The sequence below is a fragment of the Nocardia alni genome (genome assembly GCF_019038435.1).
Taxonomy (GTDB): domain Bacteria; phylum Actinomycetota; class Actinomycetes; order Mycobacteriales; family Mycobacteriaceae; genus Nocardia; species Nocardia alni.
This window is the reverse complement of record NZ_JAGPOX010000043.1, coordinates 1-57,671: the sequence shown is the minus strand read 5'-3', so window position 1 is coordinate 57,671 and position 57,671 is coordinate 1. Positions and strand designations below refer to the sequence as shown.

The 57,671-nt window shown below is 68.1% G+C and carries 50 protein-coding genes and 1 pseudogene (1 of these 51 running past the window's edge); 21 read left to right on the top strand and 30 right to left on the bottom strand.

The annotated features are described in order from the left end of the window. From mtrB to cofD, 9 genes and pseudogenes are all read right to left on the bottom strand, one after another. Positions 1-730, bottom strand: partial view of an MtrAB system histidine kinase MtrB gene (mtrB, locus tag JZ791_RS18405; protein WP_216896369.1) — the 5' end (the start) only. The gene continues 1,280 nt to the left of window position 1, outside the view; 730 of the gene's 2,010 nt are visible here — the first part of the coding sequence; it begins with the start codon at positions 728-730; its stop codon lies beyond the left edge, outside the window. 50 nt (positions 731-780) lie between these two features. Further along, positions 781-1,458, bottom strand: a complete 678-nt coding sequence (mtrA, locus tag JZ791_RS18400) for an MtrAB system response regulator MtrA (RefSeq protein WP_245401060.1) — start codon at positions 1,456-1,458, stop codon at positions 781-783. A 78-nt stretch (positions 1,459-1,536) separates the two neighbouring features. After that, on the bottom strand, positions 1,537-2,184 hold the full coding sequence (locus JZ791_RS18395; protein WP_216896368.1) for a dTMP kinase: 648 nt from the start codon (positions 2,182-2,184) through the stop codon (positions 1,537-1,539). 198 nt (positions 2,185-2,382) lie between these two features. Beyond that, positions 2,383-3,858 carry an adenosylhomocysteinase gene (gene ahcY, locus JZ791_RS18390; RefSeq protein ID WP_216896367.1) on the bottom strand — a complete coding sequence of 492 codons (1,476 nt, stop codon included), beginning with the start codon at positions 3,856-3,858 and terminating at the stop codon, positions 2,383-2,385. Positions 3,859-3,964: 106 nt separating this feature from the next. Further along, positions 3,965-5,080 (bottom strand): alkane 1-monooxygenase, encoded by a 1,116-nt coding sequence (locus JZ791_RS18385; protein ID WP_308162975.1) that lies wholly within the window; start codon positions 5,078-5,080, stop codon positions 3,965-3,967. 427 nt (positions 5,081-5,507) lie between these two features. Then, positions 5,508-6,172, bottom strand: a pseudogene (locus tag JZ791_RS18380) (response regulator transcription factor). Between the two features lie 409 nt (positions 6,173-6,581). After that, positions 6,582-7,100 carry an NUDIX hydrolase gene (locus tag JZ791_RS18375; RefSeq protein WP_216896365.1) on the bottom strand — a complete coding sequence of 173 codons (519 nt, stop codon included), beginning with the start codon at positions 7,098-7,100 and terminating at the stop codon, positions 6,582-6,584. Positions 7,101-7,135: 35 nt separating this feature from the next. Then, the gene (locus JZ791_RS18370; protein WP_438804534.1) at positions 7,136-8,488 is read right to left on the bottom strand and encodes a coenzyme F420-0:L-glutamate ligase; all 1,353 of its coding nucleotides are present in this window, start codon (positions 8,486-8,488) and stop codon (positions 7,136-7,138) included. A 5-nt stretch (positions 8,489-8,493) separates the two neighbouring features. After that, the gene (gene cofD / locus JZ791_RS18365) at positions 8,494-9,438 is read right to left on the bottom strand and encodes a 2-phospho-L-lactate transferase (protein ID WP_254205910.1); all 945 of its coding nucleotides are present in this window, start codon (positions 9,436-9,438) and stop codon (positions 8,494-8,496) included. A gap of 687 nt (positions 9,439-10,125) precedes the next feature. Between cofD and JZ791_RS18360 the strand changes: the two genes are divergently transcribed. Then, entirely contained in the window at positions 10,126-10,359 is a 234-nt protein-coding gene (locus tag JZ791_RS18360; protein WP_030515006.1) for a WhiB family transcriptional regulator, read from the top strand. 116 nt (positions 10,360-10,475) lie between these two features. On the opposite strand, the gene JZ791_RS18355 is transcribed toward JZ791_RS18360, so the two are convergent. Beyond that, positions 10,476-10,949, bottom strand: a complete 474-nt coding sequence (locus JZ791_RS18355) for a metallopeptidase family protein (RefSeq protein ID WP_216896363.1) — start codon at positions 10,947-10,949, stop codon at positions 10,476-10,478. Between the two features lie 199 nt (positions 10,950-11,148). Here JZ791_RS18355 and JZ791_RS18350 point away from each other — a divergent pair, with 199 nt between their 5' ends. From JZ791_RS18350 to JZ791_RS18330, 5 genes are all read left to right on the top strand, one after another. Further along, the gene (locus JZ791_RS18350) at positions 11,149-11,529 is read left to right on the top strand and encodes a DUF3499 domain-containing protein (protein WP_216896375.1); all 381 of its coding nucleotides are present in this window, start codon (positions 11,149-11,151) and stop codon (positions 11,527-11,529) included. 190 nt (positions 11,530-11,719) lie between these two features. Further along, positions 11,720-13,165 carry a phosphomannomutase/phosphoglucomutase gene (locus tag JZ791_RS18345; protein ID WP_216896362.1) on the top strand — a complete coding sequence of 482 codons (1,446 nt, stop codon included), beginning with the start codon at positions 11,720-11,722 and terminating at the stop codon, positions 13,163-13,165. Positions 13,166-13,256: 91 nt separating this feature from the next. Beyond that, complete coding sequence (locus JZ791_RS18340; protein ID WP_216896361.1) at positions 13,257-14,471, top strand: tobH protein; 1,215 nt, start codon at positions 13,257-13,259, stop codon at positions 14,469-14,471. Continuing rightward, positions 14,471-15,700: a mannose-6-phosphate isomerase, class I gene (manA, locus tag JZ791_RS18335; RefSeq protein ID WP_216896360.1), complete on the top strand. Its 1,230-nt coding sequence runs from the start codon at positions 14,471-14,473 to the stop codon at positions 15,698-15,700. Before JZ791_RS18340 ends, manA begins: the two co-directional genes overlap by 1 nt. A gap of 223 nt (positions 15,701-15,923) precedes the next feature. Continuing rightward, positions 15,924-16,844, top strand: a complete 921-nt coding sequence (locus JZ791_RS18330) for a cation diffusion facilitator family transporter (RefSeq protein ID WP_216896359.1) — start codon at positions 15,924-15,926, stop codon at positions 16,842-16,844. An 8-nt stretch (positions 16,845-16,852) separates the two neighbouring features. Here the strand turns inward: JZ791_RS18330 and JZ791_RS18325 are convergent, their stop codons facing one another. From JZ791_RS18325 to rfbD, 4 genes are all read right to left on the bottom strand, one after another. After that, positions 16,853-18,346: a phytoene desaturase family protein gene (locus JZ791_RS18325; RefSeq protein WP_216896358.1), complete on the bottom strand. Its 1,494-nt coding sequence runs from the start codon at positions 18,344-18,346 to the stop codon at positions 16,853-16,855. A gap of 268 nt (positions 18,347-18,614) precedes the next feature. Next, positions 18,615-19,709, bottom strand: coding sequence for a mannose-1-phosphate guanylyltransferase (manB, locus tag JZ791_RS18320; RefSeq protein WP_216896357.1), 1,095 nt, complete (start codon positions 19,707-19,709; stop codon positions 18,615-18,617). A gap of 55 nt (positions 19,710-19,764) precedes the next feature. Beyond that, positions 19,765-20,643 (bottom strand): glycosyltransferase family 2 protein, encoded by an 879-nt coding sequence (locus JZ791_RS18315; protein WP_216896356.1) that lies wholly within the window; start codon positions 20,641-20,643, stop codon positions 19,765-19,767. A gap of 10 nt (positions 20,644-20,653) precedes the next feature. After that, positions 20,654-21,496, bottom strand: a complete 843-nt coding sequence (gene rfbD / locus JZ791_RS18310; RefSeq protein ID WP_308162974.1) for a dTDP-4-dehydrorhamnose reductase — start codon at positions 21,494-21,496, stop codon at positions 20,654-20,656. A gap of 55 nt (positions 21,497-21,551) precedes the next feature. Here rfbD and JZ791_RS18305 point away from each other — a divergent pair, with 55 nt between their 5' ends. The 3 genes from JZ791_RS18305 to JZ791_RS18295 all read left to right on the top strand — a co-directional run bounded on the left by JZ791_RS18305 (position 21,552) and on the right by JZ791_RS18295 (position 25,228). Next, a complete protein-coding gene (locus tag JZ791_RS18305; RefSeq protein WP_216896354.1) occupies positions 21,552-23,093 on the top strand; it encodes an LCP family protein in 1,542 nt (513 codons plus the stop codon). After that, the gene (locus tag JZ791_RS18300; RefSeq protein ID WP_216896353.1) at positions 23,081-23,797 is read left to right on the top strand and encodes a TIGR03089 family protein; all 717 of its coding nucleotides are present in this window, start codon (positions 23,081-23,083) and stop codon (positions 23,795-23,797) included. Before JZ791_RS18305 ends, JZ791_RS18300 begins: the two co-directional genes overlap by 13 nt. 144 nt (positions 23,798-23,941) lie before the next feature. After that, positions 23,942-25,228, top strand: a complete 1,287-nt coding sequence (locus tag JZ791_RS18295; protein WP_308162973.1) for a cytochrome P450 — start codon at positions 23,942-23,944, stop codon at positions 25,226-25,228. Positions 25,229-25,258: 30 nt separating this feature from the next. On the opposite strand, the gene JZ791_RS18290 is transcribed toward JZ791_RS18295, so the two are convergent. The 5 genes from JZ791_RS18290 to JZ791_RS18270 form a co-directional block, all read right to left on the bottom strand. Beyond that, entirely contained in the window at positions 25,259-26,839 is a 1,581-nt protein-coding gene (locus JZ791_RS18290) for a carboxylesterase/lipase family protein (protein ID WP_216896352.1), read from the bottom strand. 96 nt (positions 26,840-26,935) lie between these two features. Further along, positions 26,936-27,208, bottom strand: a complete 273-nt coding sequence (locus JZ791_RS18285) for an Rdx family protein (protein WP_216896351.1) — start codon at positions 27,206-27,208, stop codon at positions 26,936-26,938. A gap of 144 nt (positions 27,209-27,352) precedes the next feature. Next, positions 27,353-27,757, bottom strand: coding sequence for a YchJ family protein (locus tag JZ791_RS18280; protein WP_216896350.1), 405 nt, complete (start codon positions 27,755-27,757; stop codon positions 27,353-27,355). Positions 27,758-28,111: 354 nt separating this feature from the next. Further along, on the bottom strand, positions 28,112-28,525 hold the full coding sequence (locus tag JZ791_RS18275; RefSeq protein ID WP_216896349.1) for a hypothetical protein: 414 nt from the start codon (positions 28,523-28,525) through the stop codon (positions 28,112-28,114). Beyond that, positions 28,510-30,948 carry an AAA family ATPase gene (locus JZ791_RS18270; RefSeq protein ID WP_254205901.1) on the bottom strand — a complete coding sequence of 813 codons (2,439 nt, stop codon included), beginning with the start codon at positions 30,946-30,948 and terminating at the stop codon, positions 28,510-28,512. The genes JZ791_RS18275 and JZ791_RS18270 overlap by 16 nt, the downstream gene beginning before the upstream one ends. A gap of 452 nt (positions 30,949-31,400) precedes the next feature. Here JZ791_RS18270 and JZ791_RS18265 point away from each other — a divergent pair, with 452 nt between their 5' ends. The 4 genes from JZ791_RS18265 (at position 31,401) to JZ791_RS18245 (ending at position 39,969) form a co-directional block, all read left to right on the top strand. Beyond that, positions 31,401-34,286: an SWIM zinc finger family protein gene (locus JZ791_RS18265; protein WP_216896348.1), complete on the top strand. Its 2,886-nt coding sequence runs from the start codon at positions 31,401-31,403 to the stop codon at positions 34,284-34,286. Beyond that, positions 34,283-35,404, top strand: coding sequence for an ATP-binding protein (locus tag JZ791_RS18260; protein ID WP_308162972.1), 1,122 nt, complete (start codon positions 34,283-34,285; stop codon positions 35,402-35,404). Before JZ791_RS18265 ends, JZ791_RS18260 begins: the two co-directional genes overlap by 4 nt. A gap of 256 nt (positions 35,405-35,660) precedes the next feature. Next, positions 35,661-38,633 (top strand): DUF5682 family protein, encoded by a 2,973-nt coding sequence (locus JZ791_RS45120; protein ID WP_254205900.1) that lies wholly within the window; start codon positions 35,661-35,663, stop codon positions 38,631-38,633. A gap of 163 nt (positions 38,634-38,796) precedes the next feature. Further along, the gene (locus tag JZ791_RS18245) at positions 38,797-39,969 is read left to right on the top strand and encodes a VWA domain-containing protein (protein WP_216896347.1); all 1,173 of its coding nucleotides are present in this window, start codon (positions 38,797-38,799) and stop codon (positions 39,967-39,969) included. Here the strand turns inward: JZ791_RS18245 and JZ791_RS46050 are convergent. The 4 genes from JZ791_RS46050 to JZ791_RS18230 form a co-directional block, all read right to left on the bottom strand. Beyond that, complete coding sequence (locus JZ791_RS46050) at positions 39,966-40,091, bottom strand: hypothetical protein (RefSeq protein WP_256461909.1); 126 nt, start codon at positions 40,089-40,091, stop codon at positions 39,966-39,968. The genes JZ791_RS18245 and JZ791_RS46050 overlap by 4 nt on opposite strands. 178 nt (positions 40,092-40,269) lie before the next feature. Then, a complete protein-coding gene (locus tag JZ791_RS18240) occupies positions 40,270-42,789 on the bottom strand; it encodes an ABC transporter permease (RefSeq protein ID WP_216896346.1) in 2,520 nt (839 codons plus the stop codon). After that, the gene (locus tag JZ791_RS18235) at positions 42,789-43,601 is read right to left on the bottom strand and encodes an ABC transporter ATP-binding protein (RefSeq protein WP_254205899.1); all 813 of its coding nucleotides are present in this window, start codon (positions 43,599-43,601) and stop codon (positions 42,789-42,791) included. The genes JZ791_RS18240 and JZ791_RS18235 overlap by 1 nt, the downstream gene beginning before the upstream one ends. Before the next feature lie 93 nt (positions 43,602-43,694). After that, positions 43,695-44,972, bottom strand: coding sequence for a serine/threonine-protein kinase (locus JZ791_RS18230; protein ID WP_216896345.1), 1,278 nt, complete (start codon positions 44,970-44,972; stop codon positions 43,695-43,697). Positions 44,973-45,195: 223 nt separating this feature from the next. Between JZ791_RS18230 and JZ791_RS18225 the strand changes: the two genes are divergently transcribed. The 4 genes from JZ791_RS18225 (at position 45,196) to JZ791_RS18210 (ending at position 50,071) form a co-directional block, all read left to right on the top strand. Beyond that, entirely contained in the window at positions 45,196-45,966 is a 771-nt protein-coding gene (locus JZ791_RS18225; RefSeq protein WP_216896344.1) for a deoxyribonuclease IV, read from the top strand. A 102-nt stretch (positions 45,967-46,068) separates the two neighbouring features. Further along, positions 46,069-47,001 carry a TauD/TfdA dioxygenase family protein gene (locus tag JZ791_RS18220; RefSeq protein WP_216896343.1) on the top strand — a complete coding sequence of 311 codons (933 nt, stop codon included), beginning with the start codon at positions 46,069-46,071 and terminating at the stop codon, positions 46,999-47,001. Between the two features lie 867 nt (positions 47,002-47,868). Then, positions 47,869-49,083, top strand: coding sequence for a CaiB/BaiF CoA transferase family protein (locus JZ791_RS18215; protein ID WP_216896342.1), 1,215 nt, complete (start codon positions 47,869-47,871; stop codon positions 49,081-49,083). A 67-nt stretch (positions 49,084-49,150) separates the two neighbouring features. Beyond that, a complete protein-coding gene (locus JZ791_RS18210; RefSeq protein ID WP_216896341.1) occupies positions 49,151-50,071 on the top strand; it encodes a hydroxymethylglutaryl-CoA lyase in 921 nt (306 codons plus the stop codon). Between the two features lie 13 nt (positions 50,072-50,084). Here JZ791_RS18210 and JZ791_RS18205 read toward each other — a convergent pair whose 3' ends face one another. Then, positions 50,085-50,492: a pyridoxamine 5'-phosphate oxidase family protein gene (locus JZ791_RS18205; RefSeq protein WP_216896340.1), complete on the bottom strand. Its 408-nt coding sequence runs from the start codon at positions 50,490-50,492 to the stop codon at positions 50,085-50,087. A gap of 206 nt (positions 50,493-50,698) precedes the next feature. Between JZ791_RS18205 and JZ791_RS18200 the strand changes: the two genes are divergently transcribed. Then, positions 50,699-51,046 (top strand): hypothetical protein, encoded by a 348-nt coding sequence (locus tag JZ791_RS18200; RefSeq protein WP_216896339.1) that lies wholly within the window; start codon positions 50,699-50,701, stop codon positions 51,044-51,046. Between the two features lie 24 nt (positions 51,047-51,070). Here JZ791_RS18200 and JZ791_RS18195 read toward each other — a convergent pair whose 3' ends face one another. Then, positions 51,071-51,424, bottom strand: coding sequence for a cupin domain-containing protein (locus JZ791_RS18195; RefSeq protein ID WP_216896338.1), 354 nt, complete (start codon positions 51,422-51,424; stop codon positions 51,071-51,073). Between the two features lie 9 nt (positions 51,425-51,433). Next, on the bottom strand, positions 51,434-52,183 hold the full coding sequence (locus JZ791_RS18190) for a TetR/AcrR family transcriptional regulator (protein ID WP_308162971.1): 750 nt from the start codon (positions 52,181-52,183) through the stop codon (positions 51,434-51,436). A gap of 27 nt (positions 52,184-52,210) precedes the next feature. On the opposite strand from JZ791_RS18190, the gene JZ791_RS46045 reads away from it, so the two are divergent. After that, a complete protein-coding gene (locus JZ791_RS46045; protein ID WP_256461908.1) occupies positions 52,211-52,345 on the top strand; it encodes an aromatic-ring hydroxylase C-terminal domain-containing protein in 135 nt (44 codons plus the stop codon). Positions 52,346-52,459: 114 nt separating this feature from the next. On the opposite strand, the gene JZ791_RS18185 is transcribed toward JZ791_RS46045, so the two are convergent. Together JZ791_RS18185 and JZ791_RS18180 are read right to left on the bottom strand one after the other, a co-directional pair. After that, positions 52,460-53,275, bottom strand: coding sequence for a GNAT family N-acetyltransferase (locus tag JZ791_RS18185; RefSeq protein WP_216896337.1), 816 nt, complete (start codon positions 53,273-53,275; stop codon positions 52,460-52,462). Between the two features lie 124 nt (positions 53,276-53,399). Continuing rightward, on the bottom strand, positions 53,400-53,648 hold the full coding sequence (locus JZ791_RS18180) for a hypothetical protein (protein ID WP_216896378.1): 249 nt from the start codon (positions 53,646-53,648) through the stop codon (positions 53,400-53,402). A gap of 377 nt (positions 53,649-54,025) precedes the next feature. Between JZ791_RS18180 and JZ791_RS18175 the strand changes: the two genes are divergently transcribed. Beyond that, positions 54,026-54,514 (top strand): hypothetical protein, encoded by a 489-nt coding sequence (locus JZ791_RS18175; protein ID WP_216896336.1) that lies wholly within the window; start codon positions 54,026-54,028, stop codon positions 54,512-54,514. A gap of 16 nt (positions 54,515-54,530) precedes the next feature. On the opposite strand, the gene JZ791_RS18170 is transcribed toward JZ791_RS18175, so the two are convergent. Together JZ791_RS18170 and JZ791_RS18165 are read right to left on the bottom strand one after the other, a co-directional pair. Further along, positions 54,531-55,652, bottom strand: a complete 1,122-nt coding sequence (locus JZ791_RS18170; protein WP_216896335.1) for an acyl-CoA dehydrogenase family protein — start codon at positions 55,650-55,652, stop codon at positions 54,531-54,533. 9 nt (positions 55,653-55,661) lie between these two features. Then, positions 55,662-56,834 (bottom strand): acyl-CoA dehydrogenase family protein, encoded by a 1,173-nt coding sequence (locus JZ791_RS18165; protein WP_216896334.1) that lies wholly within the window; start codon positions 56,832-56,834, stop codon positions 55,662-55,664. A gap of 214 nt (positions 56,835-57,048) precedes the next feature. Between JZ791_RS18165 and JZ791_RS18160 the strand changes: the two genes are divergently transcribed. Beyond that, the coding region (locus tag JZ791_RS18160; protein WP_216896333.1) for a hypothetical protein at positions 57,049-57,671 on the top strand (623 nt) is incomplete at its 3' end.

Genomic DNA, 57,671 nt, shown 5'->3' with positions numbered 1-57,671 from the left:
CGATGCGCGCGGCCGAGCGGATCGGCAGCACCACCTGCCTGGTCACCAGCAGGGCGATCGCGCCGAGCAGCACCAGCAGGACCGCACCACCGATGAACATGGTGCCGCGCATCAGCGACAGGCTGCGTTCCTCATTGGTGAGCTGGAAGATCAGATACACCTCGAGCGTCGGCACCTGGCTGCTCGGGCTACCGATGATCAGTGCCCGGCCGTGGTAGCCATCCGGATCCGACACGGTCGCGAACTGGTAGCTGATCTGCCCCTGCTGGACGAAGCGTCGTAGCTCGTTCGGCACCTCTTGAATCGGGCCGGCCGGGATCTCCTGCATGTTCTCACCGACCATGACCAGCGCGGAGTTGAAGCTGCCCGCCGCGCTGCCCGCCTCACCGCTGTTACCGATGGACAGCGCACTGCGCGCGGCGTCCAGCCGTGCGGTCTGGGTGCTCTGGTTCTGTACCCCGACAAGCTGGCTGTCCACGATCGCGCGGGCCCGCGTCATCTCGTCCACGGCCGCGGAGATCTTCCCATCGAGCAGCCGATCGGTGATCTGACTGGTCAGCACCACCCCGAGGATGGTGATCACGATGAGCGACAGGGTCAGCGTGGACACGACGACGCGCAGCTGCAGCGAGCGCCGCCACATATGGCCGAGGGCGTCCCCGATCGTCTTGAACCACGCCGCCAACACCGCCAGCGGCCGCTCTAGGCGACCCCTGGAGTCAACACTCATGCCCAAGCCTCGATGGCACTCGGCTCAGGCATGGGCGTCACCGCGATCGATCACGGTGGTCCGGCCTTGTATCCCACGCCTCGGACGGTCAGCACGATCTCGGGGTTCTCCGGATCCTTCTCGACCTTGGCGCGCAGGCGCTGGACATGCACGTTGACCAAGCGGGTATCGGCGGCATGCCGGTAGCCCCAGACCTGCTCGAGCAGGACCTCGCGGGTGAACACCTGGCGCGGCTTGCGGGCCAGCGCCACCAGCAGGTCGAATTCGAGCGGAGTCAGCGAGATCTGCTGGCCGCCGCGGGTGACCTTGTGTGCGGGCACATCGATCACGATATCGGCGATGGACAACAGCTCGGCGGGCTCCTCCTCGGTGCGGCGTAACCGCGCACGCACCCGGGCGACGAGTTCCTTCGGCTTGAACGGCTTGACGATGTAATCGTCGGCGCCGGATTCCAAACCCAGCACGACGTCGACCGTGTCCGTTTTCGCCGTCAGCATCACGATCGGCACACCGGAATCGGCTCGCAGCACACGACATACGTCGATGCCGTTCATGCCCGGCAGCATCAGGTCCAGCAGAACCAGATCCGGGCGCAACTCCCGGACCGCGGTCAGTGCCTGCGTGCCATCGCCAACGGTGTGGGGATCGAAACCCTCGCCGCGCAAGACGATCGTGAGCATCTCCGCGAGCGCCATATCGTCGTCGACGACCAGAATCTTCGGCTTCATAAGTACTATGTTGTCATCTCTTCGGCTCGGAACGGGCAACCACGCCAACACTGGTACGTTTCCGACGCACATCCAACCCTATCGGGCAATCAATTTCGACAGGCGCACGGCCAATGTTGCCGGATCGTCATGCGGTGCATGCAGCAACCATGGACCGTGCCAGCGTGCTTCGGCCATCACACGATAGACCTCCGCCGTGCGTTCCTGTAGCGCCCTGTCGCTTTCGTAGGCGTCCAGCGCACGGGTGTCGTCGAGTTCGCCACGCCGACGGGCGCGTTCGGCCGCCAATTCCGCCGGTACCGCGAGTAACACATGCGCGTCGGGCACCGGCAGATCGAATCGCCCGAATTCCAATTCCGCGACCCAAGCGGCCATTTCACCGTCTGTGGACTGGTCGGTCCGTGCGGCGTTATAGGCGACATTCGAGGCGACGTAGCGATCCAGCAGCACAATGTCGTTGTCCGCCAGGAGCTTCAGCAGCTCGTCGCGCGCGGCGGCCCGATCCAGCGCGAACAGCAGCGCCATCGCGTTCACCGACGCGGCCAGATCGCCGTGCCGACCCCGTAGCGCCTCGGCCGCCAGATCCGCGTGCACCGACCTGCCGTAGCGGGGGAAGGCCAGGGTGGCCACCCGCAGTCCCCGGTCGGTCAGGTGGCCCACGACCGCCTCGATGAGCGTGCGTTTACCCGCCCCGTCCAGGCCCTCGACCGCAACCAGCACTCCCATACGCAGCAGGCTACCGCGCACCACCGACACACCGGCGTGCTCCCCACCGTCGTCCCGGCACGCTCACCCCGCCGTCCCGGCACGCTTTCGGCCGGAATTTACGGCTCGCGGTTGATTGCGATGGATCCCGGCCGAAAGCATGCCTGGATGACGGTGGTGAAGCAGCCGGACGACGGCGCGGCCGGGACGGCTCGGACCCTAGTAGCGGTAGTGCTCGGGCTTGTACGGGCCCTCGACGTCCACGCCGATGTACTCGGCCTGATCCTTGGTGAGTTTGGTCAGGGTTCCGCCCAGCGCCTCGACGTGGATGCGGGCGACCTTCTCGTCCAGGTGCTTGGGCAGGCGGTAGACCTCGTTGTCATATTCCTGCGGCTTGGTCCACAGCTCGATCTGGGCGATGACCTGGTTGGAGAAGCTGTTGCTCATCACGAACGAGGGGTGGCCGGTGGCGTTGCCCAGGTTCAGCAGGCGGCCCTCGGACAGCACCAGGATCGACTTGCCCGACTCCTTGAACGTCCACAGGTCGACCTGCGGCTTGATGTTCAGCTTGCTCGCGCCCGACCGCTCCAGCGCGGCCATGTCGATCTCGTTGTCGAAGTGGCCGATATTGCCCAGGATGGCCTGTTCCTTCATGGCCTTCATGTGGTCCAGGCCGATGATGTCCTTGTTGCCGGTCGAGGTGACCACGATGTCGGCGTCGCCGATGGCCTGCTCGACGGTGACCACGTCGAAGCCGTCCATCAGCGCCTGCAGCGCGTTGATCGGGTCGATCTCGGTGACCTGCACGCGCGCGCCCTGGCCGGCCAGCGATTCCGCACAGCCCTTGCCGACGTCGCCGTAGCCGCAGATCAGCACCTTCTTACCGCCGATAAGCACGTCGGTGCCGCGGTTGATGCCGTCGATGAGCGAATGGCGCGTGCCGTATTTGTTGTCGAACTTGCTCTTGGTGACCGAGTCGTTCACGTTGATCGCCGGGAACACCAGCTCGCCCGCGGCGGCGAACTGGTACAGCCGCAGCACGCCGGTGGTGGTTTCTTCGGTGACGCCGCGCACACTCTCGGCGATCGTGCCCCACTTGGTCTTATCGGTCTCCAGCCGCTCGCGCAGCAGGTTCAGGAACACCGTGAACTCGGCGGAGTGGTCCTCGTCGGCCGGCGGCACCAAGCCCGCCTTCTCGAACTGCGCGCCGCGCAGCACGAGCATGGTCGCGTCGCCGCCGTCGTCCAGGATCATGTTCGCGGGCTCACCCGGCCAGGTGAGCATCTGCTCCGCGGCCCACCAGTACTCCTCCAGGCTCTCGCCCTTCCAGGCGAACACCGGCACGCCCTTGGGCTCCTCGATGGAGCCGTGCGGCCCGATGACCACGGCCGCGGCGGCGTGATCCTGGGTGGAGAAGATGTTGCACGAGGCCCAGCGCACCTGCGCGCCCAGCGACACCAGAGTCTCGATCAACACCGCGGTCTGCACGGTCATGTGCAGCGATCCGGAGATCCGGGCGCCCTTCAGCGGCTGCACCTCCGCGTACTCCCGGCGCAACGCCATCAGGCCGGGCATCTCGTGCTCGGCGAGTCGAATTTCCTTGCGGCCGAACTCGGCCAGCGACAGGTCCGCGACCTTGAAATCGATCCCGTTGCGGCTGTCGGCAGTCGTTGTGCTGCTCACTGCGGTCGTCATCTGCCTCGCTGCACCTTCCTTGTCGGCGTGTACGCAGAAGAGCGTAATACGAAACCTGCGTACACGGTACGCATGGGTAGGGGCACCGACCGCCGCGCCGGTTCGATCAGGCCGCGGCCGCGGGCCCGCTGTCGTACGCAGCCAGTATCCGCTGCCGCTTGCGCGGGGCTATATTGGCCCGGCTGACGTCGCCGTCGTAGTGCGCGAGCACCCGGGGGTCCATGACGCGCCGCCACAGCGGCGGCACCACCGCCAGCACGATCATGCTCGCGTATCCGGCGGGCAACTGCGGCGCCTCCTGCGAGCTACGCAAAGTCTGGTACCGCCGTCCCGGATTCGCGTGATGATCACTGTGCCGCTGGAGGTGGAACAGGAAGATGTTGGTCACCAACCGGTCACTGTTCCAGCTGTCCGCGGGCGAGCAGCGCGCCCACATCCCGTTGGGCTTGCGGCTGCGCAGCAGGCCGTAATGCTCGACATAGTTGACCGTTTCGAGCAGCGCGGCCCCGACGACCGCCTGGAGCAGCAGGTAGGGCAGCATCGCCGGACCGAACGCGGCCAGCAGGGCCAGGTACAGCACCAGCGTCATCGCCCAGGCCTGCAGGATGTTGTTCTGCCAGGTCCACCAGCGCAATCCCTTGCGATGCAGACGGTCCCGTTCCAGCGTGATGGCCGAGCGGAAGCCGCCGAGCACGCTGCGCGGCAGGAACTCCCACAGCGACTCGCCCAACCGGGCGCTGGCCGGATCGTCCGGCGTGGCAACCCTGGCGTGATGACCCTTGTTGTGCTCGACGAAGAAGTGGCCGTACCCCGACTGGGCCAGCGCGACCTTCGCCAGCCACCGCTCGGCATGCTCGACCCGATGACCCAGCTCGTGCGCGGCGTTGATGCCGATGCCGCTGACCAGGCCCAAAGTCATTGCCAGACCGAACTTGTCGAGGAAGCTCAGCTGATCTTGCGCCCAGAGATAGCAGGCCGCCCACAGCCCGATCAGCTGGATCGGCAGGAACAGATACGTGCACCAGCGGTAGTAGCGGTCGTTCGACAGCAGTTCGTAGTCCTCGTCACGCGGATTCGTACCGTCGTCGCCCACGACCCAGTCCAGTACCGGGATCGCGATCAGCACGATGATCGGCCCGATCCACCAGAACACCGGCAAGCCGGTGTACAGCACCAACTGCGACGGCAGTATGGCGGAACCGGGTGCTATCAAACCCAGCACCCATAGGTACCGCTTCGGATCGGGCTTAGCCGAGCGATTGCCGACCGATTGCACGTTTGCCCCGCTAAAAGATTCTGTGGAACTCTTGCCCATAGATAGGTACAGCCTTTACGCCCGTTACGCACTACCTTCGCACTTTCAAGTGATGGCCGTTACATGCCATCCGGTCTGCTTTTAAGGCTGCTCATAGACACCTAGGAGAACCGCATCCCAGAGGCAAACATCGTCAACGAGCCGTGGCATCGCGTGTCATCCTCTCATGGAAGTGTTTCAAACTGGATGAGTTGTCCCGCAGCACACACTGCGAGCGACAACGGAATCGTTATACAGCACAACACGACTCGGAAACACCCGGGGCGGACATAACAGACCGTCCGGATGAACTTCCTGTGATCGTTACCAATCATCGACGTCAGCTATAACGCACCTACGGACGTCCCGCCCAGCCGTAGGTGGTGTGCCGTTCGACCGCTCCCTCGGTGGCCAGACGCTCCAGGTAGCGCCAGGCGGTCACCCGGGAGACGCCGACTCGCTGCCCGGCGTCGGTGGCCGAGAGCCCGCCGGGGGCCGCGCGCACGGCCCGGGTGATCTGCTCGAGTGTCTGCGGGGCTATACCTTTCGGGACCGCTGCCCCGGGGGTCGGGAGTGCGCAGGGCACTGAACGCCCGATCGATGTCGCACTGGGTCAAGCTCGGCTCCTCTGGCGACAGCGTGGCGCGAAACTCCCGGTAGCGCTCGAGTTTCTCCCGAAACGCCGTGAACGGAAACGGCTTCAGCAGATACAGCGCAATCCCGTGCGAGACCGCGGCGCGGACCATCGCCAGATCCCGGTACGATGTGATCGCGATCATATCCGGACGGGGGCAGCCGGGTCAGCGCCGAGGCCACGTCGAGGCCGCCGATATCGAGCAGGCCGATGTCCAGCATCGGTGCGCCGGCGGCGTGCGCCATTGTCACGGCACGCAGAGCGTCGCGGCCGGTATGCGCGACGGCTGCTGGGATGAAGCCGGCCACTCGCTCCACGGAGGTCCGGTGCGCCCGGGCGATGCGCCGATCGTCCTCCGCGATCATGACCCGGATCGGCGGCGGCATGGGCGGCCGCGGGCCCGGAGTTGGTGGATCTTCTGCCGTCATCGCGGAATCCTCACCACAACAGCCGATTCCGGACTTCACCGCGCCCCCAGCGTGCCGCCGTACCGGGTCACCAGGCGCCACACCAGCGCCAGCCCGAACCCGTTGCAATTCCGGCCCATATCCGCGCGGTCCTGAACCGTGAACTGCCCTTCGACGAGTCGAGCATGGTCGAGGACGACACCGTGCGGGCTGAATCCCGTTCCGCCGAAACGGAAAACGAGCCTGCCGCGATCTGATTGGGCCAGACGCGGCCCCCTACGGGAACCGTTGTGTACCAGGTGGTTCCCGCCAAAGGAACGCGGGTACGACGAAGTCGACCACGCGGGAACGACGGAGCCGACCGAGCCGGGGAACGGCGGTCGGCGAATCAGCGCAGCAATACGTCGGCGTCGTCGGGCAATGCATCCACCGGCCACCACCGCAGATCCGTCGATTCCGAGCTTCGTACGGGCACAGCACCCTTCGGCGCGACGATTTTGAACAGCAGATCCAGGTGGCGAGTGGGGCGGCCCAGCGAACAGGTGATCGGATGCGCCTGCGCCCCATACAGTTCCGGGTCGATCGACAGATCCCCGATGCCGGATTCCTCGATGGCCTCACGCAGCGCGGCCGCGCTCACCGTGGCGTCGAGCTCCTCGCAGTGGCCGCCGAGCTGGATCCAGCGGCCCACGCGCGGATGCAGGGTCAGCAGGATCTCGCTCTCGTCGTGGGAGAACACCAGCGCCGAGGCGGTGATGTGACCGGGCGCGTGCTCGCGCAGGCAACCGCGCGGGGCCGAGCCAAGGAAGGCCAGCATCGCCTCGCGCAGGGACTGCTCGGGTCCCGTTGCCGGGGACCAGGTTTCCAGCAGCCCCGTCGCCGACTCGTGCAGTGAACTCGCGCTCATCCCATCCTCTCGATCGCTGTCGGCCCGCGCCGACCCTATAGTTCGATCAGGCCGTCGCCCGCCTCGCGGGGGTCCCGAGGCGACAGATCCTCGAGGGGGTAGCCGACGGCTATGGCGCCCAGCGGGTTCCAGTCCGCGGCTGATCCCAGCGCCTCCCGGGTGACCTCGGGGGCGAAGATGGTCGATCCGATCCAGCAGCTGCCGACGCCCCGGGTGGCCAGCGCGACCAGCAATCCCTGCACGGCCGCGCCGACGGCGACGGTGAACATGGTCTGCTCGGCGGCGCGGCGGCGTTCGTCCGGATAGTCGTGTGCGCCGTCGGGCACGCAGAACGGGACGATCACCTCGGGGGCCTCGGACAGGATCGCGCCGCGCGCGATCCGGCGTTCCACGCTCTCGGGGGTGCGGCCGTCGCCGGTCAGGTCCTCGCGCCACCGGTCGGCCATCGCAGTCAGCAGCCGCTGCCGCACCGCGCGGTCGCGCACCCAGACGAACCGCACCGGCCGGGTGTGATGCGGCGCGGGCGCGGTCAGCCCGGCGGCCACCGCGGCGCGGATCACCTCGGGAGCGACCGGCTGATCGGAGAACTGGCGCACCGAGCGGCGCAGCAGCAGCGCCTCGTGACGGCCGCGGTCGATGGCCTCGGCCGTGCCCAGCCAGAACAGGTCGTCCTCGCCGCCGCGCAGCAGATCCGCCGCGCGGGAGCCGTCGTCGAACGGGCTCAGGCCGCGGACCACCGCGACCGGGACCCCGCCGAGCTTGCCCTTGGCCAGATCGGCCGCGGCGGCCAGCTCGTCGGCGACGGCGACCTGGGTGACCTGAAGTTCGTTGCCCTGACCGTCGATCGAGCCCGCGTAGTCGTGCAGCACCCGCAGTCCGGCAGCGCCGATCGCGGCGTCGGTCTGCCCGTTGCGCCAGGCCCGGCCCATGGTGTCGGTGATGACGACGGCGACCCGCACACCGAGCCGCTCGGCCAGTGCGGTCCGCAGGGCCTGCGCGCTGGCGTCGGGATCGGCGGGTAGCAGAACCAGTTCGCCCTGCTCGACGTTGGAGCCGTCCACGCCGGAGGCGGCCTGCACGATGCCGAGCTTGTTCTCGGTGATCAGGGTGCGGCCCTTGCTCGCCAGCACGCGCACCGCCTCGGACAGGACCAGTTCGCGGCGCATGACGTCGCGTTCCTCGGGGTCCGCGGGCGCGGGCACGATCCGGCCCTCGGCCTTGGCCACGATCTTGCTGGTGACGACCAGGATGTCGCCGTCGGCGAGCCAGGGGGCCTGTGCCGCGATGTGTTCCGCGACGTCGTCGCCGGGACGGAACTCCGGCAGCCCGGGCACGGGAAGTATGCGTACCTCGCCACCGGGCGCGTGATCACCGGACTCGGGCAGGATGACACTCACGGCTTCACCCCCGCGATGTCCAGTGCCTCGCGCGCCATCTCGGCCGTCGCGGCCGGATCCGTCATCAGCAGTGGCACGCTGCGTACCTCCACTCCCGGCACCTGCGCGGTGTCGGTGGAGTGAATCAGCCAGCCGTCCAGGATTCCGGTCTCCGACCGCGCGCCGTAATGCCGGGCGATGGCCTCGGCGGAGGTCTCCACTCCGATCACGGTGAGACATTCGTCCGCCATACCCCGCAGCGGCTTGCCATCGATCACCGGCGACAGCCCGACTACCTTGGCCGATGTGGTGCGCAAGGCACCTCGAATACCGGGCACAGCCAGGATCGAGCCGATGCTGACAACGGGATTCGACGGGGCCATCAGAACCGCATCAGCGCGATCTATGATTTCTGTCACATTTGGTGCCGGTGTGGCCTGTTCCGCCCCGATTGTGACGAATCCATGGGTCTCGACGCTCGCCCGGTAGCGTACCCACCACTCCTCGAAATGAATCGCGCGACGTTCGCCAGGGTTGTCCGGCTCGCTGATAATGACATGTGTTTCGCACCTGTCGTCGGTCACCGGAACGAGTCGAACACCCGGTTGCCAGCGGTTGCACAGCGCCTCGGTGACCGCGGAGAGCGGGTACCCCGCGCGCAGCATTTCGGTGCGCACCAGATGGGTGGCGATATCCCGGTCGCCGAGCCCGAACCAATCGGGCTGAGCGTGGTATTTCGCCAGCTCCTCCTTGGCGTGCCAGGTCTCGCCCGCGCGGCCCCAGCCGCGTTCGGTGTCGATACCCCCGCCGAGGGTGTACATGCAGGTATCGAGGTCGGGGCAGATACGAAGGCCGTGCATCCAGACGTCGTCGCCGACGTTCACGATCGCCGTGATCTCCGCGTCGGGCAGCAGGGCGCGCACACCCTGTAGAAACCGTGCGCCACCGACTCCGCCGACCAGTACGGCGACGCTGGTCTTACGATCGGGCGGCGCCGTCTCGGAGGAGTCGGCCGCAGTGTCATGGGGGCGGCTCACCGCCGTGCCGGGCGGGATGTCCGCTTGTTCTCCAGTCACATCCGCATAGCCTATGCCGTACCGTTACCGTCGCTTCGCGCAGCATATTTGCCGCTCATTAGCTACTTGACGGTTACAAAACCGTCGCGAAGACGGTTGCGGATAGTAACGGATTAGTGTCGGCAGCTTGACCATCGCGCCGTCCGGCGTGTCTAATCACAGGCATGTCATTTCGGGTCCGCGCGAGAGTGCAAGGCGCAGACCAAGATTCGAACAGATGTTCGAACCGGGATGACCAGCTCGGGGAAGGCCGCGAGACAACGTCGCGGTGTTGGGCCGTCGGTGTGCAGATCGGGTCCGACGGATAAATCTTTCTGCGCTAACACACAGTGAGGAGGCGGAGCGATGGCCGAAGAGCTGGCCCCGTCTGGCATTCCGGGTGGTGTATCGCATTCCGATTCCACAGCAGGCGCAGTACCAGGCGTCTGCACGGACAGCTGGACCGAGGAACGAGAGGGGGGAAGTCAGGTGACCGGTTCGGATACGGGAGGGCACGTTGGTGGTCAGTGGGCGCGAACACAGCGCAAACCCGAACCGCCGAAGCTCAGTCTCATCGTCACCGACTTCGACACGATGTTCGACACGATCGAGGAGCAGTGGCAGGAACGGGCGCTGTGTGCCCAGACCGACCCGGAGGCGTTCTTCCCGGAGAAGGGCGGCTCCACACGCGAGGCCAAGCGGATCTGCATGGGCTGCGAGGTCCGCGACGAATGCCTGGAATACGCTCTGGCACACGATGAACGCTTCGGCATCTGGGGTGGACTGTCCGAGCGCGAGCGGCGCCGCTTGAAGCGGGGCATCAGCTAAAGGAAAGCGATTGTCACCGTTCGCGGTTCGAATCGGACCGCAGCGGGCCGGCTGTTCTGCCCTCGCTGCACCACGGGGTGCGGCGAGGTCGAGCGGTCGCGGCGGGCGCCGATCCGCTATTCGTCCGGATCGATGACGTCCGGATCCACACCCAAATAGGTGGCGATCTGCTGGACCAGAACCTCGCGAAGCAGGTCTATCAGGTCGTCCGGATCGCTCGCACGCAATTCCAGCGGCTTGCGGAACAACACCACGCGGGCGCGCGTCGCCGCGCCGCGCGAGTCCACGCCCGCCGGGATCAGCCGGGACAGCGGCACCGGGCCGTCGGCGACCACCTCGTCCGGCCACGTCACCGAATCCGGGTGGAGTGGACGTATTTTCGGTACGTCGTCGACCGCGATATCCAATTTGGTGAGCCGGTCGTGCCAGCGGCTGTCCAGCGGTGCGAACGCCTCGAGCACCAGCCGGTCGAACTGCTGGCCCCTGGTGCGCCAGGCGGGCACCGTCGGCGGCAGCATCGGTCCGCGCACGCCTCGGCCGCGACGAATCACCGACCGTGCGGTCGGCGGCCGCCTCCGTGATCGCGTCATACGCACGACATTAGTCACCCCGCCCCCAGCTCGGTGCGCCTAGGTGAGGCCGGGCAGAGTTGTCCGATCGGGCGGCCCGACGTGGTTACGCGGGCTGCTGCCGCCGGCCCCGACCAATCGGGCGAACTGGTCCCATGTATTAGCGCGTGTCCCACAGCGCACGGACGCGCGGAGGGCTACTCTCCTTTTCGTGATCCCCATGCGTCGTTGCTGCCGGCCGGCCTGCAAGAACCCGGCCGTTGCGACGCTGACCTACGTGTACTCCGACTCGACGGCCGTTGTCGGCCCGCTGGTCACCGTCGCCGAGCCGCATTCCTGGGACCTGTGCGAGACGCACGCCTCCCGAATCACCGCGCCCAAGGGCTGGGACATGGTCCGCCACGAGGGCGGGTTCAGCTCACCGGACGACGACGATCTGACGGCCCTGGCCGAAGCGGTGCGCGAGGCCGGAATGCGCCGCCGCACGCCGGAACCCGAGCAGCGCGGCTATCCGGACCAGCCCGCCCCGCAGCGTTCGGCCCGTCCCGCGCGCACCGGCCGTCGCGGGCATCTGCGCGTGCTGCCCGACCCGCCGAACTGATTGCCGGTCCACCAGGTAGCCGCGACGCCGCGCACCCATGATGACGAGCCGCGGACAGCGTGCGAATCGATCGATCCCCCTCTCGCCCGACATGGCATCGACCAGGGCGACACGCGCTGAGGCGTCGAGAACCGCGCGTGTATCCGACACGGAATATGTTCACGCGCGGGGGCCTATTAGGGTGGTGAACATGTCAGCATCGCGCAGCGATTCGATCAGGGGTGGCGGTCGGGCGGCGAGCGGGCCAGTCGCTCGGTCGGCCGAAATGGTTCAAGCAGTTGTCAAGGCGTACGACGTGCGGGGTGTGGTCGGGGAGCAGATCGACGAGGATTTCGTCCGCGACGTGGGCGCGGCGTTCGCGCGGCTGATGCGCGGCGAACAGGCCACCCGGGTGGTCATCGGACACGATATGCGCGAGTCCTCCCCCACCCTGGCCACCGCCTTCGCCGACGGCGTGCGGTCCCAGGGCCTGGACGTGGTGCAGATCGGCCTGGCCTCCACCGACGAGCTCTACTTCGCCTCGGGTCACCTGGGCTGCCCGGGCGCGATGTTCACCGCCAGCCACAACCCGGCCCGCTACAACGGCATCAAACTGTGCCGCGCCAACGCGCTGCCGGTCGGGCAGGACACGGGCCTGGCCACGATCACCGAGGAGCTCATCGCGGGCGTACCCGCCCATGACGGCCCCCGGGGTTCGGAATCCGAGCAGGACCTGCTCGAGGCCTACGCCGAATTCCTGCGCGGGCTGGTCGATCTGAGCGGTATCCGCCCGCTGAAGGTCGCGGTCGACGCCGGCAACGGCATGGGCGGCCACACGGTGCCCGCGGTCCTGGGCGCGGTGGGCGCGCTCACCGTCGAACCGCTGTACTTCGAACTCGACGGCTCGTTCCCCAACCACGAGGCCAATCCGCTGGACCCGAAGAATCTGGTGGATCTGCAGAAGTACGTCCGCTCCACCGGCGCGGACATCGGCCTGGCCTTCGACGGCGACGCCGACCGCTGCTTCGTGGTCGACGAGCGCGGCGAGCCGGTCTCCCCGTCCGCGATCACCGCGCTGGTGGCCGAGCGGGAGCTGGCCAAGGAACCGGGCGCGACCGTCATCCACAACCTGATCACCTCCCAGGCGGTGCCGAAGCTGGTCACCGAGCTGGGCGGCACCCCGCTGCGCACCCGGGTCGGGCACTCGTTCATCAAGCAGCAGATGGCCGCCACCGGCGCGATCTTCGGCGGCGAGCACTCGGCGCACTACTATTTCCGCGATTTCTGGGGCGCCGATTCCGGCATGCTCGCCGCGCTGCACGTGCTGGCCGCACTGGGCGAGAAGGACGGGCCCGGTTCGGGGGCGCAGACGATGTCCGAACTGTCGGCGGCGTATGCAACGTTTGCGGCCTCCGGGGAGATCAATTCCACAGTGGCCGACGCGAAGGAGCGGACGATGGCGGTGCTCGCGGCATTTCAGGATCGGGCCGTCGCGGTGGACCGACTGGACGGCGTCACCGTGCAGTTGCCCGCCGACGCGTGGTTCAACCTGCGCGCATCGAATACCGAGCCGCTGTTGCGCCTGAACGTCGAGGCACGATCGTCCGAGGAAGTAGACGCACTCGTGACCGAGATCCTGAGCATCGTGCGCGGCTGACTGGAATAGTGGAATCACAGGGCGTGTATTCGCTCGGAACGGACAGGTTCTCCCGGCCTGGTGACTCGATGAGGGGAGGTGGCAACGCCCGATGATCGCAGGGACACCGGTTCTCGACCTCGATGACGTCGCCTCGCTGGAGGCCGCCGATTCCGGGGGGACGTTGCGTTCGGCCGCGTCCGGGGGCGCGCAGGTGCGCGCCACGGCGGCGGCCATCGGTGAGGGCGTGCTGGAGCGGTTGACCGATATGCGCCCGCGCAGCCTGGTCGTCGTCACGGGCACCGGACGCGCCGCCCGCGCGGCCGCGATACTCGCGGCTGGTCTGGGCGACCGGGCCGGGCTGCCGATCGTGACCGTCACGGCCATTCCGCAGTGGATCGGCCCGCTCGACGTCGTGCTTGTCGCCGGCGACGACGCGGGCGATCCGCGCCTGATCAGCGCGGTCGACCGGGCGCTGTACCGGGGCGCCGAGGTCGTGGTGGCAGCACCCGACGAGGGTCCGCTGCGCGCCGCGGCCGCCGGGCGCGCGGTCATGCTCCCGCCACGGGTGCGGGTGCTCGATCACAACCGACTATTGCGTTTCCTGGCCATCGGCATCGCTGTGCTGCGCGCGGTGGATCCGCCCCATATCGGCCCGCTGACACCGGATCTGGATGCGCTGGCCGATGTACTGGACACCGAGGCGCTGCGCGACAGCCCCACCAACGAGGTCTTCCACAATCCGGCCAAGCTGCTGGCCGCGCGCATGCCCGGACGCCGGCTCATACTGACCGGCGACTGGCCCGCCGCGACGCAGGTGGCCGCGCATGCCGCCGAGGTCATGCTCGCGGCCACCGGCCAGATCACCGCGGCCGCCGATCTGGCCCAGGTCGTGGCCGCGCACACTCGCATTTCCGAGGCCGCGGGCGTGGGCGCACCGGGTTACGATCCGCTGTTCCACGACGAGCAGCTCGACGGCCCCGCACCGGTGCAGCGAGTAGGTCTGTTCGTGGTGAGCACCGATGCCGACCAGGTCGTCGCGCGCCGCCGGTTGTCGCTGTTCGACGCCTCGTCCGGGCTCATCGACGCCGAGCTGGTGAACGTCGAGTCCGAATCCGGGAGCGGACGCAACGAGCGACCGATGGACACGGCCGGACAGTTCGGTCGCGCCGAAGCCGAGAGTCGGCAGGGTGCGGGCACGAGCGAACTCGAGCGGCTCGCCGTACTGACGCTGCGGCTCGAGATGGCCGCCGCCTATCTGCATCTGCTCGGCTGCGGCCCGGTCGCGTCCGATCGTCCTGCCCACTACGACGGGGGCCATTTCTAGTGCACGAACTCGTTGGTGCGTTGCGTTCCTATGCCTGGGGCTCGCGCACCGCACTCGCTCAGCTGTGCGGCAGACCGGTGCCCTCGGCCCACCCGGAGGCCGAACTGTGGTTCGGCGCGCATCCGGCCGATCCGGCCCAGGTGCGCGTCAATGGGCGTACCGAATCCCTGCTCGAGCTGGTCGCCTCGGATCCGCAACGGCAATTGGGCGCGGTCGCACCGGAATTCGGTGGACGGCTACCGTTCCTGCTGAAGATCCTCGCCGCCGAGGAGCCGCTGTCGCTGCAGGCGCATCCCAGTGCGGATCAGGCGCGGGCCGGATTCGAGCGGGAGAACCTCCAGCACGTGCCACTGGATTCACCGATGCGCAACTACCGCGACGACAGCCACAAACCCGAACTGATCGTCGCGCTCAGCCGTTTCGAGGCACTGGCCGGATTCCGCGAGCCGCGGCGCACCGTCGCGCTGCTGCGCGCCCTCGAGGTGCCCGAGCTCACGCCCTACGCCGAACTGCTTGCCGCACAACCCGATTCCTCCGGCCTGCGCACCCTGTTCACGACCTGGATCACGCTGCCGCAGGCCATGCTGGCCTCGATCCTGCCCAAGGTGCTCGACGGCTGCGTGCACTATCTGGCGGACGGCCACAGCGATTCGGCCGCCGACGAATTCACCCCCGAGATGCGCACGGTACTCGAGCTGGCCGAGGCATATCCGGGCGACGCCGGGGTGCTGGCGGTGCTGCTGCTCAACCGGATCACCCTCGAGCCCGGACAGGGCCTGTTCCTGGACGCCGGAAACCTGCACGCCTATCTGCACGGTGTCGGCGTGGAGATCATGGCCAACTCCGACAATGTGCTGCGCGGCGGGCTGACCCCCAAGCATGTCGACGTGCCGGAGTTACTGCGGGTGCTGGATTTCGAACCGCTCGAGCTGCCCATCGTGAAGCCCGAGCCGGTCGGCGAATATTCGTTCCGATACCGCACGCCCGCAACGGAATTCGCACTGCGCCGATTCGAGTTGGACGCCGGCGCCGCTCCGACGTCGATTCCGCGCACCGGACCGGGCATCCTGCTGTGCACGGACGGTTCCGTGCGCCTGCTGCAAGGCTCCGACGAACTGCGGATCACTCCCGGTGGCGCGGCGTGGATCTCCGCGGCGGACATCAACATCCGGGCGCAGGCGCTGGGCGGCCCGGCGCAGCTGTTCTGCGCCTGCGTGGGCGGGCAGTAAGCTTCCCGGCCCGTTACCCGCGACAGGCAGGGCTGGATCCGGCTACGGGCCTGCCGGAGATGGCGTAGAACGCGCGGGGACCAGTCGGTATGGTCGGGTACTGTCCGGCGATATGAGGCGCGCGCGGCCGGGAGAGCCGGTGCGGTACGTTATCCGGGCAAATCGGACATTGCCGATCGTGTGTCTGTGTCAACGGGATCGACGAAAGGACCTGGGCGACAACATGTCTGCTGGCGGCGGTAAGAAGGCGATCTTCGCGGCGCTCAGCGCCAACGCGGGCATCGCGGTGGCCAAGTTCGTCGGCGCGTTCATCACGGGGTCCGGGTCGATGCTGGCCGAGGCGGTGCACTCGCTGGCCGACACGGGCAATCAGGGGCTGTTGCTGCTCGGGCAGAACCGGGCCGGCCAGGAGGCCGACGAGCTGCATCCGTTCGGCTACGGGCGCAATCGCTACTTCTATTCGTTCGTAGTGGCGTTGGTGCTGTTCACCCTGGGTTCGATGTACGCGATCTGGGAGGGCATCCACAAGATCCAGCATCCCGAGAAGTTGACGTCACCGGTGGTGGCGGTCGTCATCCTGGTGCTCGCCGCGGCGCTCGAGGGCTACAGCTTCGCGACAGCGATGCGGGAATCGGCCGAGCTGCGCGGCGGCACCGGTTGGTGGCGGTTCATCCGCAACTCCCGCAATCCGGAGCTGCCGGTCGTCATGCTCGAGGACAGCGGCGCACTGGTCGGCCTGCTGATCGCGCTGATCGCGGTGGTGCTCACGATACTCACCGACGATCCGGTCTGGGACGGCATCGGCACCCTCGGCATCGGAATCCTGCTGGGCGCCATCGCGATCGTCCTGATCGTGGAGATGAAGAGCCTGCTGATCGGCGAGGGCGCGACCCCCGAGCAGGTCCGCGCGATCACCGAGAACCTCGTCGACGGCACCCGCATCGACCGCGTCATCCACCTGCGCACGGAATATCTGGGCCCCGAGGAACTGCTGGTCGCCGCGAAGGTCGCGATCGTGCCGGGACTGGAGATCCGCGAGATCGCCGCCGCCATCGACGACGCCGAGGCCCGGGTTCGCGCGGCGGTGCCGATCGCCCAGCTGATGTACATCGAGCCGGATCTGTACCGCACGCAGCGGGTGTAGGGACGCTGTCAGGAGCCGCCATCGACGCGCTCGATGCCGGCGGCGCGATTTCCCTTGCGGATCAGAGCGAGTGGGTTCTCGGTGATACCGAAACGGGTGCGCAGGGCATGGCCCGCGGCAAGCAGGCCGGACATGCCGTGCACTCCCGGCCCGGGCGGGGTCGACGCGGAGCAGAGGTAGACCCCGGGCAGCGGCGTGGAGTACGGGTTCCAGCGGGGGGTGGGACGAAGCAGGGTCTGGCGCAGGGTCATCGCGCCCGAGGAGATATCGCCGCCGACGTAGTTGGCGTTGTAGGCGGGCATTTGTTCCGCGGTGCGCACGTGCCGGGCCAGGATCAGATCCGCGAAACCCGGTGCGAAGCGTTCGATCTGGGCCACGACCGTATCGCTGACATCGCGATCGGAACCGTTGGGCACATGCGCGTAGGTGTAGAAGGCGTGCTTCCCCTGCGGCGCGCGCGAATCGTCGACCACGCCGGGTTGAATGGCCAGCACGTAGGGCCGCTCCGCGTGATGTCCTGCGGCGACAGCCTTTTCGGCGGCCACGGCCTCGGCGCGTGTGCCGATCACGTGCAACGTCCCGGCCTGCGCGCAATCCCGCGCTCGCCACGGCACCGGACCGGAGAGCGCGAAATCCACTTTGCACGCCGCGCCGCCATAGCGGACCTTGCTCAACTGGGCCGCATAACGGGCGGGCAGCCGCTCCCCGGCCAACCGCAGCAACCCAGCTGGGGCAGTATCGAGGAGAATCGTTCGCGCGTCACGGAATTCATCGAGGGATTCGACGCGATGCCCGGTGACGATGCGACCACCGGACCGCTCGATATCCGCCGCGAGCGCATCCATGATCGTCTGACTGCCGCCGCGCGGAATCCCCCAGCCGTCCACATGGGCCAGCGTGCCCAGCAGCAGTGCGACACCCGCGCCGGAGAACGCGCGCGGTGGGTGTATCGCGTGCGCGGCGATACCGGTGAGCATCGCCGGCGCGATGTCGTCATGAAAACGCATATCCCACAGCGGCGTCGACTGTTCCAGCAGACGCCGACCGAAGCGAATTCCCGTCATCACGTTCAGCGGCGGATGCCGGGTATCCGACATGGCCAGCGCGACCAGCTCCTGCCAGTTCTGCGCCAACGGCCCGAAAAACCGTCGCCACGCCGCGCCGTCCCGCCCGAGACCGGCGACCGTGCGGTCCAGATCACGCCACGCCAGACCCGCGGCGCCACCATCCAGCGGATGCGCGTAGGACACCTCGGGCGCGAGCAGTTCCACACCGTGCGCGACGAGGTCGAATGCGCGAAAGAACGGCGACGCCGACGCCATCGGATGGGCGCCCGCGCACACATCGTGCGCGAACCCCGGCAGCGTCAACTCGGCGGTCCGGCATCCCCCACCGACAGTGTCCCCCGCCTCGTACACCTCGACCTCGAGCCCCGCACGAGCAAGCGTCACCGCCGCGGCCAGCCCGTTCGGCCCAGACCCGACTACCACTGCGTCAGCCATGATCGCCATCGTAGGCGCGGAGAGGACGTAGGATCCGACCCACTCCTGGCCCCAAAGGCGTCAGTTCACCGGAGCACTCGCGGAAGTGCCTCGTTGCGGTCGATCCGTTGTGCCTTCGAAGGTGTCAGAGGGCCGCTGATCCACGCAGGCTCCACAATTCGCCCGTTGTACAAGCCAATTCGTCGCCGAATCATCCGAGCGACCAATAGACATGGCCATCCACGGGCCGGGCTACAAGCGCATTCGGCTCAGGGACGCCGGCGAGGCCCTACACGTCCGTGGAGAACCGGATCCCACCGTCAGGCAGGTCGACACCCGGCCAGATGCGGGCGCCGCGTAGTAGTTCGCAGCGGGCGCCGACGTTCGCGCCGTCGCCGATCACGCCGTCGCGGACCAGGGCGCGAGGGCCGATGCGGGCGCCGAAGCCGATGATCGAGCGCTCCACCGTGGCGCCGGCCTCCACGCGGGCGCCGTCGAACAGGATCGCGCCGTCCAGGCGCGCACCCGCGCCGACCTCCGCGCCGCGGCCGACGACCGTGCCGCCGATCAGCAACGCGCCGGGAGCGATGCCCGCGCCGGGATGAACCAGCGATTCACCACGCTGGCCGGGCAGGGCCGGTGAGGGGGCGATGCCGCGGACCAGATCCGCCGAACCGCGCACGAAATCCTCGGGGGTGCCCATATCGCGCCAGTACGAGACGTCCACATGCCCCTGGATATGCGCCCCTTCGGCCAGCAGCGACGGGAACACCTCGCGCTCCACCGACACCGGACGCCCGGTCGGGATCTTCTCGATGTACTCGCGCCGGAACACATAGCACCCGGCGTTGATCTGATCGGTGGGCGGGTCCTGGGTCTTCTCCAGGAATGCGGTGACCCGGCCGGACTCGTCGGTGGGCACGCAGCCGAACGCGCGCGGATCGCTCACCCGCACCAGGTGCAGGGTGACATCGGCGTTGGCGCCGGCATGCGTATCGAGCACCGCGCCGAGGTCGGCGCCGCCGAGCACATCGCCGTTGAACACCATCACGGTGTCCGAGCGCAGCTTGGGCAGGACGTTGCGGATGCCGCCGCCGGTGCCCAGCGGCTCGGTCTCGGTGACGTACTCCAGGTCGATCCCGAGCTCGGACCCGTCCCCGAAATGCTCCTCGAACACCTCGGCCTTGAACGAGGTGCCCAGCACGACGTGGGTGATTCCGGCATCGGCGATGCGGGCCAGCAGGTGATGCAGGAACGGCAGTCCGGCCACCGGCAGCATCGGCTTGGGCGCGGACAGCGTCAACGGGCGCAGCCGGGTGCCCTGGCCGCCCACCAGAATCACGGCATCGGCCTGGGCGGCCGTCGGCACAGCAGTGTCCGCCATCCATCTCCCCTTTTCAGGTTCGGTCGAAATTCGTCCCGGCTGACGTCGTATCGGGTCAGCTCCGGGCGTCGCGTTCGCGCAGCGCCGATCGAACCGCAAGCTTGCAGCGAATGGCAAGTCCGACTCGCAGAGCCAACCGCAATGGCGCCTGCCACCAGCGCGGATGCCGATCGGCCTGGAAACGATACGCCGAGGCATGATGGGCCGGGAGCATCGTCTCGGGGTGTCGTCCGGCCGCATGCCCCTTCGCGTGCGTGACCTCCGCCGACGGCACGAACACATTGTGCCAGCCCGCGCGGCCCATGCGGTCGCCGAAGTCGACATCCTCCATGTACATGAAGTAGCGCGAGTCAAAGCCGTCGATGCTGTCGAACGCCGCCCGCCGCACCAGCAGGCACGAGCCCGACAGCCAGCCCGCCGTCCGCTCGCTGATCTGCTCGTTCTCCTGGCGGTAGCGCCGGGTCCACGGGTTGCCCGGCCACACCGTGCCGAGAATGGCGTGCCCCGCGCCGTCGAGCAGATTCGGCACCGCCCGCGCCGAGGGATAGACGCTGCCGTCCGGTTCGCGCACCATCGGGCCGATCGCCCCCGCGCGCGGCCAGCGCCGGGCGGCCTCGAGCATCGTATCGATGGAATCGGTATCCCAGCGGATATCGGGGTTGGCGATGACGATGAACTCGATCTCCGGATCGATCTCGGCCACCGCGCGGTTGATCGCGCCGCCGTATCCGATATTGCCCCCCGTGCGTAGCAGCCGCACGTGCTCGTTGGCCTGCTCGGCCAGTTCGGGCGTGCCGTCGGTCGAACCGTTGTCGGCGAGGATGACCTGTGGTTTCTCACTGGTGGCCGTGGTCAGCGTGCTGATGAAATGCTCGAGGTGCTCGCCCGGCGAGTAGGTCACGGTGACGACGACGAGACTTGGCGAAGCGTTCACTCGGTGCAGCCTACTGGTCCAGGCGGGCCAGCGCGTCGTCCAGGGCGGATCGCCAGTCTCGCAACGGGGTCAACCCGGCGGCCGCCCAGGAACGATTCGACAGCACCGAATATGCCGGGCGCGGTGTGGAACTCGGATATTCGGCGCTGGTGCACGGCAGCACCCGGGCGGGGTCGGCGCCCACCCCGGCGAACACCGCGCGGGCCAGCTCGAACCAGCTGGCCCGGCCCGCGTTGGTGGCGTGCAGGATCGACGGCACGCCCTCGAACCCTCGGCGTGCCAGTTCCAGCAGCCCAGCGGCCAGGTCCGGTGCGAAGGTCGGCGAACCGATCTGATCCTCGACCACGCGCACCGTCTCCCGCTCACCCTCCAGCCGGCGCATGGTCGCGACGAAATCGCGCTGGTCACCGGTGTAGACCCAGGCGGTGCGCACGATGTGCGCATCGGGGGCCTCCCGCAACACCGCGCGCTCACCGGCGAGTTTGGACCGGCCGTACACGGTGGTCGGTCCGGTCGGATCGCCGGGCTCGTACGGGCTCGTCGCGGATCCGTCGAAGACGTAATCGGTGGACACATGGATCAGCGCGGCGCCCACCGCCGTACACGCGGCCGCGAGCACCGCGGGCCCGGTCTCGTTACGCGCGAAGGCGGCCTGCTCATCGGATTCGGCGGCATCCACGGCGGTGTACGCGGCGCAGTTGAGCACCGCGTCCCCGGGCTCGAGCACCGCCCGCACCGCGTCGGCGTCGGTGATGTCCAACTCGGCGCGCGCCAGCGCGACCGCGTCGGGCGCCTGCGCGGACACCGCCCGGCCGAGCTGACCGCCCGCACCCGTCACGACGATTCTTCTCACGCGCGCAAGTCTGGCACGCCACGCCAGCGCCGGTTCAGCGGTGCGCGCGCCGGTTATGGCTAGCCTCATCCCCGGGGGCGGTGTCACGTGTGGAAGTAATTCGGGCCGGGCCGGAAGGACTCGAGCATTGCCGCAGAACAGGATCCCGACGACGCGGACAGCCCGGGTGCGCAGCACTCGCCCCGGGCAGGTGCTCGCCGCGGCCACCGCGACCGTCGTATTCATCGTCACCGGCTTCGGCTGGCACAGTGTCGACAGTCTCGTCTCGGGCATCGAGCGCATCGGCAACCTCGGGCTGGGCGGCGACAGCGACGGCGCCACCGACATCCTGATGGTCGGCATCGACAGCCGCACCGACGCGCACGGCAATCCACTCACCCCCGGCGAGCGCGCCATGCTGCACGCCGGTGACGAGGTCGGCACCAATACCGACACCATCGTGCTGCTGCGCATACCCAACGACGGCCGCTCGGCCGCGGCGATATCCATTCCCCGCGACTCCTATGTCGACATTCCCGGCATAGGTATGGGCAAGATCAATTCGGCCTACGGCTCGACCAAGGAGCTGACCCGCGAAAAGCTGATCGACCAGGGCGTCTCCAGTGACGATGCGGAGACGAGGTCGACCCAGGCGGGGCGAGAGGCGCTGATCAAATCCGTGGCCAACCTCACCGGCATCACCGTCGATCATTACGCCGAGGTCGGACTGCTCGGCTTCGTACTGCTCACCGACGCCGTCGGCGGGGTCGAGATCTGCCTGAACAACCCGGTCGACGAACCGATGTCGGGTGCGGACTTCCCGGCCGGACGGCAGCGGCTCAACGGCGCGCAGGCGCTGAGTTTCGTGCGCCAGCGCCACGAACTGCCGCGCGGCGATATCGACCGGATCGTGCGCCAGCAGGTGTACATGGCCTCGCTGGTGCATCAGGCGCTCAGCGCGAAGATCCTGGCCAATCCGGCCAGGTTGCGGGAGCTCAGCGACGCGGTCGGGCGCAGTATCGTGCTCGACGACGGCTGGGACGTGCTGGACTTCATGCAGCAGTTGCAGAATCTGACCGCCGGGAAGGTGCGATTCGGGACGATCCCGGTGAAGGATCTCAACGGGACGCTCGACGACGGCACCTCGGTGGTGCGGGTGGATCCCCCGACGGTGCGCACGTATGTGGCCGCGATGATCGGCGGGTCCGACCCGACCGCGGCGACGCCGTCGCAGATCACCGCCGACGTCTACAACGCCAGCGGCACTCCCGGCCTCGCCGGGCAGGTGGCACACGCGTTGACGGACAAGGGTTTCGGCACCGGGACCGTGGACAACTGGATCGGCGGCCCGATTCAGACCAGCCGGGTCATGTCCGGCAGCAGCTCCGATCCCAAGGCCGCGGCGGTGGCCAAGGCCCTGGGCGGCCTGCCGGTGCGGGCGGATCCGGGCCTGCCGGAGGGGGCGGTACGGGTGGTGCTGGCCGGTGACTATTCTGGTCCGGGTTCGGCGGCAAGCACCATGTTCGATCTGTCCGAGACCTCCTCGGGCACCCCGACGCCGGTGCCGCCCGCGCCTCCCATCGACGCAGGCCAGAACGGACCGAAATGCGTGAATTAGACCAGACTCTCACCGACGCCCTGCTCGATCCCATCCTCGCCAGGGACCCCGCGGGTCCGCGCATCACCTATTACGACGACGCCACCGGCGCCCGTATCGAGCTGTCCGCGCTGACCCTGGCCAACTGGGCGGCCAAGACCGCGAATCTGATTCGCGACGAATTCGGCCTGTCCCCCGGCGCCCGCGTGGTGGTGCTGCTGCCGGCGCACTGGCAGACCGCGGCGGTCCTGCTGGGCTGCTGGTGGGCGGGGGTCGAGGTGGTGCTGCGACCGGACGAGGACGCCGAGCTCGCACTGGTCACTCCCGATCGGCTGGGTGAGGTGGAGGACATCGCGGAGGTGGCGGCGCTGTCACTGGATCCGATGGGTGCGCCGGTGCGGGAGCTGCCGGTCGGCGTCACCGACTTCGCGACCTCGGTGCGCGTGCACGGCGATCAGTTCCATCCCCGGGGCGCGGGCGCCGCGCTGGCGGGCATGGCCGTGGCCGATGTACTCACCGATGCCCGTAAATCTGCCGCCCGGCAAGGGTTTTCCGCCTCGGATCGAGTGCTTTCGGGTACCCCGTGGGAGACCCCGGACGAGGTGGTCGAGGGGCTGTTGGCGGTCTATGCGGCCGGTGCGTCGCTGGTGCAGGTCGTCAACCCGGACCCGGCCAAGCAGGAGCAGCGGATCGCGACCGAGCGGGTCACGGCGTCGCGAGGTTGAGGCGGCGTCTCCTACCCGGGTAGGGGAACCGTTTCCGACCGCGGCACGTTTCAGTGGGCAATACGCATGCGTACCGTTGAATCACGACCGGACGGAACCGACGAACGGGGGTTGGCTATGCAGCCGCGATATTGGCTTCGATGGATGGCCGGGCAGGGGATCCCGCGTCTGCTGCTCAGTCGTCTGGCCCGCAGCGGCGAACCGATCTCGCAGCTGTTCGGCTCGCCCGCGGTGGCGGACAATCCGTACGCGGTGCTCGAATCGGTCCGCGCCCGGGGGCAATTGATCCGCACGCCCATCGCGTATTTCACCGTCGACCATGAGATATGCCGAAATATGCTGCGCGACAAGGATATGGGCGTGCGCGCGACCGATAACTTCAGCACCCGCTTCACGGTGCTGCGCTGGCTCAAGGATCGCGCCCCGCTCGCGCCGAATCCGACCGAGGCGCCGTCCATGCTGGTGGTCAACCCGCCCGAGCACGATCGGCTGCGGCGTTCGGTATCCGCGGCGTTCACCCCCCGCGCGATCGCGCGGCTGCGCGATCGGGTCGAGACGGTCACCGTGGAACTGCTCGACGCACTGCCGGAAAACGGCACGGCGGATCTGATCTCCGACTTCGCCGCCCAAGTGCCGATCGCGATCATCTCCGAGATGCTCGGTTTCCCCTACGACACGCGTGATGAGTTCCTGAGCTGGGGCGACGCGATCACTCCGCTGCTGGATATCGGCAACCCGTGGCCCACCTACCGCCGGGCTCTGATCGCGATCGAGTCGATGGACCGCTTCGCGGACGGCCATATCGCCCGGCTGCGCGCCGAACCGGGTGAGGACATCCTGTCGACCCTGGTCGCCGAGGGCGAGATGGACGATCAGGAGCTCAAAGCCACCGCGACCCTGCTGATGGGCGCGGGCTTCGAGACCACCGTCAATCTCATCGGTAATGCGATCGTGCAACTACTGGCCCACCCCGACCAGTTGGCCCGGCTGCGCGAGGAGCCGGATCTGTGGCCCAACGCGGTCGAAGAGGTGCTGCGCATCGACTCACCGGTGCAGTCCACCGCGCGCGTCGCGCATGCCGAGGTGGAGTACGCGGGGATGCGGTTGGCCCCGGAGGCGACGGTCATCCTGTCCCTGGCCGGAGCCAACCGCGATCCGAAGGTCTTCGACGAACCGGACCGTTTCGACATCACCCGCGCGAACGCCAAGGAACACCTGAGCTTCTCCTCCGGCATCCACGCCTGTCTGGGCGCCAGCCTGGCCCGCATGGAGGCGGTGCACGCGCTGCGCGCCCTGTTCGAGCGCTTCCCGGATCTGAAGCTCGCGGGCGAACCCACCCGACGCCCGCTGTTCACCCTCCACGGTTACAGCCACATGCCGGTGGCGCTGGGCCACCGCCACGCCGAACGCTCGGCCACGATGCACTCCTGAGCAGCGCGTACGGCCAATGCGTACGCGTGGCTAGCTGAAGCCGACTACCTGATCGCCCCAGGCGGTGTAGAGGTTGTGGTCGGGGTCGTCGACTACGCGATCGGTGTCGTCGATCAGCAAGGTCGTGCGGGTCGCCTCGCGGTAGGGCGGCCAGTGTTTGGAGCCGTCCAGGGCGGCGGGAACGCCGTGTTCGGCGAAGGCCAGCCAGCGGCGCATCACGCGGCCCGACACCTCCATCGCGGTCTTGCGGCCGCCCAGCCAGAAGGTGGGGTCGTGGTTGAGGGTGCCGAAATTGCCGAAGACGTACGGTAATTCGGTGGCGTGACCGGCGCCTACGCGGGCCGCCTTGAGCATCGGGGTGGCCTGGTCGAAGCGGTACATCCAGGTGCGGGTGTGCCGGGAGTGCGCGTCGGCGACCCAGTGCGAGGGCATCCGGAAGGCGGCGTCGGTGGACATCGCCAGCGCGCCGCGCGTCGTGCTCAGGTCGGGGTAGGCCGAGGTGATCTCGGCGATCCGCTCGGGCGGCATCTCCGGATGGTCGGCGGCGACCGCATTGAGCATCGCGTTCACCGCATCGGGTGTGACCGGCATGATCGGCGAGCGGAACAGGCGAAACAGCGAGGCCTCGTCCCGGTTGGTGCCGATCATCAGCGGTACGCGGTGTGAGCGGCCCTGCTGGAAGCGGTCGGCCGGATAGGTCGGTAACAGGTCGCCGTCCACCACGGGTGCGGCGGCCAGCCGGCCGGGCGACTGCATCGGCACCTCGTCGAGCAGGATTCCGGCCGCGTCCACGATCCGCTCGATCGGGCATTCCAGCAGTTCCTGCGCCCGAATCAGGGGCAGATCGATCAATTCGAGGAAACGCCGCGCCACGCCCGCGGCCCGCTCCGGACCGAATACCGTTGTGGCCGGCGGACTCTGCGCGATGGCGCGATGGAACAGACCGGCCGAGGCAGGGGCGGTGAGCAACGAGGTGACGCATCCGGCGCCGGAGGATTCACCGAAGACGGTGACGTTACCGGGATCGCCTCCGAAGGCGGCGATATTGTCGCGCACCCATTCCAGGGCGGCGATCTGATCGTGCAGGCCTAGATTCGGCACGAAATCGGGCCCCAGCGCGGACAGATCGAGGAAGCCGAGCGCACCGAGCCGATAGTTCACCCCCACCACGACGACCCCACCGGTCTCCACCAATTTTCGGCCGTCGTAGATACCCTGGGCAGCGGTCCCGAGGCAGTAGGCGCCGCCGTGCAACCACACCATCACCGGGCGCGGCTCCTCGGTGACGGCCGGGGACCCCGGGGCCCACACGTTCACCCACAGGCAGTCCTCCCCCATCCGCAGGCCCGAATCGACCGGAACCATCGTGCCCATCGTTTGCGGGGCGATCTCGCCGAACTCGGTGCAGTCACGCTCGCCGCCCCATGGCACGGGTTGCTCCGGCCTGGCGAACCGCCTGGGCCCGGATGGCTCAGCCGCATAGGGAATACTGCGCCAGACATTCACCGATCCGTCATGAAACCCTCGCACCGCACCTGCGGTAGTCCGAGCCACAGGGGCGGACTCCCTCGACGCAACACCCGACTCTGCCCCGACAACGTGTGCAGTCATATCCGGCACCTCCTCACACACTCCCTGTAACGAGAGTACGTCCGCGATCATGTCCGACGGCGAAAGATGACCGTGCCAACCTCGGGGTGCGGCTGGTCAGCCGCGATCGATGTGCCCCAGATCCCGCTCGGGATCGACGCGGTCGCGCACGCGTTGCTTGAGTACCGCGATCTCCGGGAACCCGCCGTCGGACTTGCGTTCCCAGATCTGCTCACCATCGACGGTGATGCGGAATACGCCCCCTTCCCCGGGTATCAGCGCGACCTCCGACAACTGGGTCCCGAATGTGCTCAACAGCTCGGACGCCATCCACCCCGCTCGCAGTAGCCAGCGGCATTGGGTGCAGTACTCGATCGCGACTCGCGGCATATCCGAACCCTACGTCGGCCTCGGATCTGCCCGGGACAGATAGTTGTCGGCAACGCCTCCGCTTCTGTCTGGCTATTTCTAATTGGAACGCTATGGGTGGACGACAATCCTGGGCAAGGGTCCAACAAAGCCGCGCCCGAATCGTTACCTTTCGATATCGCCGTCCACATAGCGCCAGGCGCCGTCGACACGTGCGAACCTACTGCGTTCATGCAGGCTGCCTCTGCCGTCGTCATCCCGGTAGTGCGCACGGAACTCGACCACGCCGGTGTCGTCGAACGGCCCGCCGGACTCGGTGCGCAGGATCTCGAGCACCATCCATCGCTGTCCGGGATCCAGCTCCAGCCGTCGCGGCCTGGTGCGCGGATGCCAGGAGGTCAGCAAGTAGTCGGCATCACCTACGGCGAAGGCGGTGTAGCGCGAGCGCATGAGCGTCTCGGCAGTGGGCGCGGGCCGGGTGCCGTCCAGGCGGGGCCCGCAGCACTGCCCGAAGGTCTCGCCGCTTCGACAGGGGCACCGATCGTCATCGGCCGGGGTTGCACTGTGCATCGTTCGATTATCGGATGACCAGCGCCGGGTGGTCCGCGGACGGACCGCCCGGCTCACCGATTCACGGGCCCCGGCGACTTCACAGCATGCCGAGCAGCGAGATGAGATTGATCAGCGCCCCGCTGGCATTGGCGACCAATGCCGAGCCGGTGTCGAGCAGGTTGAGCGTCCCCAGATCCATGATGCAGCTCTCTTCCATCGAGACAGTGAAATCCGACCATGTACCACCGCATACACACCGCAAACCGCGCAGCAACCACACAGTACTGTCCGAGCGCTACTTACACCGGCGAAATCCCCGCGATACGAGAGATATTCACCGGCCCCCGGCGAAAGTACGGGCAATGCCGACTATTACGACCGACCGGTCTGCATTTGCTGAGTTCTAGCCGCGCTCAGAGCCGCCAATTCCGTCGCGAGCCCGACGGTTTCGTCGTACCAGCCGCGCAATTCGACGACGATCGGGGCCAGCTCGTAGTCCTGATGGTGCCCCACCCGCGACAGCGTCGCCCACAGCGCCGAGATCCGGGCGGAGGTCTCGGCCCCCGCATAGATGTCCAGTGCGAGCAGCTGCGCCCGCATACTGCATCGTGTCAGCGACGGAGTCACCTCTCGCCACAGCTGATCCATCGCCTGCTCCAGCGTCAGCCGCAGAATCCACACCGTCGCGCGCGACCACAGCCCGCCCGCATCGGTCACCGTCCCGCTCAACAGCTCCTCGGCAGCGGCCAGTCGCTCCCAGACGGTCGGGTTCAGGGATCCAGCCATCGCACGAATTTCCTTGTTCCGCTGACCAATTCGGCCGTACCGCGATCGATCCGGATATGCGCGCCCGCGGCCGCGTCGCGCAGCACTGCCCGCGCCCACGGCGCGTCGTGGTCGAGCCGGTCGTTCAGATCGTCGACCCGATCCGGATCGCCGAACACCGCCAGCGACACCTTCTCCCAGGTGGTACGGGCCGCATCGACGCGCCGCTGTACCTCCCGATGGTCGATGCCGTCGGCCAGCAGCCCGCGGCGCGAACGGGCCAGGGCCGCGGCCTCGATCGCCGAACGGCAGCAGGTGACCACGAGTTCGGCCGCGATCGCACGCGGCAGCTGCCTGGTGCGCAGCAGCGCGTTGGCGTCGCTGAGGTAGCGGCGCACCGGATCCTCGGACACGCGCACCTCCACCGCCGAGCGCTCGCGCCGCTGTACGTCCAGAACCGTTGCGCCCAAGCGCAACCGGCGTACCGCCTCGGTCAGTCGCTCGTCGTGGGTGAACACCACCACCTGGCGTCCGCTGTGGGCGACCGCGGCCAGCACCCGAGCCAGCCCGTCGACCTTGGCCGGATCCATCGCCTGCACCGGGTCGTCGATGAGCACGAATCCGAACGGACTGTCCGGAACGGTCGCGCGGGGCAGAAACAACGACAGCCCCAGCGCGTGCAGCTCACCCTGGCTCATCACGCCCAGCGCGGTACCGTCGGCATCGTCCACGGTGACGTCCAGTAGCACCTTGCGGCTGGCTCCCGCGTTGCCCTGCAACCGGATGACACCCAGGTCGACGTTGCTCTGCTGGCGCAGCCCGCGCCAGATCGTGCGAGCATGCTCGGCCAGCGGCGCCATGCGCTCGTCCCGCAGACCCGCCGCGGCCGATTTGAGCCAGTCCTCGGCGCGGCGGACGGTACGCAGTTCGGCCTCGGCGGCGGCGACCGCCCGGGCCCCCTGAAGCCAGGCGGCGATGCGCGGAACCAGCGGCGTCCAGACGGCATCGACCCGGTCCAGTTCCTTGCGGGCGGCCGCGCGCAGGGCGGTCAGGCCCTGCGCGGCATCCGCGTACGCCCGGCGCAGCCGGTCCGGGAAATCCTCGGCGACCGGCGCCCACGCCAGCTCCGCCCAGCCGGACCAGACCTGGCGGGCCGGGCCCGTGTCCACGTTCGGGGCATGCGGCGCAGGAGGATTCAGTTCCGGAGGGACGGCTCCGATCAGCTCGCGCGCGCGTGCCACCGCCAGATCCAGGGCCGTATGGGCGGCGGTGAGGGCCGCCGCGCGCTCGGTCAGGCGGCCGATCTGGGCGTCCGTCTCGCGCAACCACTCTCGATCCAGCGCACCGCGGCCGCAGACGGGACAGGGGCAGGATTCCGACGCATCCAGGAGGGGATGCGCGTGGGCACGCGCCCGGCGCAGCAGCTCCAGCACGCGCAGTTCCGCCTCGGCGTCGCCGGTGGCACGCGCGGAGAGCTCGTCCGCGCACGCCTGCACGGCGGCGGCCGCGGCCTCGACCTGTGCGGCGTCGGGTAGGCGCACCCGCAGCATCGCCTGCAGCGCGGCGGTGCCGATCGCGTCGTGCCGCGTGCCGGATATCTCCCGGCCGATCGCCGCCAGATCGGGCTCGGCCGCGCGCAACAGTCCCGCGACCCTGGCCGCGCGATCGTCGGCGACCGCGTCCAGGGCGATGAGCAGGGCCTGGCGTTCGTCACGGGATTGCCGTGCCGCGCGCTCCAATTCGAGGCGGCGGGCCCGAGTCCGGTCCTGGGCGACGCTGAGGTCGTCGAGACCGAGCAGCCGGTGCAGTGCGTCGAACAGGTCGCTGGGCCGGCCGTCGACCAGGGCGCCGAGTTCACTGTAGGACAGGAACGGCCGGTAAAGCTCCAGCGCTCGCGCCCACTGCTCGAAGCGGAATTCCGTGGGCGCCTGGTCGTTTCGCCGCTGCGTCCACACGCCACCGGAGAGGTCCGCGTCCTCACTCCACTGACGGGAAACGGTCAGCGGCCCAGCGAATCCCGTGGCGATCAGGTCGAGTTCGATGCGGGATGCGCTGCCCTCGTGCAGATTCCGCCAGCCCTCGCGCCACACCGAAGCCCGGCCCGCCCAGCGGCGCGTGACACCGGTCAGCGCCAGCTCCGCGGCCTCGGCGAAACTCGATTTTCCGGATCCGTTGCGCCCCACCACAAGTGTCAGACCGGGCCCCGGGTCCAGGCGCAGCACGGCCTCCGGTCCGATACCGCGAAATCCGCGAACTCGGATGGCGCGCAGAAAGATTCCATCGAGGTCGGGGCCGGGTCCACGATCCGGCTCGGCATCCAGTGCCGCCAATACGGCGGCCGCGACCTCCGGGGTGACCGCGGGATCGGCGTCCAATCTCCGCCGCACCAGTTCGGACAGGCGCGGCGTGACCGTCGTGCCGGCAGTGCTGGACGCTCGCCCCAACTGCTACTCCTGTCCGCTCGCCACGTGCGCGGTGCGAAGCCGCTGTGCCGAACGCTACCGGATGCGCTGCGAATCCGTGATGCTCACGATATCGACGATCGCCGAATCGATGGTCGCTGATCGACCATACCGAGAACCGTCCCGGACGGGGTGCTCATGGCCATCGGGCGGGTGTGATCCGCCCGATGGCCACCCCTCGGCCGTCCCCGGCCGGGCAGTCCACAGGTTGCGCCCAGATTTCAGGCGGCTCGGATCAACCGAACAGATCAGAATGCCAGAAATCGGTCAGGAGCGCAAGGACACTTGATATTGCAATCGCTTACCGCCCCAGCGTAATTGGTTCGCTACTTTCCCGCGAATCCGACGCCGCCTCATGGCCCCCGGAACCGCTGCGCGGAACCTGTCGGTGGAGTGGAGTAGAAATCCGATCAACCGAACGAACGGGGGCAACGATGACATGGACAGCGCAGCAGGTCGCCGCCGTGGCGCCCGACGCCGCGTCACTCGCGGCCGCGAACAAGTTGCACGGCAGATGGAACGGCGCCGGCTACCACGACACCGCGCTGTGGGGACTGTGCGCGGGCAGCGGCGCCACGCCCTATCAGACGATCGTCGACGTGGCCGGGCCCGCCTACAAATGTTCCTGTCCGAGCCGCAAATTCCCCTGTAAGCATGCGTTGGGGCTGCTGCTGGAGTGGGCCCGCGGCGAGGTGCCGCAGGCGGCCGCGCCCACGGATTTCGTCGCGGAATGGCTCGGCGCACGGGCACAGCGGGCGGCGAAATCCGAAGCCGCGCCCGCGAAGACGCCCTCGGCCGCGACCGCCGAGCAGCGACGCGCCCGCGTCACCGCGGGACTGGAGGATCTCGATATCTGGCTATGCGATCAGGTGCGGACCGGCCTGGCCCAGGCGGACCGGTCGTTCGCGGCATTCGAGGCGGTGGCGGCGCGCATGGTCGACGCGCAGGCGTCCGGCGCGGCGTCGATGCTTCGGCTACTTCCGCGCAATGTCGTCACGCGCGAGGATTGGCCCGCACTCCTGCTCGCCGAGTACGCCCGCCTGCATCTACTCACCGCCGCGCATCGCCGCATCGACAGGCTCGATCCCCGGCTGGCCGCCACCGTACGCACCCATATCGGCTACTCCACCGCCACGGAGACCGTGCGCGGCGAGGCGGCCGTGCGCGATCGCTGGATGGTGCTGGGGCAGCGGATCACAGAGGAGGAACGTCTGTTCACCCGGCGGATGTGGCTGCGCGGGCGGGCGACCGGGCGCTGGGCGCTGATCCTCGACCATTCCTTCGGCAGCCCGTCCTTTCCCGCGGATGTGCCGGTGCCGGGCATGCAGGTCGATGCCGATCTGCATTTCCATCCGGCGGCCGCACCGCTGCGGGCGGTGTGGGGCGAGCGATACGGCGTCCTCGAACCGTTCACGACGCTGCCCGTACCCCGTGCCGGATCCACGGGCCTCGCACCCGGCGATCTCGCCGATCCGCAGACCTCCGCGCGGGCCGCCGACAGCATCGGCGCCGCGCTCGAGGATCACGCGCGGGCGCTGGGGGCCGACCCGTGGCTGCGCACCTGGCCGATGCTGCTGGTCGATGTCGTGCCCGCGGTGTCCGAAAGCGCTTGGCATGTCATCTCCCCGGACGGCGCCGCGCTTCCCGTGGCGCGTCTGGACGCGCAGCCCTGGAAACTGCTGGGTATATCCGGAGGGCATCCGGTGACCCTGGTCGGGGAATGGACTGCCGACGGACTCGTGCCGGTATCGGCGCTCGACGCGGGCGAGATCGTCGACGTCGGCGCGAATGCCGTGGGCGCGAACGACGCCCCGGCGACCGAACTGGCGTCGGTAGCGCTGGTGGGCACGGCGCGGAGCCGATCGGATTCGGTGACACTGCCCGAACCGGTCGCCGCCGCGGCCGGACGGCTGCGCGGCGATCCAGCGGCGGTACTGCTCGAAACCGCCGCGCTGCTGGATATTTTCACGCGCGGCGGCGTGCTCGCCGGGGCGGGCGCGGCCGGTGAGCCCGCCGAGGACGACGATCGCCCGCTCATATCGCCCGCCGCCGCGGCACGCCTGGCCCGGCTGCTGGCCGAGCGATCGCCGTTCCTGGACGAGTGGTTCGAGGTCACCGGGCCGCGTGGTATGCGGGCGCCCGACGCGCTGTGCAGCCTGCTGCTGGAGCAGGCCAAGGCGCGGACCGAACTGCGCGAGGCGCTGCTGACGCTGGCCGGATCCCGTGGCCGCTGGCTGGCCGCACAACATCCGCAGTGGCGAAATCTGGTGCACGCCAAGCCCGATGATCAGCAGGTCTGGTCGCACGGCACGCCATCGGAGCGGCGGGCCTGGTTGACCGCGCTGCGTCGGCGCGATCCGCGAGCGGCCGGAGCGGCGCTGGCCCGGAGCTGGCGCTCCGAGCCCGCACATGTACGCGCCGAACTGCTCGCGATCCTCGCCGACGGGCTCACACTGGACGACGAGCCGCTGCTGGAATCCGCCCTCGACGACAGGCGCGCCGAGGTTCGGCGTACCGCCGCCGATCTGCTTGCTCGGCTGCCGGAGTCGGCATTCGCCGAGCGCATGGTTCAGCGCGCGAGGGGTTGGGTCACGGTGACCGACGGCCGTCTGGTGGCCGGTCTGTCCGACCGCTTGGACGACGCCGCCCGACGCGACGGTGTGGCCGACGACACCGTGCACACCGCCTATCGCCTCGACGGCGCGCCCTACGGTTCCGCCGGATGGCTGCGCCGCGTCATCGCCGCGACTCCGCTGCGGCACTGGGAGGCGCTGTTCGGCGGGCCCGGGCAGGCCATTCGCATCGGCATGCCCGCCGAACTACTCGGTCCGGTGACGGCCGGTTGGGCCGACGCGGCCCTCGCTCAGGGCGATACCCGCTGGGCGGCAACGCTGTTCGAGGTATTGACCGGGACGCCGACGCTCGGCGCGGACCCGGAGGTGCGCCGACGGCTGTTCGAACTGCTCCCGCTCGAGCAGCGTGTGCGTTATCTGCGCACACTCGACAGCAGCTGGCTGGCCGAGGTCGAATTGCTGCTGCAGGCGGTCCCCCGGCCCTGGCCGATCCCCTTGGCGCAGCACCTGATCCGGCTGCTGATGGACCGTGCTCAACTCGCCGCCGCCCGGCCCGGCGCGCCGGGCCTGTCCCCCGCCTCCTACCGCACCCTGTTCCGGTCCGCGGCCAAACACTTCCCGGTCGAGGCCGCGGCGACGGTGGGCGTCGCCACGCGCCGTTGCACGGACCCGTACTGGGAGAGCACCTTCAATGAACTCGCCAACGACCTGACCCAGCGCACAACGATGCTCGAGGAGCTACGGTGACCGCGAAAAACGCACCCACGATCACACCGGATACATCCGAAACTCTGCTGCGCCCGCACGCCGAACAGGCATTCGCGGACGAGCTGAGCGCCCTGATGGCGGTCGACGACCGCCCACGCCCGCCGTCGTGGCGGCTGTCCCCGTGGGCGGTGGTGACCTATCTGCTCGGCGGCACGCTGTCGGACGGCACCGTGGTCAGCCCCAAATACGTCGGACCGCGCCGATTGCTGGAGGTCGCGGTGGCCACACTCGCGACCGACCGCGCGCTGCTGCTACTGGGCGTGCCCGGCACCGCGAAAACATGGGTGTCCGAACATCTCTCGGCCGCGATCAGCGGCGCGTCGACCCTGCTGGTGCAAGGCACGTCGGGCACCGCGGAGGAGGCGATCCGCTACGGCTGGAACTACGCCCGGCTGCTCGCGGAGGGCCCGAGCGAGGGCGCACTGGTGCCCTCGCCGGTGATGACCGCGATGCGTCTGGGCTCGATCGCCCGGGTGGAGGAGCTCACCCGCATCCCCTCGGATGTGCAGGACGCGCTGATCACGGTGCTGTCGGAGAAGACGCTGCCGGTGCCCGAACTGGGCACCGAGGTGCAGGCCGCCAAGGGCTTCAACGTGATCGCCACCGCCAACGACCGGGACCGCGGCGTCAACGACCTGTCCTCGGCGCTGCGCCGCCGCTTCAACACCGTGGTGCTGCCGCTGCCGGCCAGTGAGGACGAGGAGGTCGACATCGTCACCCGCCGCGTCGAACAACTCGGCGCCGCTCTGGAACTGCCCCCGGTACCGGCCGCGGCGCAGGAGGTGCGCCGCGTGGTGCGGGTGTTCCGCGAGCTGCGATCGGGCCTGACCGCCGACGGACGCACCAAACTCAAGTCCCCCTCGGGCACCCTGTCCACCGCCGAGGCGATCTCGGTGATCACCAACGGCCTGGCCCTGTCCGCGCATTTCGGCGACGGGGTACTGCGCGCGGCGGACGTCGCGGGCGCGGTCCTCGGCGCGGTCATCAAGGACCCGGTCGCCGACGCGGTGGTGTGGACCGAATACCTGGAGGCCGTCGTCCGCGAGCGCGACGACTGGTCCGATTTCTACCGTGCCTGCCGCGAGGTGCACGGATGATGCCTCATGATCGCTCGGAGCACGGGGCGTCCCCGCGCATCGGCTACGGCATGCATCTAGGGGGTACACCGGCCCACCTGGCGTTCACGGAGGTTGCGCCAGCGGCACAGGCACTGCTGCGTAGTCACTTGGGCGACTCCCCAAGTCGGATCGGAGAAGTGGCGTGAGCGAGCGTTCAATGGACACAGCCGAGCCCTCGCCCATTCCGGAGCGCAGTGCAGACGTGAGCGACTCATCGACACGAGGTCCATCGCGCATGCCGAGGCGAAGCGGAGACAGGAACGGCGTCCAGACACGCGTATTCGGAATCCGGCACCATGGCCCCGGTTCGGCGCGTTCGCTGCGCTTGGCGCTGGAGCGTTTTCAGCCTGACGCCATTCTGATCGAAGGTCCCGCCGACGCGGACCCGTTGGTTGCCTACGCCGCCGCCGAGGGCATGGCGCCCCCGGTCGCGTTGCTGGGTTATGTCCCGGATTCACCTTCCCGCGCGGCATTCTGGCCTTTCGCGATCTTCTCGCCGGAATGGCAGGCACTGAGCTATGCCGCCGAACACGATGTCTCCGTCGGCTTCTGCGACCTCCCCGCCGCCAACACCCTGGCCCTGGACGATGCGCCCGGCGACCGCACCGACCCCCTCGCCGCCCTGGCGACGGCCGCCGGTTACGACGACCCCGAGCGCTGGTGGGACGCCATCATCGAATCAGCCGCCGACGCAGACGTTTTCGACGCCATCACCGAGGCCATGGCCGCCCTGCGCGAGGACGCCGGTGAGATGGACCCCACTGCCGAACCCGATCCTGCCGCGCGCACTGATCCCGGCTCCGACGATCACCGTCAGCCACCAGACATCGCCCTACCCGCCACCACGGATGATCCACGTACGTCGCACCAACCCGCCAATGCGGTCGCAGACCGGAACGAGCCGGGCCCAGGCACGACGGCAACCACAGCAAATCGCTCCACAACCGCCGATCACGCTGCATTGTCTGGGATTCGCGGCACTACCGAGCACGGTTCGCTGGAAGACGGCGCCTCACCGCATGATGCCGGGACCACTCCGGTCGACGTCGAGACCAACCACGAACCCAGATCCGCTGCCAAGCGTGAGCCAGGAAGCACGGCACCCGACACCACTGCCGCAGCGCAAGACCCTGGCACCGCCGAACAAGGCCCACTAAAAAACATCACCCAACAGAACAATGCGCAAATCGCTCCAGGGGACAACATCGAGGCAAGCCGGAGACGCGGACCTGCCGCCAGGCATGAGTCGAGATCCGACACCACTGCCGCACCGCAAGATCCCGGCAGGGCCGAACGCGGTTCGCTCGAAGACACCGCCGCACTGCATGATGCGGAGATCACTCCGTGGAATGACATCGAGGCTGGCTGGAGACGCGGATCCGCTGGCAGGCGCAAGCCGGGAGGCACGGCGTCCGACATCACTGCCGCACCGGAAGATTCCGGTAGGGCCGGACGCGGTTCGCTGGAAGATGCTGCCGCATTGGATGATTCGGACGCACTAGCCCGGGGCGACATCGGGTCGCCGATCGATCTGCACACGCTGCGGCGTGAGGCGTATATGCGGCAGACGATTCGTAAGGCGGTGAAGGGGGGTGCACGGCGGGTCGCGGTGGTGTGTGGGGCGTGGCATGCGCCCGCGCTGGCGGGTGAGCTGGGATCGGCGGCGGCCGATGTGCGGCTGCTCAAGGGGTTGCCGAAGGTGAAGGTGGCGTTGACCTGGGTGCCTTGGACGCATTCGCGGCTGGCGGGGGCGTCGGGGTATGGCGCGGGGGTCACCTCGCCGGGGTGGTACCACCACTTGTTCACCGAGACCGATCGGCCGATCGCGCGCTGGCTGACCAAGGTGGCGGCCACCTTGCGCACCCATGATCTGCCGGTGTCCAGTGCGCACATCATCGAATCGGTCCGGCTCGCCGAGACTCTCGCGGTGCTGCGCGGGCGGCCGCTGCCCGGGCTGTCGGAGGTCACCGACGCCACCCGTGCGGTGCTGTGCGAGGGCGATGAGGCCATGTTGCGGCTGATCACCGGTGAACTGGTGGTCGGCGAGGCGCTCGGATCGGTGCCGGAAGACACCCCGGCGGTGCCGCTGGACGCGGACCTGCGGTCACGGGCCCGGACACTGCGCCTGCCCCAGCAGGCATTGACCAAGCAGTGGGATCTGGACCTGCGCAAGGAGCGCGACGTGGCGCGCTCGCATCTGCTGCATCGGCTTCGGCTGCTCGGAATAGGCTGGGGCGTACCGACATCCAGTGAGGTCCGCAATACCGGAACCTTCCGGGAGACCTGGTCGCTGCGGTGGGAGCCCGAACTGGCCATCGCGGTCATCGAGGCCTCGCGCTGGGGTACCACGATCGAATCCGCCGCCGAAGCGAAGGTGCTGGACACCGCCGCCGACGCCACCGTGGCCGGCGTGAGCGGCGCGCTGGAGCTGGCCCTGCTCGCCGACCTCGGCGGAGCCGTGGACCCGCTGGTGAGCCGCCTGGAATCGGTGGCCGCGCTGGATCACGACGTCACCAACCTGCTGGCCGCTCTGCCCGGCCTGGTCCGCACGCTGCGCTACGGCGATGTGCGCGGCACCGACGTGAATGCGCTGGCCCGCGTCGCCGACGGCCTGCTGATCCGCATCTGCGCCGGCCTGCCCGGCGCGGTCACCGGACTCGACGCCGACGCCGCCGCGGCACTGCGCGCCCTGCTGGACGCCGCACATCTGGCCCTTGCCACCCGCGACGACGAGTGGGCCACCCGCGAATGGCACGGCGCCCTGCGCAAACTCGCCGATCGCGCCGATGTGCACGGTGCGCTGGTCGGCCGGGCGGTGCGGCTGCTGTGCGATGTCGGCGTCATCGACGACGCCGAATCGGCCCGACGCCTGTCGGTCGCGCTGTCGATCGGCCACTCGCCCACCGAAAAGGCCGCGTGGATCGACGGATTCCTCGGCGGCCGTGGCCTGCTACTGGTACACGACCGAAACCTGTTACGCCGCATAGATTCCTGGTTGCGCGAGCTGCACGAGGATCAGTTCGTCGCGACCCTGCCGCTGCTGCGCCGCACGTTCGGCGCCTTCGAATCCGGTGAGCGCCAGGCGATCGCCCAAGCGGTCCGCGATGGCGGTCCGATCACGACGGGGGCGTCCGCAACCGCCGATTACGACCTGGCCCTGGGCACGCTCGCCTTGGCAGCGGTCACCGAAATCCTGGAGGTCCTGTGATCTCGGTTCATCGCGGTACACACCCGCACCCTGGCAATTCCGATGCCCGCTGCTCGGACACTCGTCATTCCGGTGTGCTTCGGCGTGCAGCGAATCACGATAAATCCCGGCCGAAACCGCACCGGGACAACCGAAGTAGGCCACTGACGGACAGGCGGCACTCGTGACCGATACACCGGTAACCAACACCGACGGCGACCAGGCCCGCCGCTGGCGGCTGATCCTCGGCGCACCCGCCACATCCTGTCTGGGCGGGCTGGGATCCGGCGGCGATACGGAGATGGATCGGGCGCTGTCCGCGCTGTACAACGCCGACGAGCTGACCGCGGCCGAGAAGCGCAGCGGCAGCCTGGGCGGTTCCGCACCCAAGGTCGCCCGGTGGCTCGGCGATATCCGCAGCTACTTCCCCTCCACGGTGGTGGAGGTGATGCAGCGTGACGCCGTGGAGCGCCTCGATCTCGCCCAGCTGTTGCTCGAACCGGAACTGCTCGAGGCCGTCGAACCCGATGTGCATCTGGTCGGCACGCTGCTGAGCCTGAACAAGGTGATGCCCGAGACCACCCGCGCTACCGCCCGCATGGTGGTGGAACGGGTCGTGCGCGAGATCGAGCGGCGGATCGCCGCCCGGACGATCGCCGCGGTGTCGGGCGCGCTGAATCGGGCCGCGCGCGTCTCGCGTCCACGGCTGCGCGATATCGACTGGGATCGCACCATCCGCCGCAACCTCGCGCACTACCTGCCGGAGCATCGCACGGTCGTACCGGAGCGGCTGGTCGGCTACGGCCGCAGGGCCCAAGCCGTGCGACGCGACGTGGTACTGGCGATCGACCAGTCCGGCTCGATGGCCTCGAGTGTGGTGTACGCGTCGGTATTCGGCGCGGTCCTGGCCACGATGCGGTCGCTGCGGACCTCCCTGGTGGTCTTCGACACGGCCGTGGTCGACCTCACCGACCAGCTGTCGGACCCGGTCGAGGTGCTGTTCGGCACCCAACTCGGCGGCGGCACCGATATCAACCGGGCCATCGCCTACAGCCAGCAGCTGATCACGCGCCCGGCCGACACCCTGTTCGTGCTGATCTCCGATCTGTACGAGGGCGGTGTGCGCGAGGAGATGCTGCGCCGCATCGGCGCGATGAAGGAGGCGGGCGTCCAGGTGCTGGCCCTGTTGGCCCTGTCCGACGACGGCGCACCCGCCTACGACCACGGCAATGCCGCGGCCCTGGCCGCCCTGGGCGTTCCGGCGTTCGCCTGCACACCCGACAAATTCCCGGAACTGCTGGCGCTGGCCCTGGACCGCGGCGACGTGCAGACCTGGGCCAACGCCAACGCCGGTTAGGCGCCCGAGCCACTGCTCCCGAAGGAGGTGGCACTCTCCACGAACTGCATCACCGCCTGCACCATCCCTACACCAGAGCTCAACACCCCGAACGCCTGACCGATGATGCCGAAGGGATTCATCGCACTCCTTGTCCGAGCGTCGCAAGAAACGGGCATATCGAACATGCCGATCCTACGATTCAGAGACCGATCGGTACGTATTAACGCGCGAAACAGGCGGCAATCGTCGTCATACGTTCGAATCCGGACGAACGCAACGAGGCAGCCGGTCTGGTCTGCCTGCTCGCCCCGAGACCCGTCACAGGTCCGCGATGGCGGCCAGCGGGGGTGTGCGCGCGGCCCGGACTCCGGGCCACACCGCCGCCAGCACGCCGACCACACCGGAACCGATCAGCATGAGCACGATCTGGGTCCATGGAATGGCGATCGTGCTGATGCCCAGATCGCTGAGGGTGCGCAGGAACCCGGCGCCCAGACCGAGGCCGAGCACCACGCCGACGACCGCGCCGAATACCGCGATCAGCATCGATTCGAGGTAGATGGTGCGCCGGACCTGTGGTCGCAGCATGCCGACCGCGCGCAGCATGCCGATCTCGCGGCGGCGTTCGACCACCGACAGCGCGAGGGTGTTGACGATACCGAGCACCGCGATCACGACCGCCAAGGCCAGCAGCCCGTACAGGATCGCGAGCATGGTGTCGATCTGTTTGCCCTCGGTGCCCTTGAATTCCTCCCGGTTCTCCACCTGCACCACGACGAACGGCGCCGTGGCCTTGACCAGGTTCGCCCGCAGGAGGTTCAGATCCGTGCCGGGGGCCGCGGTGATCAGCGCCAGCACGTCGGTGCGGAACGCGACGGGCATGATCTGGGTGTACAGCGCCGGGGACACCACCATCGACCCGAGCAACTGGGTGTCCTTGAAGATCCCGGACACGGTGACGGTATACGGCTTATCGTCCAGGCCGGTCAGCTGCACACTCTGCCCGGCGTGCCAATTATGCTTTCCCGCTTCGGTTTCCGAGACCTGGATCTCGTTGCCATCGAGTGCGGAACCGCCGCTGCGGATCTGGTAGTTCAACACCGGGCTCATCGGCCCGTCCGGTGAGATGCCGTACACCTGCTCGTCGCCGACCTTGAGCTCCACGCCGCCTAAGGCCACCACATCCCGAACGCCCGCAACGCCTCTGGCCGCCTGCGCCGCACCGGGCGGCACCCCGATCAGCTGCGGACCGGACAGGATGTAGTCGGCCTTGACTCCCTGGTCCACCAGATCGCTCACGCTGGCCTTGGCCGAGGAGCCGAGCATCGCGATCGCCGAGACCAGCATCAGCCCGAGGGTCAGCGCGAACGCCGTCGCGGCGGTGCGCCGCGGATTGCGCACGGCGTTGTTGCGGGACATCCGCCCGACCGGGCCGAACGGGCGCACCAACGTGCCGAGCACCGTCAGCACCGGACGGGACAGCGCGGGCGAGGCGAACAGCACCGCGAAAATCAGTGCCGCCGCGCCGATTCCGACGGTCAGCGCCGCGTTGCCGCCGGTATGCCGCGCCCCGAGAGCGACGAGTACGACTCCGGCCACCGCCAGGACCACTCCGATCCAGGTGCGGACTCGAAGCGACTCGCCGACCGAGGCGAACTCCTCACGCATCGCCTCCACCGGCGCGAGCAGGGCCGCCCGCCGCGCCGGGGCGTAGGCGCTGACCACGGTCACCACCAGCCCGGTGCCCAGCGAGATGAGGACGGTCCGCGGCAGCACCTGCATGGATCCGGTGGGCAGCCCGAGATGGAACGCGTTGAGCGCCCCGGACAATCCGAAGGCCAGCGCGACCCCTCCGCCCAAACCGATCGCACTGCCGATCAATCCGATGATCGCCGCCTCGCCGACCACCGACCAGCCGACCTGCCCGCGGCTCGCGCCGACCGCCCGCAGCAGTGCCAGCTCACGCAGCCGCTGGGCCACGATCATGGAGAAGGTGTTGTAGATGATGAAGGTGCCCACCAGCAGTGCGATCGCGCCGAACGCGAGCAGGAAGTAGTTCACGAATTTCAGCGCGTTACCGACCTGGGTCTTGGCGTCGGCACGCACCTGATCACCGTCCACCACCTTGTAGTCCGGCAGCACACGGGACAGCCGGTCGCGCACGGTATCGGCCGGAACCCCGTGCGCGGTGGCGATATCCAGGTAGTCCACATGCTGGCCGTCGGTGAACAGCTGGCGCGCCTGCGCGTCGTCGAACAGGATCCCGATGAATCCGCCGGAATCCGACGACATGGTGTAGAGGCCACTGATGGTGACGTCCACATTCCCCTTGGCGGGCACCAGGATCGTGGCGTGGTCGCCGACCGCCAGCCCGGCCTTCTTCGCCCCGCCGGTATTGATCGCGATCTGCCCCGACTGTGCGGGCGGCGCACCCGCGACGAACGTCGGTGACTGGGCGACGGCCTTGCCCGGCGGTAGATACGACTGCCCCAGGCTCGGCGCGCCGCCGGTCTGCACCGCATGCCCGTTCTTCAGCAGCACGATCGGCCCCCGCACCGCGGGCGCGACCGCGCGCACCCCGGGCGTCGCGCTGATCGTGTTCACGGTGTCGAGCGGAATGCCTATCGACTCACGGCCTTTGGGCTCCACCCGTACGTCCACGCCCTTGGCCTGGTCGGCGAAGATCCCGTCGAAGGTGCGCTGCAGGGTGTCGGTGAATACGAAGGAGCCCGCGACGAAGGCGGTCCCGAGGATCACCGACAGCAGCGTCAACGCCAGGCGCACCTTGTGCGCGGCGAGATTGCGCAGGGCGACCCTGCGCATGGGGTGCACGGCCATTACAGGCTCTCCAGCTTTTTCATCCGGTCCAGCACGGAATCGGCGGTGGGATCGCGCAGTTCGTCCACGATCGCACCGTCGGCCAGGAAGATCACGCGATCGGCGAAGGAGGCGGCGTGCGGTTCGTGGGTGACGATGACGACGGTCTGACCGAACTCGTCCACAGCCGCGCGCAGGATGGACAGCACCTCACCGGACGAGCGCGAGTCCAGATTTCCGGTGGGCTCGTCGCCGAAGATGATGTCGGGCTGACCCGCCAGCGCCCGCGCGCACGCCACCCGCTGCTGCTGCCCACCGGACAGTTCGCTGGGCCGGTGCGTGAGCCGGTCTCGCAGGCCCAGTCGGTCGATCACCGTGTCGAGCCACTCACGATCGGGTGCGCGTCCGGCGATATCCAGCGGCAGGGTGATGTTCTCCAGCGCGGTCAGCGTCGGTACCAGGTTGAACGCCTGGAAGACGAAGCCGATGCGGTCTCGGCGTAGCCGGGTCATCTGTTTGTCCGACAGACCGGTTAGATCGGTATCGCCGATCCGCACCGTGCCGGACGTGGACGAATCCAGCCCGGCCAGGCAGTGCATGAGGGTGGACTTACCGGACCCCGACGGTCCCATGATGGCGGTGAACTCGCCGCGAGCGAAGTCGGCCGACACGCCGTCCAGCGCCCGGACCTGGGTGTCGCCGATCCCGTAGAGCTTCACCAGATCGGTGGCGCGGGCGGCGATCGCCTCGGCGGCGCCAGCGGCCTGACCTGCGGTGGAGGCAGAAGTTTCGGAGCTTGCGTGCGTTTCGGTGCCCAGGGCATCGGCAGTCATGGTGTCCAGTCTTCCGAAACCCGCGCGCCCGCGCCATCAGGGATTTCCCCGAGTACCGCCGGGACCACCCTCGAGCTAGCGCATCGTCCCAGATCAGCCCATCGATCCGATGATCACCAACACGATGAGTACCAGCACCACCACACCGATGATGATGCCGATGATCAGGCCGGTATTGGATTTGCGCTGCGGCGGCATCGGCGCGGGCGTATACCCGCCACCGTATCCGCCGCCCGGGTGCGAATACGCCACACCAGGCTGCTGCTGGTAGACCGCGCTGGGCTGCTGGTGATACACCGAGCTGGGCTGCTGATACATCGGCTGCACAGCCGGACCGGATATCCCGTTCATCGGACCGGGAGCGGGCATCGCGGTCGGCATCGGAGTGGGCATGGGCGTCGGGGGCGCGGCCGTATGCGGCATCGCGGCCTGGGCGGTATGCGGGATCGGCGGTCCGGTCCGCGGTCCCATCTGCTGGCCGACCGTCGGTATGGCGCCGCCGGTGTACGGCGGCGCCACCGGCATCTGCGGTGAGCTGGGTATGGCGAGCGCGCGCCGCGCGGCGACGGCGAAGTCCACGCACTTGGCGAATCTGTCGTCCGGGCGCTTGGACATCGCCTTGATCAGCACCGCGTCCAGCGCGGGCGGCAGCCCGGTCCGCACCGAACTCAGCGCCGGCGGCGGCTGTTGCAGATGACCGCGGATCACTGCGGCCGGATTGGACGCCGCGAACGGGCCCGTACCGGTGAACAGCCAGAACAGGCTGCACGCCAGCGAGTACTGATCCGAGCGCCCGTCCAGCGAGGCGCCGGTGAGCTGCTCGGGCGAGGCGTAGGCCAGCGTCGCGGTGAACGTGCCGGTCTGGGTGAGGTGGCCGCCGTCGTCGCGCAGCCGGGCGATGCCGAAGTCGGTGAGATAGACCCGTTCACCCTTACCGCCGGTCGAGCGCGCGAGCAAAATATTCGCGGGCTTCACATCGCGGTGCAGGACGTCGTTGTCGTGCGCGTAGTCCAGCGCCTCGGCGACCTCACCGATGATCTGCACCGCGCGTTCGGGCGGCAGCCGGGTCGGTTCCACGCTGGCGGCATCGATACCGTCGATGTACTGCATGGAGATCCACAGCTGCCCGTCCTCGAGACCACGGTCGTAGACGGTCACGATATTGGGATGGTCCAGCTGGGCGACCAGGTCGGCCTCACGCTCGAAGCGGGCACGAATCTCGTGGTCGGACACCATTTCCCGGTTCAGCAGCTTGAGCGCTGTCTTGCGGGGCAGCCGCGGATGTTTGGCGAGGTAGACCGACCCCATGCCGCCGCGCCCGAGCAGCTGCTCGATCAGATATCCGGCGAAAATCTCACCGTTGTCCACCATGCGCGCTCCCAATTCCCTTGCCGCGCACCGGGACCCGTCAGTGCACGACCGTACAGCGTGAACTCCGTCGCCGACTGCCCGACCACGGGAAACACCGAAACCATAGCAGTCCTGTACGACCGGCACGCCGCAGCCGCGGAACAGCCGTAGCGATCGAAGCAGACATTCCGCTGGTCCGGCGGGCGGTCGGCTACTTGTCGGTGGGTGTCGATACGCTCGCCCCATGCGAATTGGAGCACATGTTCGGGACGACGGTGATCCGATCGGCTTCGGCGAGAAGCTCGGCGCCGAGGTCATCCAGCTGTTCGTGGTGGATCCGCAGAGTTGGGACAAGCCCCAGCCGCATCCGCAGACCGAGCAGATCGTGGCCAGCCCGATCGACGTGGTGGTGCACTCCTCGTATCAGATCAACGTGGCCAGCACCAACAACCGCCTGCGCATGCCCTCGCGCCAGGCTGTCGCGTTGCAGGCCCAGGCCGCGGCCGAACTCGGCGCGTTCGGCCTCGTGGTGCACGGCGGCCATGTCCGCTCGGACAGTGAGATCGAGGCGGGCATTGTGAACTGGCGCAAACTGTTCGAGCGCCAGCAGGACAAGGGCGGTTTCGCGGTCCCGATCCTGATCGAGAACACCGCCGGCGGAAATCACGCGATGGCCCGGTATTTCGATTCCATCGCCCGACTGTGGGACGCGGTGGGCGATTTCGGCGCGGGTTTCTGCCTGGACACCTGCCACGCCTGGGCCGGCGGTGAGGAGCTGGTCGGCGTCGTCGACCGGATCCGGGGCATCACCGGACGCATCGACCTGGTCCATCTGAACTCCTCGCGCGACGAGTTCGATTCCGGCGCGGACCGGCACGCCAACTTCTCCGAGGGCACCATCGACCCGCAGCTGCTGGCCGAGGTGTGCCGCACCGCCGACGCCCCGGTGATCCTGGAGACCCCCGCCGAGGGCCTCGCCGAAGACCTGGCCTACCTGCGCGAACATATCGCCTGAGCCGGGGCCCGGGTTTCGATCGGGCTGACCGCAAATCTGGTTTCGCCCCGCCGCACGGTGATGTGCTCATTACGCACCCGGCTCCGAGCGAAAGGCCTGCCCATGTCCGTCGATTACGCAGCACAGACAGACACATCCCTCGAGGTGGTCAAGCTCGGAACCCACATCGGCGCGCAGATCGACGGAGTACGGCTGGGCGGCGACCTGAGCGCCGAAGCCGTCGCGTCGATTCGCGCCGCGCTGAACGAGCACAAGGTGATCTTCTTCCGCGGCCAGCAGCATCTGACCGAGGAGGGCCAGTACGCATTCGCCCAGCTGCTCGGCTCGCCCACCACACCCCACCCGACGGTCACCTCGCACGGCGTGCGCAGCCTGGCCATCGACTCGCACACCGGCCGCGCCAACAGCTGGCACACCGACGTCACCTTCGTCGACCGGGTGCCGAAGGCCTCGATCCTGCGAGCGGTGTCACTGCCCAGCTACGGCGGCTCGACCACCTGGGCCTCCACGGTGGCCGCCTACGCCGCGCTGCCCGAGCCACTCAAACTCCTCGCCGAGAATCTGCGCGCCCGGCACACCAACACCTACGACTACGCCGCCCGCCACAACGTAGATCCCACCGAGGACAACAAGGCGTACCGCGCGGAATTCGAATCGGCCTATTACGAGACCGAGCATCCGGTCGTGCGCGTACACCCGGAAACCGGTGAACGCGCCCTACTGCTGGGCCATTTCGTGAAGCAGTTCGTAGGCCTGGGCAAGTCCGAATCCGATGCCCTGTTCCGGCTGTTCCAGGACCGGGTGACCAGGCTCGAACACACCACACGCTGGAACTGGACACTGGGCGACGTCGCGATCTGGGACAACCGAGCCACGCAGCACTACGCGATCGACGACTACGACGGCGCCGAGCACCGCAAACTGACCCGTATCACCCTCGCCGGCGATATCCCCGTCGGCGTCGACGGCCGCCCGAGCACGATCATCGCCGGAAACGCCGAGCACTACTCGGTAATCGACCGAATCGCCGCCTGAATAGAAAGCCGAAAGTCACAACTGCCGAAAGCTGGTAATGTGCTGTGACTTTCGGCTGTTTCACTCACGGCTCGATCCCCTTATGACAGGGTCGGACCGTGGAGAGGAACGGACCATGCGTGCCCGATCATTGAAAGCTCGACTGTCCGGCACCCGCACGGGTTCGAACGTCTCGAATAAATCCACCCGGCGGATACCTCGCGGCTTGGCCGTTCTCGGACTGCTCGCAGCCGTCCCCACCGCAGCGGTGACGGTGGCGGTCGCCGCGCAGACCCAGGTCCCCAACGCCTCGGCAGCCGCGGCGACGGCCATATCGTCGGGCCCTGCCGCCTCGCCACCGACGATCGTCGAACCCGCCCCGACCTTCTCGCCGAACTCTCCGCCGGTACCGGCTGTCCCACATCAGTCTCTGCCGCATCAGTCTGCGCCGCAGTCTCTGCCGCATCAATCCGTGCCGCATCAATCCATCCCGCGGTCCCCGATGCCCATGAGAAATCCGGCGCCGCCGCCCCCGACGAACTGCGGCTTCCCGCCGTGCAGTCCCGACGGCTTCGGCGCGGACGGCTTCAACCAGTTCGGATACGACCGATTCGGATACGACAGATCCGGCTTCAACCAGCAGGGTTACGACCGATACGGATACGACCGCGGCGGCTTCAACCGAGACGGCCTCAACCGGAACGGGTGCGACCGTTACGGCCACTGCCAGGGGCATCCCGGCGGCGGCCACGGTCCCGTCATCGTTCCGGGAGCACCCGTTCTCCCGGGACCTCCTCCGCCACCGCCGCCCGCCGCGCCCAACCGGCCTCCGTGGCCCTTCAGCGGTAGCGCTGGTTAACCGCACCCGTCCACTGGTTGAATCGACTCATGGAGATTCGGCCGCTGGACGGAGTCCGGGTACTCGAACTGGGCAATTACATCGCCGCGCCCACCGCGGGCCGCATACTCGGCGACTTCGGCGCCGAGGTGATCAAGGTGGAACGCCCCAAAACCGGTGATGAGCTGCGCAACTGGCGGTTGTACGGCGGTGATACCTCGATGCTGTATCGCACGGTCAACCGGAACAAGAAGTCGATCACGCTGGATCTGCGATCCGAGGCCGGGCGAGCGGTCGTCTTGGACCTCGTCACGAGGTGCGATGTGCTGCTGGAGAATTTCCGGCCCGGCATGCTGGAGAAGTGGGGTCTCGGACCGGAGGAACTGACGAAGGCCAATCCGGATCTGGTGATCACCCGGATCTCCGCGTACGGGCAGACCGGCCCGCTGTCGCAGCGTCCCGGGTTCGCGGCGGTGGCCGAGGCCGTGGGCGGGCTGCGGGAACTGGTCGGCGATCCGGACCGGCCACCGGTGCGGGTGGGCGTGTCGATCGGCGATTCGATCGCCGGGATCTACGCCGCGTTCGGCACCGTGATGGCGCTGTTCCAGCGGGAGCGCTCGGATGATCGGATCCCGTTGCCGCAGCGAGTCATCGACGTGGCGCTGAACGAGTCGATCCTGTCGGTGATGGAATCGCTGGTGCCGGACTACTTCGCCTACGACATCACCCGGGAGCGGGTCGGCGGCCGGATGGAGGGCATCGCGCCCAGCAACGCCTATCCCTGCTCGGACGGGGTGAGCATCATCATCGGCGGCAACGGTGACGCGATCTTCCAGCGGTACATGCGGGTCATCGAGCGCCCCGACCTGGCCGCGGATCCGGAACTGGCCGATAACGCCGGTCGCTGGCGGCACCGCGACCGCCTCGATGCCGCCATCGCGGAGTGGACGCGCCGGCATACCCGGGACGAGGCGCTGGGTATCCTCGAAGAAGCGGCGATTCCGTCCGGACCGATCTATACCGCCGCCGATATCGCGGGCGACGAGCAGTACAGGGCACGCAATATGATTCAGCACTTCCCGGTGGATGTCGGTGAGCCCGAACCGAAACAGGTCGGTTTCCCGGGCATCGTGCCGGTGATCGGCGGGCAATCCCTGCCCATCCGTTCGGTCGGCCCCGACCTCGGCGAACATACGCACGAGGTGCTGTCCGGGCTACTGGGCATGTCCGACACGGAAATTCTCGCACTGGAGGCGAATCCATGAGCGCAGCGAATCATCGACACAACGTGCCTCGGCGCACGACGCCGACGAGTGCCGGCGAGGAGGTGTCGTGAGTCCGATACTTCGCGATGTGACCCTGCGCGACGGCCTTCAACTGACCGGCAAGGTGCTGCCCACCGAACGCAAGGTGGAGATCGTGCGCACACTGCTGAGCCTGGGCGTACCGACGCTGGAGATCGGTTCGATGGCCCGCCCCGATCTGGTGCCGCCGATGGCCAACACCATGGATCTGATCGCGGCACTGGAACCGGAAGAGCTGCAACGCTGCTGGGTGTGGGTGGCCACGCCGCGGCACGTGGAGCGGGCCGCGGCGGCGGGCGTGCGGAACTTCCAGTACTGCTTCTCGGTCTCCGACACGCACAACAAGGCCAATATCGGCCGGACCACGGAGGACAGCGTGGCCGCCATGCCCGACGCGGTCCGGTTCGCGGCCGAGGTCGGCGGATCGATACAGCTCTGTCTGGCGACGGCTTTCACCTGCCCCTTCGAGGGCCCGATCGATCCGCACCGGGTGCTGGCGATCGCGAACGATCCGCGCACGGCCGGGGCCACCGACATCGTGATCGCCGACACCCTCGGGCAGGCCCATCCCGCACAGGTGAGCGACCTCATCGGTGCGGTGCGAACGCAGACTCCCCAGCGCCGCATCGTGTTCCACGGCCACGACACCTGGGGTATGGGCGTGGCCAATTCGCTGGCCGCCATCGCGGCGGGGGCCGATGTGATCGATGGCTCCCTCGGCGGCCTGGGCGGCTGCCCGTTCGCGCCCGGAGCCAGCGGCAACACGTCCTCGGAGGATCTGCTGTTCGCCACCCGTCCGGAGTGGTTCACACCGGATACGCTGGCGACCCTGGTCGGCCTGTCCGGCAGCCTGTTGCCCGACCTCGGCGAACCCAACCGTTCCCGCACGGTGCAGGGCGCGCTGTCCAAGGCGGACGCGTTCGAATGGGTTGTGCGCCAGGAACGGTGACTCCCGGCCCTTCTCATGGTCCGACGAGCTCGATCCCGGTGATGATGTCGGGATGGATGCGGATGATCCGGTACGGCGAACCGGGCAGCCACGGGTCGATCAGGCCTTCGTAGCGCAGTGCGTCGTCCGGATCGGTGACGGCCTCGGTGGTTCCGGTGAGTATCACGCACCAGCCGAGCTGGGTGTGTTCATCGATGGTGTCCACCTCGTAGGCGACAACCTGGCGGTCCACGTGCAGCGGCACGATGCCCAGGTTGGCGTGTACGACCACATCCTCACCGTCGAGGACGTGATTGACCGGCCGGATAGCGGGCAATGCGTAGCGGGCGAAGGCAATTCGGCCGAACCCGACTGTCCCGAGTAGCCGCAGCGAGTCCGCATCGGTCAGCTCTCGCAACTCCCTGCGGCCTTGTTCCGCCATACCCTATTATCCGCCGAAGCGCATCCGCCGTGGGGAGTTCATCCGATTGCGGCCCGTGGTGTCCGATACGACGAACGTGCATCTGCAAACGTCATTTCGGGGGGTTCGTCGCGTAACAACCTCCCGAACAATCACCGCACGTAGAATTACGCACGGATCTCTCGACGCGCGGTTCAAACCTATCGGTTCAAAACTCCGGAGGGGACGTGGACCACACCCATACCGGTGATCAACCGAATATCGCCGCACTACCGTTCTTCTCGCCGCGTCCGATGCGCGACGAACCCGGCGTCGTGGAATTCTCCGAACTCAGCGATCGCCTGGTTCGCCACCTGTTCGATGTCGGCCTGCAATTGCATTCCCTCCGTGCGGTTTTCGACCGCAACGACAGCAGTCCTCGCGAAATCCGTGCCGCCAGCGACGGCGTCACCGACCTGATAGACGACCTGGACCTGCTGATCCGAGACGCCGGCCTGACGATGCTCCTGCTCGAACGCGACCGCCCGGCCCCTGCCTACCCCGAACCGATCCCCCTGCACCGGCGCCGCGGCTGAGCGAGGCCGACTGTCCGGCCGGTCTCACGCCGAGGGGAACTCCATTTCCGCCTCCTGCCCCGGGGCCAGGACGAAGTACGCCAGAAACGTCACGTCCTCATCCAACGCATCGAATCGCGCGATCCGCGCCCCCTGCGGCTCGAAGAACAGATCCCCTGCCCGCAAGATCTGCACCTGCTCCCCCTCGATCTGATACGCCACCACCCCGCTCACGACGTTGCCCACCACCGGGCCGTTGTGCACATGCAACCCCGCTGCGACTCCCGCGGGAATCCGAATCCTCCGAGCCTCGATCCGCCCCGCCGAAATCTCCGGGGACAGTGCCACATCCATCTCGATGGTCCGCGTGATCGCGGCGAACGACTGCTCTTGCGCCATGCCTGAAGTCTACGAGCCGCGCGGCAGCCCGAGCCGCGCGGTCAGGCCGTCCAGCAGGCAGGCCAACGTCCACTCGACCGCGTCGAGCGGCCTCGCGTCGCCGGTGCTCTCGGCGGAATCCCGCGCCGGCCCCTGCCGGCCGCGGAACCAGCGCGCGAATGCCGGGTACCGGTCCAGCAGCGGTTCCAGGATCGGCTCGACGGCGGCGGTCAACTGATCGTCCTCGCGCAGCCCGACCCGCTCGCGCATGCGGCGCTCCTCCGCCGATTGCAGCGCCGACCCGAACAGGTGGCCGTCGACCGCGCCGGTGATCAACGTCAACTCGTCGGCCGAGCGCCCCAGCGGCTCGAGCAGCGCGAAGCGGAAATCGAAGTAGCGCAGTGCATTCGGGCCGACGGGCGGACGGGTGTGCACGAGTTCACCGAACCAGAGATGCCGCGAGAGCACCGCCCAGGTGTCCAGTGCCATCTGTTCGAGCGCGATGCGCCAGTGCGGATCCGGCTCTCGCGGCAGCGGGATCTCGCCGTAGACGGCATCGAGCATCAGGTCGACGAGGCCGTCCTTGCTACCCACATGGCGATACAGCGACATCGGCGTCGAGGCCCCCACGGCGGCGGCCACGCGGCGCATGGTCAGCGCGCGGGCGCCCTCGGCATCGGCGATCGCCAGACCGGCACGCAGGATCTCGGCGCGGCTCAGGCTGGTCGTGGACCGTCCGGGCGGCTCCGGAAGGGACCAGATCAGCGGGTGCGGGTCCACGCGCTCGACCAATCATGGTGCGAAGCAGTGGAAATCGCCCGATCGGCGGCGCTCTTGGTCCGCCCGGATCAGATCGTCGCCTGGCGCTCGCCAACCGCGCCGGTGAACCCCGGGGCGACTGTGGAGTCCGTGCTCCGGCACATCCTGCACAATGCGCTGTGACTGCGACGATTCGGCAACCCGGCCTACATCTACATTCTTACGACAGATTCGTCGGAAACCGGACTTTCGAGCCGGGAAAATGTAGCGATAGGCCGGGCTCACCGATTCGCCTCGCTAGTCGAACTCGTAGGTGACGAAGTCGCGTACCGGTTCGTAACCGATGGCCTGGTAGATCTTGTTCGAGGTGGCGTTGGCCAGGTCGGTGAACAGGCAGACCTGGGAGCCTTCGGCGCGGAGGGTTTTCGAGATATGGGCAGTCAGGGCGCTGGCGTAGCCGTGGGAGCGGTATTCGGGTGGGGTGTAGACCGGGCCTGTTCGGGTCCAACCGAACGCACGTTCCTGGTGACCGGCCATCGCGACCGGACGGTCACCGTCCGTCCACAACCACCAGCGCCCCAGCGCGATACGTGCGGCGACCGAGCCGGGATCCATACCGATGCCCGTCTCCTGCTGCATTACGTCCGACCACTGCGCGCAGAGGTCCGCATCGGCATCGACCGCAACGTGAGCGGCGCCCGAGACGGTCGGGATACGCAGTTCACCCAGGCGGTACAGCCTTTCGAGCCCATCGTGTCGAAATGCTTTGCCCTGCACTACCTGCCACTGCCGGGCAAACGCCAGAGCCGCATCCGGCACCCCCGCAACCCCTGGCAGATCCGGCGTTTTCGTGGACAGGAACCGGACCAGCCCTGATATCACCGCATGGGGCATATCACCCAGATGAAAGGGACGACCGGGCGTACGCAACCCGACACCCACTACCGCGCCATCGGCATGCATCGACACGAACAGCGCGGCGTCCGCGACCAATCCGCTGACATATCGTTCGAGCAGAGTGGCGATCACGGTGTGACGCAGGGGATCCCGAGACAGGAAATCCACAGTGCGACGCTGAAACAGCGCGGCGTCAGTAGTCGACTCGATCCGCATACTTGTTCACGGTAGGCGTTGCGATACTCTCTGGCCCAGCCATTTTCGATCGACAGCTCAGTGTCGATCGTCAAGCCGCCGCCACGTCGGCAACGCGGGTACGCGGACCGAAACTACCTAGCGCTCAGGCCGATCCGTGCGCGTCAGCGCGTAGCTTCAGCAGGACCAGTCCGGCCGTGCACGCGAGCATCAGGCCCGCAACGGTAACCAGGACACGGATTTCGACAATGCCGAGAACCGCACCGGTCAAACCGCCGACGAAGATGAACCACGCCATCAGGCGGGACACAGTCGTCCACGCGGAGCGCGCGGATTCTGCCCCGCCCGAATCGGCCTGTGCCGCTTGCAGCCCAGGTGCCGAGTAAGCTCCCATCACCACTCCTCGATGACGCCACCGGGGGCCGTGAATCTCACTGTGTCCCTCGACAATTTTTGGCGTCTTCACGTGTAACTTTGCCCACACGCTACGGCTTTGTTGCCAAATCGCCACCCGACACGCGGGCGACACGCCGAAGTGACCATTTCGATATCTGAATCATAATCCTTTGACATGACTGGCCGGTACTTTGCCGACCTATCGGCCGTCTGGCACCGCCCCGGCCCCTCGGTTAATGTGAGCCGACTCGAGATGGTTGGAACTCGGGCCTAGTTGAGGAGCAGTACACCGATGCATGGCAGAACGGCGGACGTGGGGGAGCGCGCCGCTGACATCCCGCACCGTCCACCGGGGCCCTGGTCGGAGGCAGCGCCTTGCGCGAGCATCTGAACTCGCTGTTCGAGCCCGGCCAGCCGCGGATGACGACCAGAGTCGCCGGCCTCGCGCTGGCCGCGGGGGCGGTCTCACTCGGCCTGGTGGTGATCGGCGCGTGCGACGTGCGGCCGCACGATGTCTATGTTGCCCCACCGCCGTTGAGTACAAACCTGCCGACTACGGACGGCACCCGCGCACCGACCTCGACCACCCAGGTCGTCTACATCCCGCCGACACCGTCGTGGCACGTGGCCAAGATCACCACACCGCACCCGTCGGTGCTGCCGTCCCTGCCGTCGTACACGTACAACCCGGCCGAACCGTACGCATCCCTCACGCCGTCGTCCGGCCAGAACACCTCATCGAATCCCTCTCCAACGCAATCGGACTCACCCCCCTATACGACCGATCCGGGCTACACCGACGAGCCGGGCGACACGACGACCGCCCGTGCGCCCTACCGCCAGCACCGGACTCCGTCGGAGTAGGGGCGGGACGAGATCCCTACAACTCGACCAACCCGTACCCCGCCACGCGGTCGCTGAGCACCCGCAGATGCTCGAATCCGCCGCCGAACATGCGCTCGATGGCGGTCAGCCGGGCGGTGTAGTGGCTGACCGGGTACTCGGCGGTGACGCCGATCCCGCCGTGCATCTGGATGGCCTCCTGGCCAATGTGCCGGGCCGAGCGGCTGGCCTGCAGGCGGGCGCGCGAGGCGACCAGCGGGTCGGGTGCGCCGTCGGCGAGGCCCGCGGTGAGGTAGAAGCTCATGCTGCGTGCCAGTTCCAGCGAAACATACATATTCGCCGCACGCTGGGTGAGCGCCTGAAACTTCGACAGCGTGACCCCGAATTGCTTACGCGTGGTGAGGTATTCGGTGGTCAGCCGCAGCGCCTCTGTCATCGCGCCGACCGATTCCGCGCACAGGCTCGCCTGCGCGGTGGTGATCTCCGCGCTGATCGCCGCTGCGGCGTCGCCGGGCTCGCCCAGCAATTCGGCTGCGGCCTTGTCGAATTCGAACTGCGCCCCGCGGCTGCCGTCGAAGGTGCGGTACGCGGTACGGGTCGCCGCATCGGCCGCGACCAGGAACAGCCCCGCCGAATCGTCGGGCAGGGCGGCGCTGACCACGAGCGTCTCGGCGCAATCACCGTGCGGCACGGGATTCTTCAGCCCGGTGATCCGATATCCGTCGCCCTCGGCCACGGCACTCGTCGTCAATTCGGTGGCGGGCCACCGGGATCCGGGCTCGGCATGTGCGAACGCCAGCAACGTCTCTCCGGCGGCGACCTGGGGCAGCAGGCGCTGCCGCTGCGCGGGCGTGCCCACCCGGGCGATCAGTCCACCCGGCAACAGCACGGCGTCCAGCAGCGGTTCGGGCGCCAGACGCCGGCCGAATTCCTCCATGACCACCATGGTCTCGACCGGCCCCGCGCCGACTCCACCGTCCTCCTCGCTGAAACTCAGTCCCAGCACACCTAATTCGGCCAGCTGCGACCACACCTCGCGATTCCAGCCCAGTTCGGTATCCAGCACCTTCAGCCTGGACTCCGGATCGTAGTTGCGCGCCAGCAGCTCACGGACCGTGTCGCGCAGCAGGCCCTGTTCATCGGTGAGTTCGAAATCCATGGTCCTGCCTCACAATCCGAGAATCGTGGAGGCGATGATGTTGCGCTGCACCTCACTCGATCCTCCATAGATGGTGGTCTTGCGGAAGTTCAGATAGCCCGGTCCACTGCGCTGCGCCCAGTCGGGGGAGGCGATCGACTCGGCGTCCACCGGCAGCGCGTCCGGCCCGGCGATATCGAGCAGCAGCTCGGTGGCCGCCTGCTGTAACTCCGAACCCCGCAGCTTCAGCACCGAGGAGACCGGATTCGGTTTGCCCTCACTGGAGTTGGCTACCACCCGCAGCAGGGTCAGCTCCAGCGCCAGCAGTTCGTTCTCCAGTTCGGCCAGGCGGGAGGCGAACACCGGATCGCTCAGCAGCGTCTGCCCACCGGATACCGTCTGTGCCGCATACTCCTTCGCGACCGCGAGTTTGACCTTGGTGCGGCCGACGCCGGTGATCCCGGTGCGCTCGTTGCCGAGCAGGAACTTCGCGTAGGTCCAGCCCATATTCTCCTCGCCGACGAGCTGATCGGCGGGTACCCGGACGTTCTCGAAGAAGACCTCGTTGACCTCGTGGTGGCCGTCGATCAGCTTGATCGGCCGGATCGTCACCCCGGGGGTCTTCACGTCGAACAGCAGCAGCGATATGCCCGCCTGCTTCTTGGGCGCCTCGGGATTCGTGCGCACCAGGCAGAAGATCCAGTCGGCGTACTGAGCCAGGGTGGTCCAGATCTTCTGACCGTTGACGATGTAGGAATCGCCGTCGCGCACCGCGGTGGTGCGCAGCGAGGCCAGGTCCGATCCGGCGTCGGGCTCGGAGAAGCCCTGGCACCACCAGATGTCCAGGGCGGCGGTCGCCGGGAGGAAGCGCTCCTTCATCTCCTGCGAGCCGAACTGGGCGATGACCGGGCCGATCATGCTGGCGTTGAAGGTCAGCGGCTCGGGCACGCAGGCCAGCTGGAGTTCGTCCTCCCAGATGTGGCGCTGCAGCGGGGTCCAATCCTTGCCGCCCCATTCGACCGGCCAGTTGGGCACCGCCAGGCCGTGCTCGTGCAGGATCTTGTGCGAAGCGACGATGTCGTCACGGGTCAGCGTGCGACCGAACTTCACCTTCTCCCTGATCTCCTCCGGGATGGCGGTCCGGTAGACCTGCCGCAGTTCGTCCCGGAAGGTCACCGCGTCGGGTGACAAGGCAAGTTTCATGGCATCTCCCACCGTGTCTGCTATCCGGAGCATTGGACGTCCGACTCAAACTTACTCCTCGGTAATCTAACGGTGTCTGGTGGATCACAGCGGCGAATTCGCCCGAATCCGTCATCCACGCGGAGGTACGAGACACCTGACCGGCCACGACCTGGTAGGTTGCTGCGGAGGTAGGCCGCTGCGCGGCCGAGACGAGTTCAAGGAGTTACGACGAGTGAACGGCAGGACCCTCGCGCGTGTGGCCGCGGCAGCGGCCTGCGCCGGAATCGGTGCCGCGACAGTGTTCGGCGCCGCTGCGGCCGACCCAGCACCCAGACCCACCCCCGTCGACACGGCGATCACCCAGCTCAACAAGGCTGCGGGCAAGGATAAGGCCGCCGAGGCCGGGGTGAACAAGCTGGCCAAGACCGCAGACCTGCTCACCGCCACGAAACTCGACTACATCGCGGGCGCGTTCCAGCCGATGTGGTTCTCCTCTCCCACGTTCGGCTGCCCCGGCAACCCGGTTTCGCTGACCATGTCCTCGGGCGAGGCCGGTTCCAACCAGATCAGCAACGGCCTGGCCGGGGGCTACGGCACGGTCCGCTTCCAGGCCGCCCCCGCCGCCGTCGGCTACCCGATCCGCTCGGGCCTCAACATCGCCTGGCTGAACACCGCCAACGGCCGCAGCGGCATCACCCCCATGGACGACAAGACGCAGTACAACCTGCCCGCCCTGTCCAAGACGATCCACACGGGCCCCGGCACCGTCATCGCCTCCCTCTGGGGCTCGGTCACCTACCCCGGCGGCACCTGCGTCATGGCCCCCACGGTGGGCGCGATCTCGGTCTACAACTC

What these genes read in the sequence shown, in the direction of transcription:
- ahcY (WP_216896367.1), bottom strand. Translation starts at nt 3,858, where the DNA reads ATGACGACCGCAGTGAGCAGCACAACGACTGCCGACAGCCGCAACGGG.
- JZ791_RS18300 (WP_216896353.1), top strand. Translation starts at nt 23,081, where the DNA reads ATGCGTGAATTAGACCAGACTCTCACCGACGCCCTGCTCGATCCCATC.
- JZ791_RS45120 (WP_254205900.1), top strand. Translation starts at nt 35,661, where the DNA reads ATGCCGAGGCGAAGCGGAGACAGGAACGGCGTCCAGACACGCGTATTC.
- JZ791_RS18240 (WP_216896346.1), bottom strand. Translation starts at nt 42,789, where the DNA reads ATGGCCGTGCACCCCATGCGCAGGGTCGCCCTGCGCAATCTCGCCGCG.
- manB (WP_216896357.1), bottom strand. Translation starts at nt 19,709, where the DNA reads ATGGCGGACACTGCTGTGCCGACGGCCGCCCAGGCCGATGCCGTGATT.
- JZ791_RS18215 (WP_216896342.1), top strand. Translation starts at nt 47,869, where the DNA reads ATGGAGATTCGGCCGCTGGACGGAGTCCGGGTACTCGAACTGGGCAAT.
- JZ791_RS18195 (WP_216896338.1), bottom strand. Translation starts at nt 51,424, where the DNA reads ATGGCGCAAGAGCAGTCGTTCGCCGCGATCACGCGGACCATCGAGATG.
- mtrA (WP_245401060.1), bottom strand. Translation starts at nt 1,458, where the DNA reads ATGAAGCCGAAGATTCTGGTCGTCGACGACGATATGGCGCTCGCGGAG.
- JZ791_RS18265 (WP_216896348.1), top strand. Translation starts at nt 31,401, where the DNA reads ATGACATGGACAGCGCAGCAGGTCGCCGCCGTGGCGCCCGACGCCGCG.
- JZ791_RS18345 (WP_216896362.1), top strand. Translation starts at nt 11,720, where the DNA reads ATGTCAGCATCGCGCAGCGATTCGATCAGGGGTGGCGGTCGGGCGGCG.
- JZ791_RS18185 (WP_216896337.1), bottom strand. Translation starts at nt 53,275, where the DNA reads ATGCGGATCGAGTCGACTACTGACGCCGCGCTGTTTCAGCGTCGCACT.
- JZ791_RS18180 (WP_216896378.1), bottom strand. Translation starts at nt 53,648, where the DNA reads ATGGGAGCTTACTCGGCACCTGGGCTGCAAGCGGCACAGGCCGATTCG.
- JZ791_RS18360 (WP_030515006.1), top strand. Translation starts at nt 10,126, where the DNA reads ATGTTCGACACGATCGAGGAGCAGTGGCAGGAACGGGCGCTGTGTGCC.
- JZ791_RS18290 (WP_216896352.1), bottom strand. Translation starts at nt 26,839, where the DNA reads ATGACTGCACACGTTGTCGGGGCAGAGTCGGGTGTTGCGTCGAGGGAG.
- JZ791_RS18275 (WP_216896349.1), bottom strand. Translation starts at nt 28,525, where the DNA reads ATGGCTGGATCCCTGAACCCGACCGTCTGGGAGCGACTGGCCGCTGCC.
- JZ791_RS18280 (WP_216896350.1), bottom strand. Translation starts at nt 27,757, where the DNA reads ATGCACAGTGCAACCCCGGCCGATGACGATCGGTGCCCCTGTCGAAGC.
- JZ791_RS18350 (WP_216896375.1), top strand. Translation starts at nt 11,149, where the DNA reads ATGCGTCGTTGCTGCCGGCCGGCCTGCAAGAACCCGGCCGTTGCGACG.
- JZ791_RS18395 (WP_216896368.1), bottom strand. Translation starts at nt 2,184, where the DNA reads ATGGGAGTGCTGGTTGCGGTCGAGGGCCTGGACGGGGCGGGTAAACGC.
- JZ791_RS18375 (WP_216896365.1), bottom strand. Translation starts at nt 7,100, where the DNA reads ATGAGCGCGAGTTCACTGCACGAGTCGGCGACGGGGCTGCTGGAAACC.
- JZ791_RS18230 (WP_216896345.1), bottom strand. Translation starts at nt 44,972, where the DNA reads ATGGTGGACAACGGTGAGATTTTCGCCGGATATCTGATCGAGCAGCTG.
- JZ791_RS18285 (WP_216896351.1), bottom strand. Translation starts at nt 27,208, where the DNA reads ATGCCGCGAGTCGCGATCGAGTACTGCACCCAATGCCGCTGGCTACTG.
- JZ791_RS18165 (WP_216896334.1), bottom strand. Translation starts at nt 56,834, where the DNA reads ATGAAACTTGCCTTGTCACCCGACGCGGTGACCTTCCGGGACGAACTG.
- JZ791_RS18225 (WP_216896344.1), top strand. Translation starts at nt 45,196, where the DNA reads ATGCGAATTGGAGCACATGTTCGGGACGACGGTGATCCGATCGGCTTC.
- JZ791_RS18295 (WP_308162973.1), top strand. Translation starts at nt 23,942, where the DNA reads ATGGCCGGGCAGGGGATCCCGCGTCTGCTGCTCAGTCGTCTGGCCCGC.
- JZ791_RS18205 (WP_216896340.1), bottom strand. Translation starts at nt 50,492, where the DNA reads ATGGCGGAACAAGGCCGCAGGGAGTTGCGAGAGCTGACCGATGCGGAC.
- JZ791_RS18170 (WP_216896335.1), bottom strand. Translation starts at nt 55,652, where the DNA reads ATGGATTTCGAACTCACCGATGAACAGGGCCTGCTGCGCGACACGGTC.
- JZ791_RS18355 (WP_216896363.1), bottom strand. Translation starts at nt 10,949, where the DNA reads ATGACGCGATCACGGAGGCGGCCGCCGACCGCACGGTCGGTGATTCGT.
- JZ791_RS18305 (WP_216896354.1), top strand. Translation starts at nt 21,552, where the DNA reads ATGGCTAGCCTCATCCCCGGGGGCGGTGTCACGTGTGGAAGTAATTCG.
- JZ791_RS18330 (WP_216896359.1), top strand. Translation starts at nt 15,924, where the DNA reads ATGTCTGCTGGCGGCGGTAAGAAGGCGATCTTCGCGGCGCTCAGCGCC.
- JZ791_RS18235 (WP_254205899.1), bottom strand. Translation starts at nt 43,601, where the DNA reads ATGACTGCCGATGCCCTGGGCACCGAAACGCACGCAAGCTCCGAAACT.
- JZ791_RS46050 (WP_256461909.1), bottom strand. Translation starts at nt 40,091, where the DNA reads ATGAATCCCTTCGGCATCATCGGTCAGGCGTTCGGGGTGTTGAGCTCT.
- JZ791_RS18325 (WP_216896358.1), bottom strand. Translation starts at nt 18,346, where the DNA reads ATGGCTGACGCAGTGGTAGTCGGGTCTGGGCCGAACGGGCTGGCCGCG.
- JZ791_RS18220 (WP_216896343.1), top strand. Translation starts at nt 46,069, where the DNA reads ATGTCCGTCGATTACGCAGCACAGACAGACACATCCCTCGAGGTGGTC.
- JZ791_RS18340 (WP_216896361.1), top strand. Translation starts at nt 13,257, where the DNA reads ATGATCGCAGGGACACCGGTTCTCGACCTCGATGACGTCGCCTCGCTG.